Below are 57,145 nucleotides of genomic sequence, written 5' to 3'. Positions count from 1 at the left end.
GCTCTCGCCGTCGACGCTGAGCGTCTTGCCGTCGAACGCTTCCGGGATGACGACGTCGGCCAGCGCCTGCGGGCCATTTTCCTTCAGCTGCGGCCCCCAGACGGCGAGCTTCTTTTCGACATTGCCGTTGATGGCGGCCACCGTCTCGGCTGCGGCGATCACCCGTGCCTGCGGGAACGTCTGCTTGATCCGCTTGAGGCCGAAATAATAGTCGGGGTCGGACTGGCTGACATAGATGGTGGTGAGCGTCTTGCCGGTCGCCTTGATCGCCTCGGCCACGGCCCGGCCGTCGGGGTAGGTGAAACCGGAATCGATCAGCACGGCTTCGGTGGCGCCGGAGACCAGCACCGGGGCGCGGAAGAAGCCGTTTTCGCCGGCGGGAAAATGCTTCCAGGAAAGCCCGCTGGCCGCATGGCCAAGCCCGGCGGGAGCAAAGACCGCGGCAGCGCCGGCGGCGAGGGTGGTTTTCATGATGCTTCTCCGTGTGAACATGGATGTCTCCTGGGAATGCGGAATTCGGCGGCCTCGATGCCGCAAGATGGCAAAAACGGAATGCATATTGAAGGCCGACAAAATAGACGTAATGTATGCTTTCGCCTGACAATGGGGCTGCATCTGCCATGAGCCACGCATGAACCTGAACCGGCTGGCCTATTTCGCGGCGGTGGTCGACGCCGGCTCGTTCACGCGGGCCGCCGAGCGGCTGGGCATCACCAAGGCGGTCGTCAGCCAACAGGTGGCGCGGCTGGAGCGCGATGTCGGAACGACGCTGCTGATCCGCACGACGCGCCGCGTCCATCCGACCGAGGCCGGCCGGACATTCCATGCCCGCTGCCTGCAGGTTCTGCAGCAGGCCGAGGATGCCTTCGACGAGCTCGCGCAGGCCGCCGCCGAGCCGACCGGCACGCTGCGCATCGCGGCGTCCAACGACTACGGCAGGAGCTGACGCTGGGCGACGAGACGATCGACCTGGTTTCCGGCCACATCGACGTGGCCATCCGCGTCGGCTGGCTGGCCGATTCCAGCCTGCAGGCGCGGCGCATCGGCACCTTCCAACAATTCATGGTGTGCGGCGCCGGGTTTGAAGGCCGGTTCACGGCCGGGGAACCGCAAGACCTTGCCGGGCTGCCCTTCATCGCCAACATGGCGCTGCGCGAACCGCTGCTATGGCAATTTTCGCGCGGCGACAACGAGCAGCAGGTCGTGCGCATGCAGGCAACGATCGCCATTGACGCGACGCCGGCAGTGCTGGCGGCCGTCCGCGCCGGCGCCGGCCTGTCGGTGCTGCCGGACTTTCTGGTGCGGGACGAGCTGGCCGCCGGGCGGCTGGTGCAGGTCCTGCCCGAGTGGCGGCTGCCCTCCGGCGGCATCTACACAGTCTACCCCGCCGCCCGCTTCCGCCCGCCCAAGGTGACGAGGTTTGTCGAGATGCTGATTGCGGCCGAGCAGAAGCTGGAGGCAGGCGGGCGGGGGCGCTGATGGGCGAAGCAGCGATCTCCCCCCCAACGGCAGGGCTATCGCATAGGGGGCCCCCCTCATCCGGCCGCTTCGCGGCCACCTTCTCCCCGCTGGGGAGAAGAGGCTGGCGTTAACGCCGGCGACCTCCTCTCCCCTCGGGGAGAGGTCGGATTGCCCCGAATTGCCCTTCGCAATTAGGTTGGCAATCCGGGTGTGGGGGCCCATGCCCCGATGCGCTTGCTAAAGTTGAAACGAAGGCCGGCGTTCTTTCGCGCCCCCCTCTGCCCTGCCGGGCATCTCCCCCTCAAGGGGACCCTCAGGGGGAGATTGGCTGTCATCGGCGCTTTCGCCAGCGTTGCAGGATGAGCGCCAAGGCGGAAGCCGCGATCTCCCCCCACGTGGGGGAGATGGCCGGCAGGCCAGAGGGGGGCGCTGTCCCGCCGACCTATCAGTCGATGGCCTTAGCGTACCCGCGCAAGTTCCAGCTCATCACACGTTGAAACAAAGGCCGGCGTTCTTTCGCGCCCCCCTCTGCCCTGCCGGGCATCTCCCCCACGAGGGGGGAGATTGGCTCATCACGCCTTCCCCGCCGCATACTCCAGCGCCACCACCCCGTTGCTGAATTGCGTGGCGGAGATCAGCTCGAGCGGCAATTGCGCGCCGGGCGGGAATAGCAGCTTGCCCTGGCCGACGGCACCGGGGTAGCTGAGCAGCCTGATGCGGTCGACGAGGCCATGGCGCAGCAATTCCTGCGCGACGCTGAGGCTGCCATGCACATAGATGTTGCCGCCGCTGCCTTGCTTCAGCCCTCTGACCGCGGCCGGCAAGGCGCCCTGCAGCAACTCGGCCGGCTGCCAGTCCAGCGCCGTCAAGTTGGTCGAGGCGATATATTTCGGCAGCGCGTTGAAGCGGTCGGCGAAGTCTCCGGTCTCCTTGGGCCACGAGCCGGCAAAGATCTGATAAGTCGTGCGCCCCAAAAGCATGGCGCCGCTGTCGGCAAGCTCGTCGTCCTTGAATTTTTGCATTTCATCGTTCCAGGCCACGCTCGGCAGCTTTTCAACCTCGGCAATGCCATCGACGCTGATGAATTCGGTGATGATGAGTTTTCTCATGGCGGGTTCCTTCTGTCGGGGCGGCCGTGCGGGTCTTGTGCGAACTGCACCGTCAACTAGCGCGGCGCTTTTTCAGGTGGAGGGGTTTTCCCCGTTCGCTTCCAAAGACCGATACCGTGGGAAAAGCGTCTCCGACCTGCCCGTCGTTCGGCCATGCCACGAGGTCCGCGTCGGGTGGGGGCGGTCTTTTTTGCCTGTCCCCGATTGGATCTGGTTCGTAATTGCGGGCTGGCTACAGGCGGGCAATACCGGCTTTCAGCAGTCCTTCGCGGACGTGCTGCACATCAGACTCCTGGGCATAGTGCAGGGTGGCGATGAATGAATCGAGGTCGAATTGGGGATCGAGCGTTCTGATCTTGCCTAGATGCGCCGCGGCCGCGATTTCGTCGCCGAGCCAGCCGTAGCAGGCAGCGGCGAAAGCGTGCTGAACCGAGTCCATGGTTGACAGATGCATGAAAGCTTCGATCGCCTCGCCATACTGGCGCGCGGCGAAATGCGCCTTTCCCAGATGGCTCCAGAACCTCTCCGGGTGGTGCGGGTTCAACTGCATTGCCTTGCGGATCCACTCAATTCCCTCTTCCGGCCTCCCCAACCAGGTCAATAACTCGCCTTGCTGCACCACCACGAGGTCGTAATTGGGATTGAGGGCCAGCGCCCGCTCTTGATGGTAGCGCGCTGTGGTCAGCTCATTGTTGTTCACGTTCACTGCCGCGAGGATGCGGTGGACATCGGCATCGTTGTTGTCCAGCGCCAGCGCCCTGTCGAGCGCTGCCATGATGTTGTTCCAGACGGCATCCTTGTCTTGGCACCAGCTATGGACCCAGGCCTGGCCAAGAATGCAGGCATGCCAGGCATGGGCATGGGCATAATCGGGGTCGAGCGTGACGGCCCTTTCTATCAAGGTTTGCGCGCGTTCATTATCCGCAATCGTGCTTCGGTGATGCAGCACCTTGGCAGCAAGCACACATTCATACGCGGCCATGTTTGCAGGTTTCGCCCGCGCGAGCTGGTCCCGCTGAGCCGCCTCGACACGCCCGGGCAGCGTGGCTGCGATCGCCGCGGTCACCTCATCCTGAATCGCGAATATGTCGACCAGCTTCCGGTCATATTTGTCTGCCCAGATATGAGCGTCATTCGCCGTGTCGATGAGCTGAACCGTCACGCGCACCCTGTCGCCGATCTTGCGGACGCTTCCCTCCACCAGGTATTGGACGTCGAGTTTTTCGGCCACCTCGCGCACATTCACGGCGCGGTTCTTGTAGACGAAGGCGGAATTGCGCGAGATGACGAACAGCTCATGGTGGCGGGACAGTTCGGTGATGATGTCCTCGGTCAGTCCGTCCGCGAAAAATTCCTGCTCGGGGTCGCCGCTCATGTTGCTGAATGGCAGCACCACTATCGAAGGTTTCGAGATGGATCGCTTTGCCTCGACTTGTGGCAGGACAGGACTGTCAAACCCAACGCGATAGAGGCGAACCGGGCGGCTGATGTTCTTTAACGTCTTCTCGCCCAGGTCCTCCATGGCGATTTCGAGACGGTCGGCAATCTGGGTCGCCACCGCTGCGGTCACGCAGATACCGCCGACGTCGGCGAGTTGCTCGATGCGCGAGGCAATATTGACGCCGTCGCCGAAAATGTCGTCATCGTCGAAAATGATGTCGCCGAGATTTATGCCGATCCTGAATTCGATGCGCCGTTCTTGCGGTACATCCGAATTGCGCCGTTTCATGCGCTGTTGGATTTCCACGGCGCATTTCACGGCATCAGTCACGCTCTGGAACTCAACGAGCATGCCGTCTCCGGTGGTCTTGATGATCCGGCCCTTGTTCTTCGCGATGGCGGGATCGACCAGTTCTATGCGATGGGTGCGAAGGCGTGCGAGCGTGCCGGATTCATCGGCCTCCATTAGCCGACTGTAGCCCGCCATATCGGCAGCCAGAATTGCGGCCAGTCTCTGTTCCATCGCTGAACCAAAAACCAAGCCTACGCTTCCTGGGCTGCCAAATCCAGCAATTTGGGCTTGTGGCTGAATCAAGAACTCCGCAGCAGCAAGAAAGGGCGGATCAGAACCTTCCGCCTGGTGGCTGCCAACTCGATCGCATCAATGGCGGGAGGCGCGGCGTCAGCTCGTCGAGGCGACATATTTCGGCAGCGCGTTGAACCGGTCGGCGAAATCTCCGGTTTCCTTGCCCAGGAGCCGGCAAGAATCTCATAGGTCGTGCGCCCCAAAAGCATGGCGCCGCTGTCGGCAAGTTCGTCGTCCTTGAATTTTTGCATCTCATCGTTCCAGGTCACGCTTGGCAGCTTCTCGACCTCGGCGATGCCATCGACGCTGATGATGAGTTTTGGCATGGCGCTCTCCTGATGGTCAGAGGACGGATGGCGCGGGCAATGCGACATGCTCGGTGAGAAATAGCGCGGCGCTTGGTTGATTTAGCTCAGCATCGGAGGAGCCTTCCTTGGGCAACTTGTGCAATGAAACGGACTGCTGCGGGAAGCATGAGGATATTCGAATAATCTGTTTGAGAAAATACCAGGCCGCTGTAATCTATGCCGACTTGGAGGGATTATGGCGACGTTTCTCAGCGACTACTTTGGCATCGCGGAATCTGTATTCGACGACTACGGGGCTGTTAACATATCTATCGTAAACGACCTACCATTGTTTATAGACCCGTTCCTGCTTTTCCATAGCGAAAGGCCCGAGTACGTGGCGCTTCACGAGCAGATTATCGGATATCTTGTGTTCTTACGGGATCGCGCTGCAGAAGGGCGTCTTGACGATGGTCAGCTAAGAAACTGGTACTGCTTCCCGGAAGTTAAGCAGAATTGGCTCGGTTTCTCGGAAACGGGCAACGATGGAGTCGGCCTTGGCATGGACTTCGCCAGAAATCTGCACGCCAACTTGCATGTCGTATTTTCCAACTTTGGTGCCGAGAGGATCACCGAGAGCAGCCACATCGAGAAAGTCTGCCTAGTGTCGGACGGTGTAGGTCGCGACAACATCAGCGATTTTACGACTAACCTGATCAAGGATTTCCTCTGCCAATACACGGAAAAGTTCGGCACAGAGCATTTGCCGGACCAAGCGGTACGTGAGGTGTGGGTCGAACGCGCCCGATTTAACTATAAGACGCAAGCCTGGGCACGAACGCGCTACAAGCTTCCTTGGGTCAATGGCGACTACGTCATCTTGACACCGAAGGACATGCTCACCCGTGACGACAATTGGATCAATCGGGGCGACCTGATTTCAGGATTCGAGGAAGTTCCCACCGCTATACCCGACTCGCAGCTAAGATCGGCCGTTTTTAACTACTTCGAGCAAGAGCTCCATCGCAGACCAAAACCGGCAAGCCAGAACAAGGAACGAAGACCACATAAGGAGAGAAAGCCCACTCAAAAGGATCGCTCGGCTGCCGTCGTCGCAACCATGCGGAAATTTCCGCAGATCATTGACTACTACATCCGCTTGAAGGAAATGCGCGGCGATGAGGCAAAGGATGTCAGCGAGGAAAAAGTCCTCGCGATCGAATACCTGTTTATCCAGCAACTGCAGGAACTCCAATCCGTCCTGCTGTCAGAGACGGATTTCTATAAGGTCGGTATGACGACCTATGAGGAAGCGCACGCCCGCCTAGCCTACCTAAAGGACGTCATAGAAAACAAAGGCGGCCACCGCTTTTTCTATGATGATAAGGGCCAGCCGATCGAGCGAGAAAAGGATTTGCACGTTCTCTACCGCCTTGTCTGGTTCGGGACGCCTTCCGATGCCGGCGCTGAGGCTAACGACGGCCGTGGCCCAGTGGATTTCAAAATCAGCCGGGGCCGAGACAAGACCTTGGTCGAAATGAAACTGGCTAAGAATACCAAGCTCGAGCAAAACCTCGCGAAACAGGCCGAGATCTACCAGGCGGCAAGCGACGCGAAGCACGCAATCAAGGCCATCATCTACTTCAGCGCATCCGAACTGGTGAGGGTGAAGGGCATCGTTAAGCGGCTCGGCCTTGACGACAACAAAGATGTGGTACTGATCGATGCACGGCGCGACAATAAGCCTTCGGCCTCCAAAGCCGCATGACAATGCACCGCCTAGATGTACGCTGCATTGAGTAATTGGTCGGCAAAATCTCCGGTTTCCTTCAGTCTGGAACCGGCGAAGATCTCATGGGTCGTGCACTCCAAAAGCATGGCGCGGCTGTCGGCAAGCTCATCCTCCTTGAACCTGTTCATCTCGCCATACCAGGTCACGCCAAGTAGCTTCTCGACCCGGTAATGCCATAGACGCTGATGAATTCGGCGACGACAAGTTTTCGCATGGCGCTCTCCTTTTGGCGAGACTGCTAAGGGCGCACCGAAACAGATTGCGTCCCACAAAACGCTATGTCACGGAGGGGTCAGTAACTTCTTCGTCGCGCTGCACCAGCATCACGGCCTCGTAGGGACGTCCCCAGGTTTCTGTGCCGCGAGCAAAGACAACGCAGGCGTCGACACGGTCATCTGTGAGCGCCATGGCCGCAAACTGCTCCATTGCCTTCTTTGTCTCGCTGCGATGCTGTTCCGGGAACAGGTGAAAGATCACGCGCGCCTTCCGCTCCTCCGGGGGCTGTATCTGAAGTGAGCTCAGATGAACTGGATCACGATAATTCTTGCGCACCATTGCGCGGAGTCTCGCTAGCGAACGCTCAACTGCTGCCTGCTCTGCTGGATCAGCGCATGAAAGCAGATGCAGACCGACGGTCGTCCAGCCATGCGGTTTTGTTTCGACGAGACGATTGACAATCTGCCGAAAGAGCGGTCGCAGTTCTGCTTTCGGCTTGGGTAGTTTCACGCCCACTTCGAGGCTCATGAAGTACCGGTCGATCGGCAGGGACATCCCACTCGGAATGAAGCGAATATTCTCGTCTCGCAGAGCGCTAATGTTGAAGCCCGTCGAGAGATATAGGCCGAGGAAGTCCAACTCGTCGCCTAGCAACTCCAGGGAGCCCTGGAAGTAAGATCGTTCGCTCAGGTAGTGCAGGAACAGTAGCGGGTTATCCAATATCTCGGCAATGCAGATGAGATCGGCAATCAAAATCGTCGGCGCGAGTTTATGGTCCTCTGGCACCCAACCAGCTTTCTTGAAGTCCGGCTCAGCGGAGCTGAGTACGGATAGGTCATCAAGCGTCACGGAGACGCGAATGACACGGTCGACGACTGAAGTGTCGATCTTCATCGCCCTCATGATCTCAAGAGCAGCAACGTCACCCTTCCGTGCCCCGGCAATCAACTGTTCGAGACGAGCCGACTGCATCGACGGGTCGAGGACCATATCCTTGATATGGCGCTTTACGCGGTCAGGCGCGCCCCGTAGTCCCTCGGCAGTCAGCCGATGCGACTTCGCCTCGGCGATCACAACGGTTCGGTCGATCAGGACAAGGAGATCGGTCTCGAATTGCTGATCCCCGACACGCCATTTCACAGCGGGGCGAATATCCGCGTCGGGAAACATCTTGCGGAAAGCGCCTTCGAGTTGGTCTTCGAGGAAGCGCGACCTTCTGCCCGAGAGTTTCTCCTTGATCTTCGCGCCGGAGGCGAGTCTATCCATGACGCGATGGATATGGCTAAAGACCACCTGCGGTAGCGGGATGAAATAGGAATCGCCAAGATCAATAAGCGGCGTTTCCCAGACCGGGTTTCCGAGGAAGAGGTACTCGGGTTTTGTATCCACCAGGGCGCCAAGTGGCAGCGACAGTTCTTTGAAGATCGCCTTCACGATTTCGGGCGACTTACCTGTTATCGTAGCCAGCTCATCGGGCGCAAATTGTGCCCGATCGGCCAGTCGCAGATCGAAATGTGCCATTGTCATGCTCATGAGCTGATTAGGCGTAACCCCCGGTGGCAAAGCTGCCAAGAACGCTTCCGGAGTTCCTTGGAGGTCGGGAACGTGCTTGTAGTAGAGCCTGACCATCTGGCGCACCGAGCCCCCGCGAAAAACCTTCGCCAGCGTACTAAAATGCTCGCTTTGCCTGCGTTCATATTCCCGAACGACGGCGAGCATGGTCTCGATCAGATCCGTTGCGCCGAACCCGTAGTGAGCTCTCAGGTTCGCATCGAGCGGCTGGAAGAGGTCGAGCGTTAGCCGCACGACCTCGTCGAAGTAGCCCCAGTTGCGCACTGCCTGCGTATGCAGTCGGACGCGCTCCTGCAGCGAGCGCACAATGTGTTCGGCTTTGTCTTCAATGCTCTCTGCGTCGATAATGCGCTGGAAGTAGAAAGCTTCCGCTAGCTTAGGGAGTGTGTCGAATACCGTCTGCATTACGTCCGGGGTAAGTATGCCCTTGCTTACCTCATTTGTGGGAATAGTGAGCAGAATGGCTTGCAGCAGTTCGGCATGATGCTGCTCGACATCGATCGAACGCTTCCCACGCTGCTCGACACCTTTGTCGGAGACGTAGGCCCGCAGGCCGTAACTTGCCAAGGAGGCAAGAACGCCCAACGCCTCGCTGTCCTTGAGCTGATCCTTTATGAGGGCGAGCTGGTTTGGGAACTCGGCCACTCCCGCATGTGCTGCCTCAAGTACCTTCGCTTTGAACTCCGGATGCTTCTCCGAATCAATGGAGAACTCGCTGAATTTGATCTTGGAGTCTCTCGCCCGAGGACTGACAACTGCGCTTCTGGGGGTGCTCTTGTTCATTGGTCAAGAATACAGGCCGCCGCCCCTATCACCAAGTGGCTCCGCCACTCTAAATGGAAGCTGCGTCGGCCAACACCAGATGTTCGGTTCTGGCGCAGAGCGGTGTAAGTGACTGCATTTCTCACGAACCTCGGACACGCCCATCATCGCCGGCGTCAGCGTCGCCACCGCCTCGAAAGCCCTGAACGGGCAGGGGCGGATGACGGCGGAGACGCAGGCCCGGATTCGCGAGACGGCGCAGCGGCTTGGCCATCGTCCGAACAGCCTGGCGCAGAACCCGTTGCGGCGGCTCCTTTACCATCGGGCCCGCTGACCGACGACCTTTCGCCGCGCCTTCGCATTTGTGACGGTCACCGCCCTCATGAAGCTACTCTGACATTTGGTACCATCGTGCGATGCCAAACCATCGCGACACGGGGAAGCGGCTAACGTCGGCAAGCGGAACAATCCGGCAGCCGGCGGGTTTGTAGGATGAAGGGCGATCTGTTTCGGAGGAAGATTGCGATGAAACGCGTCCTTGCCCACCATGCGGTACGACTGATGCTCGGCGGCGCCTGTCTGCTCACGGTCGTCGAGATTCCCAACCCGATTGCGCCATTGTCGCTTGTGTCCGAGGCAAGGGCTGCCACCACCGTTTCGATCAGCACGTTCTACGAAGACCTGTCTTCCTATGGTGATTGGGTCTCGTATCACGGAGCGTCCGTTTTCGTGCCGGTTGATGTACCTGACGGTTGGCGTCCGTATACCGTTGGACACTGGGCCTATACCGAGCAGTATGGCTGGCTGTGGATATCCGACGAGCCATTCGGCTGGGCGACGTACCATTACGGCCGGTGGGGCTATGCCGACGATATCGGCTGGTACTGGGTTCCGGGCACTCGTTGGGCGCCGGCATGGGTGAGTTGGCGTCGTGACAGGGAGCATATGATCTGGGCTCCGCTGCCGCCGCGCCGCGATCCGGATCTGATTTCAATCGAGGTGACCTTCGACACGACGCCGGACTATTACTGGGTTGTCGTCCCCACCCGCGAATTCCTTGCCGCGGACATTTCTGTGGTCGTTATCCGTGATGAGCCGGAGTTTGTGCGCATCGTCGAGGCGGCCGAGCCGGCCGGCGACGTGACGATCCAGAACAATTTGGTGATCAACAAAGTCATTGATGTCGATGTGATCGAAAAGGAGACGAACCAGAAGGTGACTGCCGTCAAGGTCAGCAAGACCGACGCGCCCGAGCAGTCCGGCAAACTGGAAAACGATACGGTCGCTGTCTTTGAGGGCGAGGTGAAAGCCGACCCTAAGGCCAAACCAGCTAAGCTCAAAGACATCGAGGAGGTGAAGCAGGTTCAGGCTGGCCGGAAATCGAAGCCGACCGAAGGCGCTGCAACGACCGAGCAGGCCAAGCCCGAAGAAACCGCCAAGCCTGAGAAGCCGAAGGTCGGCGAGCAGCCCGCCGCCGAGCAGCAGCAGGCCGAGCCCGAGCAGGCGGCCAAGCCAGAGAAGCCGAAGGCCAAGGAGCAACCTGCCGCCGAGCAGCAGCAGACAGAGCCCGGCAAGGCGGCCAAGCCTGAGAAGCCGAAGGCCAAGAAGCAGCCCGCCGCCGAGCAGCAGCAGGCCGAGCCCGAAAAGGCGGCCAAGCCTGAGAAGCCGAAGGTCGGCGAGCAGCCCGCCGCCGAGCAGCAGCAGGCCGAACCGGAACAGGCGGCCAAGCCTGAGAAACCGAAGACCAGGAAGCAGCCCGCCGCGGAACAGCAGCAGGCCGAGCCCGAGCAGGCGGCCAAGCCTGAGAAGCCGAAGGCCAAGGAGCAGCCAGCGGCCGAGCAGCAGCAAGCCGAGCCCGAGCAGGCGGCCAAGCCGCAGAAACAGAAAAACAAGGCGTGCGATCCACAGACTGAGAGCTGCTAGTACGGGTAGGCTGCGGCACCGCGATTATTCGATCGCGGTGCCCGCCATTCCCCCTTGCCATCCCCACATCCTTCGTCCTAATCTCCCCCTTGAGAAAACCTTTTCCCACATCGCCCTGCGTCCGCTGACCTCACCATTCGGCACCCGCAGGGGCCATAAGAGAAAAGCTTTTCTCAACCGGGAGGATCGATACCAAAATCATGGCGTCCGACGTCCAGCCAACGCCCGCCAAGCAGCCCGTCACGCTCCGTGAGGTGGCGGCCATTGCCGGCGTCAGCGTTGCCACGGCGTCAAAAGCGCTGAACGGGCAGGGGCGGATGACGGCTGAGACGCGGACCCGTATTCGCGAGACGGCGCAGCGGCTTGGCTTTCGCCCGAACAGCCTGGCGCAGAGCCTGCTCAGGCGGCGCTCCTTTACCGTCGGGCTGTTGACCAACGACACCTATGGCCGCTTTTCGCTGCCGCTGATGGCCGGCGTTTCCGATGCGCTGGTCGATGCCGGCGTCTCGGTGTTTCTGTGCAATGTCGAGGACGACCCGCGCCTTGCCCAGCTGCATGTCGATGCCATGCTCGACAAGCGCGTCGACGGCATCATCGCCACCGGCAAGCGCATCGACCGCCACCTGCCAGTCGACCTCGCCAATCTCGGCATTCCGGCGATCTACGCCTTCACCGAGCCCGATCCCAACGCCATCGCTTTCGTGTCCGACGATGCCGGCGGGGCGCGGCTGGCGGTCGAGCATTTTTGCCGGCTCGGGCGCCGGCGCATCGCCCATGTCAGCGGTCCCGCAAGCTTTGCCGTGGTGCATGCCCGGGCCGAAGCCTATCGCGAGGTGCTGGCCGAAAATAACCTGCCGGTCATGGAGCCGCTGCTCGGCCCGTGGTCGGAAGCCTGGGGCCACGAGGCGGTCAGAAAACTGTTCGACGGCGACGACGGTACGCGCGAAAAGCCCGATGCGGTGTTTTGCGGCAACGACCAGATCGCGCGCGGCGTCATCGACGCCTTGCGCGAGCGCGGTATCGGCGTGCCGGACGAGGTCGGCGTCATCGGCTTCGACAATTGGCAGATCGTCGCCGAGGCAACCCGACCGCCGCTGACCTCGGTCGACATGAATCTCGCAGCACTTGGCCGCGAGGCCGGCCTTGCCTTGCTTTCGCTCGTCGGCGGCGAACCCGCTCTGCCGGGCATCAGAAAACTGCCGTGCCGGCTGGTGGTGCGTCAGTCATGCGGCCGTCCGCCGGACGGCTGAACGAAACGGGCCGTGTCGATAGTCACCCGCTTGGGGGCGCGGCTAAATTAAGACGCTAAATTAGAACCATGTGGAGGAGAAGCATGAGAACCACCATTACCGGGCTCGCCATCGCCGCGAGCATTTTCGGCACGCTTGCGACGGTCGGCTCGGCCGCCGCCGATACCGCCAACATCTGGGTTCGCGCCGACGGGTCGAACTTCATGCCGCGCATCGTCGATGCCTTCAACAAGGGGCATCAGAACCAGATCAAGCTGGACATCATCCCCAACGCCGAAATCATCCCGAAATACGGCGCTGCCGCCGCCGGCGGCACGGCGCCCGATGCGCTGTCGCTCGACCTGATCTACACGCCGTCCTTCGCCGCCGCCGGCCAGCTGGAGGACATCACCGACTGGGCGAAATCGCTGCCCTATTTCGCCAGCCTGTCGCCGGCGCATGTCAAGACCGGCACCTATAAGGGCCGCATCTACGGGCTGCCGTTCTCGGCCGATTCCTCGGTGCTGATCTGGAACAAGAAGCTGTTCAAGCAGGCCGGCCTCGATCCGGAAAAGGGCCCGACCAACTGGGCCGAAATCGAAGCCGACGCCGAAAAGGTCAACGCGCTCGGCGGCGACATCAAGGGCTTCTACTTCTCCGGCAATTGCGGCGGCTGCAACATCTTCACCTTCACGCCACTGATCTGGGCCTCGGGCGGCGATATCCTGACCGAGGACGGCTCCAAGGCGACGCTGGACACCCCGCAGATGCGCGGCGCCATCGACCTCTACCGTTCGATGGTCAAGAAAGACCTGGTGCCTTCAGGCGCGCAGACCGACACCGGCTCCAACTTCTTTGCCGCCTTCGCCACCGGCAATATCGGCATCTCGCCGTCCGGCGCCTTCGCCATCGGCGCGCTCAACACGCAATATCCCGATATCGACTACGGCATCACCTTCCTGCCCGGCAAGGACGGCGCCTGGTCGTCGTTTGCCGGCGGCGATAATTTCGTCGTCACCAAGGGCACCACCAAGGTCGCGGTGGTGAAGGAGTTTCTCGACTTCGCCTATTCGCTCGAGGGCCAGACCATCCTGGCGAAATACGGCAGCCTGCCGGTGCGCGGCGACATCGCCAATGAGGCGCTGAAAGATCTCGACCCGCGCTACAAGGTCGCCGCGGAGGCAATGTCCAAGGGCCGCACGCCCTATTCGGTGGTGTTCAACGACCTGATCAACTCGGCCAACGGTCCGTGGAACCAGATGATGAACGAGGTCTTCTTCGGTGAAGACGTCGACGGCGCCATCGCCAACGCGCAGGAGACCATGCAGTCGATCATCGATTCGGCGCCGCAGAAGTAAAGCGCCGGCGCTCCGGCCGCCCGCCTGTCTCCCTGGGCGGGTGGCCGGACATTGCATCGGAAGACCGCCCGCAACTCACCTTGGAAGGACCGATTGTTAATGTCGGCACCGCCCCTCATCCGCCTGCCGGCACCTTCTCCCCGTATAGTGACGGGGAGAAGGGGCTGGCCGCGACCCTGGCACCCTTTCTGCAACGCGGGATGTTGGCGAAATCCTTTGCGAAGGCACCCTTCTCCCCGTCACTATACGGGGAGAAGTGCCCGGCAGGGCGATGAGGGGCAGCGCAAACCAGACGCGATTGACTTGGGGCGGGAGACCGAAGATTTGCAACCATTCAACCGCAAGAACCGCGCATGACCACCATCACAGCAACCACCGCCACCCCGGCACGCGCATACAAACTGGTCGGCGCCGGCCGCCGGCAGTGGATCGGCCTGCTCTATGTCGCGCCGGCCGTCGCCCTGGTCGTCGTCTTCTTCATCGTGCCGCTTTGCATGACCGCCTGGATGTCGCTGCACAACTGGCCGCTGATGGGCGCGCACAGCTTTGTCGGGCTCGACAATTACTGGGCGATCCTGCGCGACACCCGCTTCTGGAACGCGCTGCGGTTCACCGGCTACTACACGGTGGTGGTGACGATCGCGATCTTCGCCGTCGCCTTTCCGCTGGCGCTGTTCATCGAAAGGCCGCGGCAGCTGACCGGCTTCTACCGCACGTCCTTCTTCATGCCGGCGGTCATCGGTTTTGCCTCGGCCAGCCTTTTGTGGTCATGGCTGCTCAACGTCGATTCCGGCCTGTTCAGCCCGGCCGCTTTCGAGCTTGGCCTGACCGAGAAGAAATTCAACCTGCTGGCGACCTTCCAGCCGGCCTTCTGGTCGATCATCGCCATGGTGGTGTGGAAGGTGGCGGGCTTCACCATGGTCATCCTGATGACCGGCCTGCAGTCGATCCCGCCGGACCTGCAGGAGGCGGCGATGATCGACGGGGCAGGGCCACTCGCGCGGTTTCGCGCCATCACCTTGCCCTTGATGCGCCGCACGCTGGCGCTGGCGCTGATCCTGTCGGTGGCCGGCTCGATCCTCGCCTTCGACCAGTTCTACATCATCCTGCGCGGCGGCCCGCGCAACCAGACGCTGACCGCCGTCTACTGGATCTTCAACCAGTCCTTCGTGTCGTTCAAGCTCGGCTATGGCGCCGCACTTTCGATGGTCCTGCTGGTCATCCTGGTGGCGCTCAGCCTCATCCAGCTGCGGCTGCTGCGCCAGCCCGAGGGGGTCGACTGATGGCGCAGGCAAGGAGCCGCAAACGCCGCATCGGCATGCAGATTGCCGAGCACTCGACCGGCATCATCGCGTCCATTCTGTTCCTGGCGCCGATCGCCTGGACGGTGCTTTCGGCCTTCAAGCCGGCGCAGGAAGCGCGCCAGCCGCCGCTGCCGCCCTGGCCGACCAGCGGCATCTCGCTCGAGAACTACGCCACGCTCAACACCTTTGGTGACGGGCTGTGGCTGCCGGCCCAAAACAGCATCTACGTCTCGGTCATGACCGTGGTGCTGTCGGTGATCGTCAGCGTGCTCGCCGGCTACGGTTTCTCGCGCTTCCGTTTTCCGCTGAAGAACCTGCTCTTCGTCGTCATCCTGTCGACGATCATGATCCCGTTCCAGTCGATCCTGACGCCGATCTTCCTGGTGCTGACAAAAATCGGCCTGCACAACACGCTGACCGGGCTGGTCTGCGTCTACGTCACGCTGCAGCTGCCGTTCTCAATCTTCATGATGCGCAACGCCTTCGACGCGGTCCCGCGCGAGATCGAGGAGGCCGCGCGCATGGACGGCGCCAACAATGTCACCATGCTGTTGAGGGTCATGCTGCCGCTGGTCTGGCCGGGCATCGTCACCATTGCGCTGTTCGCTTTCCTCGGCGCCTGGAACGAGTTTCTGGCAGCACTCGTGCTGATGACAGACCAGTCCAAATTCACGCTGCCGATCATGATGACCGCACTCCAGTCCGGCCGCTTCGGCGCCATCGACTGGGGCGCGGTGCAGGCCGGCGTCACCGTGATGATGGTGCCGTGCCTGGTGCTCTTCCTGCTGCTGCAGCGCTTCTACATCCGCGGCCTGATGGCAGGGGCCGTGAAGTGACCACAAGAAATCGAACGGAGTAAGTTGATGACCGCATCGCAATCCGCCAGTCAGGGCGCCAAGCCGAAACTCGCATTCCGCCCGCTGCCGGTACCGCAGGTCGACGTGCGCGGCTTCTGGGGCGACCGTGTCGATGCCGTTGCCAGCAAGACCGCCGGCATCCTCTACGACCGATGCGTCGAGGCGCGCATGCTCGAGCAGATCGATCCCGACCGGCCGTCGCCCGGCGTCGTCATTCCGTTCCACTCACCCTCGCCGGACGAGGCGGCCACCGCCGGCAACGAATTCACCGGATCGACGGTGACCACCCAGATGTTCTGGGACTCGGACTGGGGCAAGACCATCGAGACCGCCGCCTATTCGCTCTACCGCCGCCGCAACGAGGAGCTGGAGAAGAAGATCGACGCCGTCATCGACATGTATGGCAGGCTGCAGCAGCCCGACGGCTATCTGTCGAGTTGGTACCAGCGCATCCAGCCGGGCCTGCGCTGGACCAACCTGCGCGACTGCCATGAGCTCTATTGCGCCGGCCATCTGATCGAGGGCGCCGTCGCCTATTACCAGGCCACGGGCAAGCGCAAGCTGCTCGACATCATGTGCCGCTATGCCGACCATATCGCCGAGACGTTCGGTCCCGAGCCCGGCAAGAAGAAGGGCTATTGCGGCCACGAGGAGATCGAACTGGCGCTGGTCAAGCTGGCGCGGGTGACGGGCGAGCGCAAATACATGGAGCTTGCCAAATACTTCATCGATCAGCGCGGCCAGCAGCCGCATTATTTCGACGAGGAGGCGCGCGCCCGCGGCGCCGACCCGAAGGCCTATCACTTCAAGACCTACGAATACAACCAGTCGCACAAGCCCGTTCGCGAGCAGGACAAGGTCGTCGGCCATGCGGTGCGGGCGATGTACCTCTATTCGGGCATGGCCGACATCGCCACCGAATATGGCGACGACACGCTGCGGGTGGCGCTTGACCGGCTGTGGGACGATCTCATGACCAAGAACCTTTACGTGACTGGCGGTCTCGGGCCATCGTCGCACAATGAGGGTTTCACTGCCGATTACGACCTGCCCAACGACACCGCCTATGCCGAGACCTGCGCTTCGGTCGGCCTGGTGTTCTGGGCAAGCCGCATGCTCGGCATGGGTCCCAATGCGCGCTACGCCGACATCATGGAGCGGGCCCTCTACAACGGCTCGATCTCGGGCCTGTCGCTCGATGGCTCGCTGTTCTTCTACGAAAATCCGCTCGAAAGCCGCGGCGCCCACCACCGCTGGAAATGGCACCGCTGCCCGTGCTGCCCGCCCAATGTCGGGCGCATGGTCGCCTCGATCGGCAGCTATTTCTACGGCCTGTCGGACACAGCACTTGCCGTCCACCTCTATGGAAACGGCACGGCTCGTTTCGATATCGCCGGGACGCAAATAGAGCTCACCCAGACCAGCAATTATCCCTGGGACGGCGCGGTCTCGATCTCCGTCGAACCCGAGTCGCCGACCGCGTTCACCTTGCACCTGCGCCTGCCGGCCTGGTGCCGCAAGGCGGCGCTTAAGGTCAACGGCGCCGATATCGGTTTGGATGCTGTCACCAGTGACGGCTATGCCGCGATCCGCCGCGAATGGCGCAAAGGCGACCGCGTCGAGCTCGATCTCGAAATGGCCGTCGACCGCCTCTACGCCAATCCGCAGGTGCGGCAGGATATTGGCCGCGTCGCACTGGCACGCGGTCCGCTGATCTATTGCGTCGAGGAGACCGACAATTCCAGCCAGCTGCACCGCATCGCCCTGCCGCGAACGGCCGACATCGAGACACACAAACAGCCGAACCTTTTGGGCGGCGTCGTCACGCTTTCCGCGATTGCCAAAAAGGAGGCTTTCGAAAACTGGGAAGAGGGGCTCTACCGCACCGAACCGCCGGCGGTCGAGGAAGCGAAAGTCACCGCCGTGCCGTACTTCGCCTGGGACAACCGCGATCCCGGCGAGATGCTGGTCTGGCTCAGGGACGAATAAAGCCCGACGGCGGCGCCCGGCCGATCTCCTCGGCCACAAGTTCCTGCAGCTGCCAGAGATTGCGGTCGCGGATGCCGCAGGCGTCGAGATGGCGAATGGTCTCGAACAGATATTCGGCGCCCGAACCCCAATGGCCGACGGCCGTGGCCAGGGTCGCCGCTATCGCTCGCTTTTCGAGCTTGCCGGCATAACGCGGATTGGCGGGATCGACAACGAAACCAAGCGCTTGGCGCATGCCATCGCCCGTCCTGACCTGCAGCCAGCGCGGCACGTTGACGGCCGGCAGGATGGTCATCTCGCGGCGCAGCAGCGCTTCGAGATTGGCCGCCACTGGCTCGGCGATCTCGAACACCATCCCCTGGCATTGGCCGCCGCGGTCGAGCGCCATCATCAGGCCGGGCTGCTCCACCGTGCCCCTGAAGCGCTGCACCGTAAAACAGAACGAACGGTGCCAGCCCGTCGCTACGGCCCGTTCGCCACCCCTGACCTCGCCGGCCGGCTTCCATAGCAGCGAACCATAGGCGAACAGCTTCACCGGCCCGGCCGGCGCGCCGGCCAGCACCTCGTCGCGAATGCGCGCGTAATCGGCATCGGTCATGTAGACCATGCCCGGCGTCGGCCCGGCGTCCTCGACCGCCCGCAAGGTGCGGGCGACCAGCGCCTCGGTCAGCGCCATCGGTGACTTGCGCGGCGCCGACTGACGCCGCGATGCGGCGGAAATGACCTTGCTCATCCTCACACTCTCAGCTTTGCCGCCATGTTGCCGAAGGCTGGAGGATTCTCAAGGGCCGAGTACGCGGGCGCGGCATCAGGGTTCAAAACTGTCGTGTACAACAGCTTGACGGAATCGCACAAAATACGCGGCGGACTTTTGCGCGTCGAATTCCAGCCACGGCACCGCATCGCTCTGCCGCGAACGGCTGAGATCGAGGCACACAAGCAGCGAACCGTCTGGGCGGCGGCGTCACGCTTTCGGCGATTGCCAAAAGGAGACTTTCGAAAACTGGAAAGGGGCTCTACCGCACCGAACCGCCGGCGGTCGAGGAAGTGAAAGTCGGCGCCGTGCCGCATTTCGCCTGGCACAACCGCGACCCCGGCGAGATGCTGGTCTGGCTCAGAAGCGCCGGATAGCGGTATCGCCAATTTGAGCCGCGTGAACGCCTTGAATTCGCCGGGGCGCGCGTCATCTAGCTTTGAGTGGCGCCTGCCATTTGAACGGGTGGAGGCAGATTTTGGCGCTCGAAGCTGTCGCGCGTCCGAACGCCGGTGGCCGCTTTGTTGCGGTAGCCGTCGTCGCGGTGCCGTTGGCTTTCGTCGTCAGTGGGCTGGCCATTCGCTATGCCGCATTTGCTTCGGTTTCGGCAGAACCCGGCTTCGCGGCCTATGCCCAGGCGCTCTGCCGCTGGGATTGCGCGTGGTATGTCGGCATTTCCGAACACGGCTATGAGCGCTTTCCCATTCCAGGCCAGAGCAATGTCGGACGCTGGGGCTTTTTCCCGCTCTATCCGATGCTGGTGGCGGCAATCCGGTCTGTTTTCCGCTTTCCGACGATACTCGTCGCGTCGATCACATCGATTGCGTGCAGCTATGCCGCCTGTCTGGTGGCGTGGCCACTGCTCGAGAAGAACATGCGCGCTTATGTTCTGTATTGCGCCTTCCTGCTCAGCGGCCCGTTCTCCTATCACTTCACGACTTTCCTGACCGAACCTCTTTTCGTACTCCTGACTTCGTGCGTTTTTCTGGCGTTCAAACGCTCCAGCTATCTGGCTGCGGGACTGTCATCGGCTCTCCTGTCGGCAACCAGGCTCGTCGGGGTGCTCGTTGTATTCGCGACCGTCATTCAGATGTTCACGGATTACCGCGCAAAGGGCGGATCGACGCTGTCGTTCCCGCGTTGGCTGCTTGGCCGACCGGATCTGCTGGTCGCCATCTTCATCTCGCCAGCCGGCCTATTCGCCTACATCCTGTTTCTCTATCTGACCGTCGGCGACGGCTTTGCCTTCCTGCACGTGCAGCGCGCGTTTGGACGGGTGCCGGGCAATCCGCTCGCCTTTATATGGGACGGGTTTTCGGCCGTTCCGACAACTGGATGGCTGCCCACGGCGCCGCAATGGAGCGCGCTCGCCGCACTCATCGGACTGGCGCTATCGGCGGTTCTGGCGGTTCGCAGGCAATATGGCGCCGCGTTGTTCTGCGCCTGCTGCATCATCCTGCCGCTGATCACGAACCTGGCCTCGATGGTCAGATACGTCGTTGGGCTTGCACCTCTGACAATATTGCTGGCCATGCTGTCGTCGGCGTCGAAGCTGACTTTTCTTGCGGCTCTGGCTCTCTTCCTGGGCGCCTGTTATTTCATGACCGTGGCATGGATCGGAGGCTATCTTGCCCTGGTCTGACATTTCGGGCCGGTATCTGCGCGGGGCCAGGCTTGCCAGCTACGCGCTGGCGGCGGTTCTGGCGGGAACGGAAATCGTCATTCTTGCGCTTGCTCTCAATCCGAATGTCAACGCCGATTATCGCGCCTATTACATTGACCGGACGACGACCTGCCTCAATCGCGATGCGGTCGGCAGCTATACCCTAGGCGAGACGGTGTCGTTCCGGTCCGACGGAGCCAAAAAGGCAGCCGGCATGAGGGTCTGCGGCTGGTCGGGACCCGTTGCCGACGGCACCCATTCCCTAGGCGAGACCTCGCGGCTTCGGCTGAAGATACCGCCGCTCCACGACAGTGTGACGGCCACGCTGCAAATGGCCGCCGCCATTCGCCCGCCGCAGGTCACGCAGCGGATTATTATTTCGGTGAATGGCGTTCGGGTGCATGCGGTGACGCTGTCCGGCAAAGAGCCGCGAACGGTCTCGTTCGTCATTCCAACGGCGGCCCTCGCCGAGGCCAGGATACTCGATGTCGCCTTCGACTACCTCGACGGCATTCCGCCAAGTTCGGCCGCCAGCAACATCTACAAGCGCGCCATCAAATTGTTGTCGTTCCGGCTCGATCCTGTTGAGCCGGGTTAGGGCGGGCGATCACGTTGCTGGCCGGGTCTTCGCTGCGCAAAAACCCACCGGTCGAGCATGAGAAGATTGACCGCTGGAACAAGCAAGCATGTAACCAGAATGGCGATGATCGGCGGCAGGCCGAGTTTGGCCGTCAAAACCGCCGGCGCCGCGCAGGCAACGGCGAAGCCTGTCGCCGTCAGCAAGAAAAAACGCGGAGCTTCCGATCGATGCGATCCGCTCGACGCGAAAGTCACGAACTTATGCGCGAGATAAGAAAACAGGGCGGCTGCGGTGTAAGCCGCGAGCGAGGCACCGACCGGCGAGAGGCCGAACCGTTGCCATTTTACCAAAGCGGTGGCCATCACTGCATAAAGGATCGTTGCGGCGATGCCGACCGACCCGAAGCGCGCCAGCACCCTCAGCCCGGCGTCGCCGGTTGAACGGCGCTCAGACACGCGCACTACACGCATACTGCGCTCCAAGCGGCAAAGGCGCGAATACCCGCTCGACCCTTCTGGCCAAGGGCCTTGCCGATGGCAGCAGCAGGAAATGCTCGGAGCGGATGTCCCGGAAGCCTGTTTCCTGAAAAACGGACCTCGCTTTGGCGGCGTTGAGCAGAACCGCGTCGTGATCGAACGGACACCGGAACACAGCAAGGCGCGTCAGTGGATTGTAGGGATTGTGCTCGATAATGCAGGCGACGCCGCCCGGCCGTACGACGCGCCGCATTTCCAGGAAGAAATCGAGCCAGGAGGAGGGCGGAACGTGATGGACGACGCAACTAGCGAAAGCCAGATCGAACGTGCCGTCCTCGTAAGGCAGCCCCTGAGTGCTGCAGGTCCTGTAGGCCACACGCGGATTGTGTTGGCTGGCGTGCAAAATCGATTCTTGCGAGACATCGCAACCATCGACGCTGTCGAAAGCACCGTCGAGGTAGGGGTGGAGCGAACCGACGCCGCAGCCGACATCCAGCGCCCTTACAGCCGACCCACCCTGCCGAAGCTTTCGCTCGAAGACCAGACGCCGCAGCAGATCCGCCTTGGCGACAAGGAAGAAGTCGTGGCTGAGTCCGGAAAACCGGATGGACCCTTCGACCGCCTCGCCATAGTTGGATTTATAGCTGTCGAAGAGTTCGGCCATTGGCGGGGACTCCACTCCTGGGTTTGTGAAACGATCGGCGGCGCTCACCGGAGGCGGCACGCATCGACTCGTCGAAGCCGGTGAGCCGATCGATGACATAAAGCGGGCGGCGTTTCACCTCGGCGTGGATGCTGCCGACGTAGAGTCCGACCACGCCGGTCATGAAAAGGTTGATCCCGCACAGGAGCGACACGATCACCACCGTGGATGTCCACCCGGCAATGATCCCGGTTTCAAAAAACCAGGCAAAGATGGCGTAGGCGCCAAAGACCCCCGCAAGCGCGGAAATGACCAACCCGCCCCAGAGCGCCAGGCGCAACGGCTTCTCGGAGAAACTGACGATGCCGTGAACCGCAAGGTGCATCATCTTCCAGAACGGGTATTTGGTCTGGCCCAGGGTTCGTGCGTGGCGCTCAAATGGCACGGCCGTCTGCTTGAACCCCATCCAGCCGAACATGCCCCTGACGAAGCGGTCATGTTCGGGCATACGCTTGAAGGTTTCCAGCGCCTTGCGGCCGACTAGGCGGAAGTCGCCGACGTCGCGCGGAATATCGACCGACGTCATTTTCTCCAGCAGGCGATAGAAAAGACTTGCCGTAAAGCGCTTGAACCAGGATTCGCCCTCGCGCTTGACCCGGCGGGCGTAGACGATCTCGAAACCTTCCTTCCACTTAGCCACCAGATCGAGAACGACTTCCGGCGGATCCTGCAGGTCCGCATCCATGACGATGACGGCATCGCCCGCAGCGGCGTCCATGCCGGCGGTAATCGCCACCTGGTGGCCGAAATTGCGGGAAAATTCGATCAGCCGAAAGCGCGGCTCGGCGGCGACCACTTTTTGAAGGTATTCGACGCTTCCATCGCGGCTTCCGTCATCGACGAAGATGGCCTCCGTTTCGCCGTCCAGCCGGCCGATAAGCGAACTGATCCGCTCGATCAGCCGAGGCAGCACCTGTTCTTCATTGTATACGGGCAGGACCAGCGAGTAGCGCGGCGGTGACCTGTTCACCGTTATTCCCGGGCCTTGGACCACAGACTCTCGCATGCGGTTGAAAATGGAACGCAAGCTACAAAGTTCCAAAGGCAATTAAGAAACTGCTAATTTAGTTAGTTCTGAAGGGGATACCGATCCTCGAGGAGGACTGAAGGGTGTCGTGGTGACGTCGGACGTCCGCATCGAAGCGTGAAATTATCGGTAGGCTGCCGGCGCGATCGGCCTGGCGAGAAGCAGTCGCTGAGGCATAACCCGTTGACCGCATTGCCTGCTCCCGGACTTGCCTGTTGAAGCAGCACTACGGGTGACCTGAGCGTGCGGGCCGACCGCTTCGACGCATGTCAGACATGGCTCATGGAACATGGTCGCCGAGCCCGGCCGAGTATCGCGCTTGTAGGCCGCCGAGCGTCCTGGCCGGAACCTATCGTACCGGCCGGGCCTTAGCTGGTCCGGCCGGTACGATACAACACTTGCTGGCCAGACGAGGGCGGCCGTCAAGCGGCCGGCCGGATGTTTTGGTTCACCCGGAAGAGGTTGTTCGGGTCGTATTTCTTCTTTAGCGAGGCCAGGCGCTCGTAGTTATCGCCATAAGCCGCCTTGAGCCTTCCCTCGCCCTCGTCATCCATCATGAAGTTCAGATAGGCGCCACCCAGATCGAACGGATGCACGGCCTCCCAGTAGGCCTTGGTCCAGCGCGTCACCGGCCCCGCTTTCTGTGGGTCCGGATCGATCCCGGCGATGACCATCGACCAGGTCGCATCACGGTAATTCCAGGGTGTCTCGTCTTTGCCGACGCGATGGACCGCGCCGTCGATCGGATAGAGATGCATGAGCGATAGCTCGCTCGGTGTTTTCGCCGCCTGCTCGAGATGAGCGTCGATCGCCTCGTCGGACAGCGTCTTGACAAAATCGCCCCGCCAATACCACTGCATCCCCTTCGGGTAGAGCCCATCGAACATGCTCTGCACCGCGGGATAGGGCATCATTCCCATCCAATTGAACCAGGGCGCGGGGAGCGCATCGAGTAGCGGAGCCAGCGCCTCTCTGCCCTTTTCCTCCGGGCCGTTGTAGCAACACATCAGCAGACACATCCGCTCTCCCCAAAACTCTTCCGGGAACGGTGCGCTCGACAGGATCGTCTTGAGCCCGAGGAAGATCCCGAGTTCCTCGGGCGCGCGCGGCAGGAACTCGCGATAATGCTGCATGATGGTGCGGGCCTGGCGCTGATCCCATGCGATCGGCCCCGCAAAGACCATGCTGACCTGGTGGAGCTTGAACACAAAGCTGGTGACGACGCCGAAATTGCCGCCGCCGCCGCGAAGCGCCCAGAACAGGCTAGGGTTCCGCTCCTTGCTGGCGGTGACGAAGCTGCCGTCGGCAAGCACGACATCGGCCTCGACCAGATTGTCGATGGTCAGGCCATATTTGCGCGTCAGATAGCCATGGCCGCCGCTCAGCGTCAGTCCGGCGACCCCGGTGGTCGAGATGATGCCCGCCGGTACGGCCAGGCCAAAGGCATGGGTTGCGTGGTCGAGGTCGCCCTGAGTGCAGCCCGGACCCACCCGCGCCGTACGGGCATCCGGATCGACACGCACGCCGTTCATCGCCGACAGGTCGATCACCAGACCGTCGTCGCAACTCCCCAATCCTGGTCCGTTATGGCCGCCGCCACGTACCGCAACCAGCAAATTGTTGTCGCGGCCGAAATTCACCGCTGTGATCACGTCGGCCACGTCCACACAGCGGGCGATGATCAGCGGCCGCTTGTCGATCATGCCGTTGTAGAGCTTGCGGGCCTCATCATAGCGGGCGTCGCCGGTCCGGATGACTTCGCCCCGCAGGCTTGCTGCGAATTTGGTGATGTCTTCATCGTGCATGACATTCCTCCCTGTTATTGGACCTGTCGGCCGGTCGATGAAACGCTAATCCCGTCCGCTGTTCCCGCAAATGTCACATCGTCCATTTCTGTTGCCCGATCGTTCAGAGTAGGATTAGACCGGATGGGTAGTTGCTCGGGCGGCTGTATTGCCGGATAGTTCGAGATGCCTGGCCGAAAAACTCGTTGTCAAAGGGAGTAGCCGATCGTTTCCGGAGGTGTAGTGCATGGATGTCCTTTCCGATGTGCTCCGAGCCGTTCGCCTCACCGGTGCGATCTATTTCGACGTCGACGCCAGCTCTCCCTGGGTCGGCGAGTCGCCGGGCACGGCCGACATTGCCGCCGCCATCATGCCGGAGGCAGAGCACATCATTTCTTTTCATGCCGTGATGTCGGGCTCGTGCTGGGCCGCGCTGGCAGACGATTCGGTGCCCCCGGTGCTCGTGAACGCCGGTGATGTCGTTGTCTTCCCCGGTGGAGTTCCGAACGTCTTGAGCTCTTCGCCCGGAGCGCGGGGCGAACCCAATATGGCGATGTATTATCGGCCGATTGACGAGAGCCTGCCGTTCGCGGTGATCCATGGTGGCGGGGGAGACGAGCGGACCCGGTTCATTTGCGGGTATCTTGGCTGCGATGCACGTCCCTTCAATCCTCTCCTCGCTGCATTGCCGGCCATCCTGTGTGCCCGCAAGCCCGCCGATGGAAGCAGCTGGGTTATCGACCTGTTTCGGCTGGCGCTGGCCGAAGGTGGCAGTGGGCGGGCGGGCGGTGAAACGATCCTCGCCAAGCTGAGCGAGCTGATGTTTGTCGAGATCATCCGCCGCCATCTTGAGACCCTCCCCGGCGATTCGCGCGGCTGGCTGTCAGGCCTACGGGATCCACATGTCGGCGAGGCGCTCCGGCTCATCCACGCTCGCCCCAGGGAGGAATGGACATTGGACCGGCTCGCCCGCGAAGTAGGGCTCTCGCGCACGGCGTTTGCGAGCCGCTTTACCCACTATGTCGAGGTCTCGCCGATGCACTATCTTGCTCGCTGGCGTCTGCAACTGGCGGGACGTTTGCTCGAACGGCCCGAAATGAGCATCGCGCAAGCGGGTGCCGACGTCGGCTACGAGTCGGAAGCCGCCTTCAATCGCGCCTTCAAAAAGTTCGTCGGCATTCCACCTGGCACCTGGCGAAAGGGACGGTCGGCGTTGCTCGAGGCTCAAAGATTGCCCGCTGGCGTCGTGCAATAGGAAAGAACTGGCCGGGCGTTGACGCTGCGGTCTGCGTGCCGCGTCCCAATGCTCGAAAGCCCCCTGGCACAAAGCGGTCGACGATGACCGGCCGCCTCGGCGCGTTAGGGCGAGGCGTTTCAGGCTTCGCGCCTCAATCCTTCGCGCGCTCGACATACGCGCCATCCGCCGTCATCACCACCACGCGGGTGCCGGCGCTGATGTGTGGTGGCACCAGGGTACGCACGCCGTTGGACAGCGTTGCCGGCTTGTAGGACGAGGACGCCGTCTGGCCCTTGGTCACCGGCTCGGTCTCGACCACCTCGAAAGTGGCGCGCTGCGGCAGTACCAGCGAGATGGCGATGCTGTTGTATTGCGAGATCTGCACCGGCATGCCTTCCACCAGGTAGGGCGCCATGTCGCCGACCACGCTCTCCGGCACCGCCACCTGGTCGTAGCTCTCCGGGTTCATGAAATGAAAGCCTTCGCCGTCCTGGTAGAGGAAAGTGTGCTCGCGCTCCTCGACATAGGCGCGCTCGACCTGCTCGGTGGTGCGGTAACGCTCGGAAACTTTAACCCCGTCGGAGATACGCCGCATGTCGAGCTGGGTGACCGGCGTACCCTTGCCAGGATGAATGTTTTCGGCAAAGAGGATCACATAAAGCTTGCCGTCCTTTTCGACGACGTTGCCTTTGCGTAAGGAGCTGGCGATGACCTTCACGGGTTTCCATCCTGATAAAATTTGTTGGCGCAAATCGGCTGGAGAGGCCGTTGGGTGCGGCCTAGCGCATCTTGGCCGCAATCGCCAGCCCTCTGTGCAATTCGCCTGAAGCCGATGACCGCCGCTTCGCCATGGTGGACGCCGCATGTCCATGCCGACCGCCGGCCGCGGCTGATCCTGCGCAACGCCATTGCCGCCGGCATGCGCGACTGGTTCGCCCGCCGTGACTTCGTGGAGGTGGAGACATCGGCCCTGCAGATCTCGCCCGGCAATGAAGCGCATCTGTCGGCCTTTGCCACCGAGGCGATCGGGCCGGACGGGCAGCGCCAGCCGCTCTACCTCCACACTTCGCCGGAATTCGCCTGCAAGAAGCTGCTTGCCGCCGGCGAGGAGCGCATCTTCAGCCTCGCTGCTGTGTGGCGCAACCGTGAGCGCGGCCCCTTGCACCATCCGGAGTTCACCATGCTCGAATGGTACCGCGTCGGCGAGGCCTATGAGAGCCTGATGCGCGATTGCGCCGAGCTCGTCGCGCTGGCGGCCGAACGGGCGGGCGCAAAGCGTTTTAGCTTCCGCGGCCGCGAGGCCGACCCGTTCGCCGAGCCGGAACGGTTGAGCGTCGCCGAAGCCTTCATGCGCCATGCCGGCATCGATCTGCTGGCGACTGTGGCAGCCGATGGCAGCACCGACCGCGCGGGGTTGCATGCCGCCCTGGTCCAGGCCGGATTGCGGACCGCGCCCGACGACAATTGGGCCGACCTGTTCAGCCGGGTGATGGTCGAAAAAATCGAACCGGCGCTGGGGCAGGGGCGCGCCACCATTCTTTTCGGATATCCGATCTCGGAGGCGGCATTGGCCAGGCCGAGCGCCGACGATCCACGCACCGCCGAGCGTTTTGAGCTTTATTGCTGCGGCGTCGAGCTTGCCAACGCCTTTGGCGAGTTGATCGATCCGGCCGAGCAGCGCCGGCGCTTTGCCGCCGAAATGGACGAAAAGCAGCGTGTCTATGGCGAACGCTATCCGATCGACGAGGATTTCCTCGCCGCCCTCGCCATCACGCCGCAAGCGAGCGGCGCGGCGCTCGGCTTCGACCGGCTGGTGATGCTCGCCACCGGCGCGCTCAGGATCGACGACGTGATCTGGACGCCGGTGGCCGCTTCCTGAGGGATTGTCGATCTCGCCATTGCCGCTCACCTGCCTGACACTGGCAGCCCTGTTCAGGCGCTTGATGCCCCCGCTTTGCGCCTTCTCCCATTGCAGAAGCTGCATCGGGACAATAGATGGTGCAGCAGCGGCTGCCCTTCAGCCGGCCGGAAATAACAGGATTATGCGCATGACCGATACGCTCGACGCAGCGAAACTGACCGACCGCGTCGCGGCCCTGGTCGAGGCTGCCAAACGGGCCGGCGCCGATGCCGCCGATGCGGTTGCAGTACGCGGCCGCTCAACCGGTGTGTCGGTGCGGCTTGGCAAGGTCGAAGGCACAGAGGCGTCCGAGAGCGAGGACGTCTCGTTGCGCGTCTTCGTCGGCAGACGGGTGGCGAGCGTTTCGGCAACGGCGGCATCCGACCCCAATATGCTGGCTGAGCGCGCCGTCGCCATGGCCAAAGTGTCGCCCGAAGATCCCTATCAGGGCCTCGCCGATCCGGCCTTGCTGGTCAAAAAGCCGCGCGATCTCGATCTGTTCGACGCCACCGAGGTATCGGCGGACCAGTTGAAGGAAGCAGCCCTTGCCGCCGAGGCGGCGGCGCTTGCCGTCAAGGGCGTCACCAATTCGGCCGGCAGCGGCGCCAGCGCCGGGCTCGGCGGCCTTGTGCTCGCCACTTCGCATGGGTTTGTCGGCCATTATGTCACGTCGCGCTTTTCGCGCTCGACCAGCGTGATCGCCGGCGAGGGCACCGGCATGGAGCGCGATTACGAATTCTCCTCGCGCCAGCATTTTTCCGATCTCGACGCGCCGGAAGACATCGGCCGCAAGGCCGGTGAGCGCGCCGTACGCCGCATTGGCGCGCGCAAGGCGGCGACCGGGCCGGTCGACGTGGTGTTCGATCCGCGCGTCGCGCGCGGCATTGCCGGCCATCTCGCCGGTGCCATCAATGGCGCCGCGGTGGCGCGCAAGACCAGCTTTCTGCGCGACATGATGGGCAAGAAGGTGGCTTCGGCCGCAATCACCGTCACCGACGAGCCGCTCCGGCGCCGCGGCCAGGCCTCGCGCCCCTTCGACGGCGAAGGCGTCGAGGGCGAGAAATTGTTCATGGTCGACAAGGGCGTGCTCAACCACTGGTTCCTGTCGACCTCGGCGGCGCGGGAACTCGGCCTCGTCACCAATGGGCGCGGCTCGCGCAGCGGCTCGTCGGTCTCGCCATCGTCGACCAATCTCGCCATCGAGCCCGGGGAAAACACGCCGGAAGAGCTGATCAAGTCGCTCGAGACCGGCTTCTACGTCACCGAAGTGTTCGGCCAGGGGGTCGACATGGTGACGGGCGAATATAGCCGCGGCGCTTCCGGCTTCTGGATCGAGAATGGCGAGCTGGCCTATCCCGTTGCCGAGGTGACCATCGCCTCCAATTTGAAGACGATGTTCCTCAACATGGTTCCGGCGAGCGATCTCGACCGCAATTTCGGCACTGCCGCGCCCACGCTTTTGATCGAAGGGATGACCCTTGCCGGAGCTTGATCCGGCCGTCTCGGCCGGCGCTACTGAAGACCTGCAGCTGCTGCGCGACGCTGCCCGCGAGGCGGGGCTCATCGCCATGCAGTACTTCAACAACAATCCGCAAGTGTGGATGAAGGGCGGCACCTCGCCGGTCAGCGAAGCTGATCACGCCGCCGACAAATATCTGCGCGAGACCTTGCTGGCGGCCCGGCCGGACTATGGCTGGTTGTCGGAGGAAACCGTCGACGACCCGGTAAGGCTTGTCGCGCGCCGCACCTTCGTCGTCGATCCGATCGACGGCACGCGCGGCTTCCTCGAAGGCCTGCCCACATGGTGCGTCAGCGTCGCGGTGGTCGAGAACGGCCGCACGCTTGCCGGCGTGCTCGACTGCCCGGCGAAGGGCGAAATCTATTGGGCGCTGCCGGGCGAGGGCGCATTCCTGAATGGCAAGCGCATCGGCGTGCGTCCGCCGTCGGAAACGGCCGAAATCGCCGGACCGAAGGCGATGATCGACCTGATGCCGGCGAAATGGCACAAACGGCTGAAGCGCGTGCCCTATATTCCTTCGCTCGCCTACAGGTTGGCGATGATCGCCGGCGGCCAGCTCGATGCCACCTTCGTCAAGGCCAACGCGCATGACTGGGACATCGCCGCGGCCGACCTCATCCTGCGCGAGGCAGGCGGCGCCGTGCTCGATCGGCACGGCCGCGCGCCGCTCTATGCCGGCGAAGTGATCCGCCACGGCGCGCTTGCCGCCGGCAGCGGCGAACTCCTCGCTGTGCTCGCCGGCGTCATCGCCGGGCTGGACAATTGACCATCATCAATAGTTCCAAAGTCGGCGGCTTTGGTCTAGACCTGTCCCAAACTCACGATATGTGAAGGATCGACATGGCCGCTGAAGACGGAAAGAAACAGCTTTTGCACCTGGTGTTCGGCGGCGAACTCAAGAAGCTGGGCGGCACCGAATTCCGCGACCTCGACGCGCTCGACGTAGTCGGCATCTATCCCGACTATCAATCGGCGCACGCCGTCTGGAAGGCCAAGGCGCAAGCCAGCGTCGACAATGCCCATATGCGTTATTTCGTCGTTCACCTGCACCGCCTGCTCGACCCCGAAAACAAGGCTGCCGGTTGACATCGATGAACCATGAAGCGGTCAAGCGATCAGCCCCGCGGTCGGCGGTCAGACGTCGCAAGCCGAAGACGTTCTGGCGCAAGATCCGCGAACCGCTGGCGCAGTCGCGATTCGTCAAGAATGCGCTTGCCGCGCTGTTTGCGTATTTCGTCCGCCTTGTCCGCCTGACCAACCGCATGGTCGACGGATCGGCGAAGTTTTCTGGCGGCGCCTATGCGCAGCTCGAGCCTGGCATCATCGCGCTCTGGCACGGCCAGCATCTGCTGACGCCGGCCTATTATCCCAAGGGACGGCCACTGGTTGCCATGGTGTCGCGCAGCGCCGATGCCGAGCTCAACGCGCTGATGGTCGAGAAATTCGGCATCGAGGCGGTGCGCGGCTCTGGCGGGCGCGAAAGCGCAAGGCATCTCGACAAGGGCGGCGCCAAGGCGCTCATCGCCCTCAAAAAGTCGCTCGCCACCGGCAAGAATGTCGCCATGATTGCTGATATTCCCCACGGCACGCCGCGCGATGCGGGGCTCGGCGTCGTCCTCCTGGCGCGGCTGTCCGGCCGGCCGATCCTGCCTGCCGCGATTGCCACCAGCCGCCGCAAGGTGATCGAGGGCAGCTGGGACAAGACGACGATCAACTTGCCCTTCGGCCGCTCCTCGATTGTCGTCGGCACGCCTGTCTTCGTGCCGGCCAACGCAGACGCCGCGGAAATGGAACGCAAGCGCCAGGAGGTCACGGCCTCGCTCAATGCCGCGACCGCCGAGGCCTATCGCCTTGTGGACGGTTCGAAATGAGTATGCGCTGGGCGCGCGCCTTCCTGACGGCATACCGCTTCGCCGGGGCCGCCGCCTACCCGCTGGTCGGACCTTATGTCGCCTGGCGCACATCCAGAGGCAAGGAGGATCGCATTCGCCGGCGCGAGCGCTACGGCGTCGCCGGACGCGAGCGCCCCGAAGGCCCGGTGATCTGGATCCATGCAGCCAGCGTCGGCGAGACCATCGCCGTCGTGCCGCTGGTCGAGAGCATTCTCGACTACGGCGTCAACATCGTGCTGACGACGGGCACCGTCACCTCGGCGCAGGTCGCCGAAGAACGGCTGGGCGGCCGCATCATCCACCAATATGTGCCGCTCGACCTCAAGCCGGCGGTCAGCCGCTTCCTCGATCATTGGCAACCGGACCTGGCGATCATCGCCGAATCGGAGATCTGGCCGATGACCATCCTGGAACTCGGCGCCCGCCGCGTGCCGCAGGTTCTGGTCAATGGCAGGCTGTCCGACCGCTCCTTCAAATCCTGGAAGAAGCGCGCCAACATCGCCGAAGCATTGTTCGAAAATCTCGCCCATGTCGTCGCCCAGTCGGATCTCGATGGCGAGCGCTTCCTTTCGCTCGGCGCCCGGCCGGTCACCGTGTCCGGCAATCTCAAGGTCGACACCGCGCCGCCGCCGGCCGACGAACGGGCATTGGCGGCGCTGAAACGCCAGATCGGCGCTCGCCCGACCTGGGCGGCGATCTCGACCCATGACGGCGAAGAGGCGGTCGCGGCCGAAGTTCACGCCATGCTGCACAAGCGGCACCACGGGCTTTTGACGATCATCGTGCCGCGCCATCCCGAACGCGCCGGGCAGCTGGCCGCCCAGATTTCCGGCATGGGCCTGAAGCTGGCGCAGCGCAGCAAGGGCGACAGGATCACCGCCGATACCGATATTCTGCTCGGCGACACGATCGGCGAGATGGGGCTTTATCTGAGGCTGACGGAAATTGCCTTTGTCGGCCGTTCGCTGACTTCCGAGGGCGGCCAGAACCCGCTGGAACCGGCCATGCTGGAGACAGCGGTGCTTGCCGGCCGCAACGTCCAGAATTTTCGCGAGGCCTATCAGCGCCTGCTCGACAGTGGCGGCGCCAAGCTGGTGCGCGACCGCGATATGCTGGCCGGCGCCGTGAATTTCCTTTTGACCAACGAGGTGGCTCGTCACGAAATGATGGCGGCGGGTGCGGCGACGGTCGACGAGATGCGCGGTGCGCTGGCGCACACGCTCAGGTCGCTCGAGCCCTATATCCAGCCGCTGGTCGTCAAGTCGCGCCTGAAGGGCGCGAACGGGCGCTGACGTGACCTCGGAAGCGCCGCCTTTTTGGTGGGAAGAGCCGGACTGGCGGGTCATGGCGCTGTCACCGCTTTCCGCCATCTATGCGCTTATCGCCGGTCGCCGCATGCGGCACGCGCCGCGCGAAAAAGTCGAGGCGCCGGTGCTCTGCATCGGCAACTTCACGGTCGGCGGCACCGGCAAGACGCCAGTGGCGATCGCATTGGCCGAGCAGGCCCGGCGCATGCAGCTCAATCCGGGTTTCCTGTCGCGCGGCCATGGCGGCTCCTTCGCGCAGCCACATATCGTCGATCCGCACCATGACGCCGCCAAGCATGTCGGCGACGAGCCGCTGCTTCTGGCCGAACATGCGCCGGTCGCGGTGACGCCGAACCGGGCCGCCGGCGCCAGGCTTCTGCTGGAGAAGCTCGGCTGCGATTTCCTGATCATGGATGACGGTTTTCAGAGCGCGCGCATCCACATCGATTATGCGCTGGTCGTCGTCGACGCGCGCCATGGCATCGGCAATGGCCGCGTCATCCCCGGCGGACCGCTGCGGGCGAACATCGTCGACCAGTTGGTCTTCACCAGCGCCTTGCTGAAGATGGGCGAGGGCACCGCGGCCGACACGGTCGTGCGTCAGGCAGCGCGCGCCGGCAGGCCGATCTTCGAGGCGCACACCGCCCCGAGCAGCACGGTGATGCTGGCCGGGAGGCGGTTCCTGGCGTTCGCCGGCATCGGCCATCCCGACAAGTTTTTCGACACCGTAGCCGAGGCCGGCGGCGAGCTTGCGCTGACCCGACCGTTTCCTGACCATCATTTCTACAGCGCGGACGAGCTTGCCGAATTGGCGGCGACGGCACGTAAAGCCGGGCTTGGCCTCATTACCACTGCCAAGGATGCTGCCCGCCTGCGTCACGGCGCAGCGCCGCCGGAATTCCTCGACCGGCTCGATGTGCTGGAGATCGACACCGTCTTCGAGCTCGACCATGTGCCGCAACGCATCATCGACGAGACGCTGGATGCCTGGCGGCAGCGCAGGCTTAGAGGCTGACCAGCAGCTTGGGCACCGAGGCAATGCGGGGACCGGAATTTTTCCGCCGGTCGAGCGTATTTTGTTCTTGCTTTGTGCCGGCAGCTATGCTACTAATTTGTATATGGTGATGATTCGCCGACGACCCGCCCTCGAGCCCCGAGGCGGGTTTTTTATTTCAAGATAACTTCTAAGGTTTCGGTGTCGCTGGCTTGACGTCGCGGCAGGAGACGGCGCGCGAAGGATCGCAACGGGGCGACTTGCATTTGCGTCAGACTACCGTCGGCGGCGCAGTTCCGGATGCGCTTCGATCTCGCGGCGCAATGATGCAGCGGCATTCAGATAGGGTTCCTGCCTGGCGACACTCCAATATTTGAGCTCGTCGAGCGGGATGCTCTCGCCGGTCACCGCACAGCGAACGAAGGCGCCGGGGCTAGTCACCTGGAAGTCGCCGTCGAGATAGCGGATGCGGGCTTCCTTGCCGCCGGGGCCTTCGAAACGGTTCATCATGGGGTGGAGCCGAAATTCATGACGATGTCATCGCCACAAATTGCGGCGAGGTCAAGCTTGGTTGGCTTTGCCTGCCTCTGTTTCTGGTGACACTTGCTCGAACAAGCCGGCAAAGCGGATGCCAATGCATGTCGCGCAAAAGTGTGCAGCGGTTTTGCGATAACGACATGCATAAACACAAGAACCTGAAGCGCGTCGCATGAGGCCGGTCGAACGCGACGCGCTTCAGGCATCTCATTCTTCGGCGATGATAAACTCTTCGATCCTCTCCGCTGGCAGCCCGGCCTGGACTGCGATGCGACGAGCAAGTTCGGCTGCCGCGGCGCGCGGCCGCCCCAGCGGCCGGTCGAGCCAGTAGGATATCGGGCTGAGGGCACCGCGCTCGTCTACGGCGACGATGCGGCCCGATTTCAATTGGTCCACCGTCAATGGCGGACGCGCCAGCGCAATGCCGAGCCCGTGCGCGGCGGCGTCGAGCACGAGGTTGTAATCCTCGAAACGGCGGTCGTGCGGCCGCGGCCGATAGTCCATCTCCTGCGCCGCAAACCAGGCCCGCCACGCCGAAGCGTCGGAATCGTTGATCACCGGAAATTCGAGCAGCCGGGCCGGATCGCCGCGGCCGATCTCCCTGGCTAATTCCGGCGAGGCGACCGGGAACACATATTCCTCGAAAAGCTGCACCGAGATCCGGCCCGGAATGCGGCCGCGCCCGCAGCGGATCGACAGGTCGATGCCCTCGTCGGCAAGATCGCCCTGGCGGATGTCGACGTCGAGCACGATGCGCAGCTTGGACGGTTGGTTCTCCAGCGCCGCCATGCGCGGCATCAACCACAGCCCGCTGACCGAGGGGATCGAGGTCAGCCGCACCACCGCCGTGCCGCGCGGCTCTACCCAGCGATCCGAATTGCTGGCGATCAGGGCGAAGGCTTCAGTGGTGCGCAGATGCAGGCGATTGCCCTCGACGGTCAGCGAGACGCCGCGCGCGCCGCGATCGAAGACTTTCAGCCCGAGCCAGTTCTCGAGCTTGGCGATCTGCCGGCTGACGGCGCCATGGGTGATGTTGAGCTTCTCGGCCGCCGCCGAAAAGCTGCCTGCCCGCGCCGCGGCATCGAAGGCGCGCAGGGTTTCAAGCGGCAGCATCGAGTCTGAGCTGTGATCCATAGTCACAGGTGATACTCGATTTGTTCGTTTGTCAATCGACGCGCAATAGCGTTTCTCTACTTCATGGCATTGGATCGCGAGGACACCGAGATGAGCGTCTATTCCGGAACGTTGAATCCGACACAGCGGATGGACACCACCGCTGCCATCGCGGTGGCGCTGACGGTGGTCGGCTGGGCTTCGGCCTTTCCGGCGATCCGCGCCGGCCTTGCCGCCTTCGGGCCGCTGGAACTTGGCGCGTTGCGCTTTGCCATCGCCGCCGTTCCGGCGGCGATCTTTCTCGCGGTCAAGCGGCCGGCTCTGCCCAGGCTCGACGAACTCTGGCGCTTTGTCTTCGGTGGTGCCGTCTTCGTCGCGCTCTACACGGTGATGCTCAATTTCGGCGAGCTGACCGTTTCGGCAGGTGCGGCGGGCTTCATCATCAATGTCAGCCCGATCTTCACCGCCATCATGGCCATGGCGCTGCTCGGCGAACGCTTCTCAGGCTTGGCCTGGGCCGGCACATTCCTGTCCTTCGCCGGTATCGGCATCATCGCCATGGGCGAGGGGCAAGGCTTGCATTTCAACGATGGTGCGCTGCTTGTCCTCGGCTCGGCATTGTGCTCGGCCGTCAACACCATCGTCCAGAAGCCGCTGTTTGGTCGCCACCACCCGCTGACCATCTCGGCCTCGAACATGGTGCTCGGCGCGCTCTGCCTGTCGCCGTTCCTGCCGAGCGGCCTGGCGCAAGCGGCTACCGCCAACACCGCCGGGCTCGGCGCCGTCATCTTTCTCGGCATCGTGCCCAGTCTCATCGCCTACGCTGCCTGGGCAACAGCACTTTCCCGGCTGCCGGCGGCGCGCGCATCGAACTTCCTCTATCTGGTGTCCCCGGTGGCGACGCTGATCGGCTTCTTCTGGCTGGGCGAGGTGCCGACGCTGCTCGGCATAATCGGCGGGGCGCTGGCGCTGGGCGGCGTCATCGTGGTGAATTTGAGGAGGTGATTCAGATAATTGAAGCTTTTTCCCGACTCAAACCATGAGCCGTTACTGACGACCATTGCGATGCAGACATGAGCCAGGCCGGCGTCTATGTTGATTGCGTTTGCGAAGCGTGGCGAGGGGTCGACATGGGAATGCAGTTTATCTCCGCAATTTTTTTCTTGTTGCTGTTCAGCCAAAATGCCGTCGCGGGTTGGTATCAGATCGAAAACTTCGAAGGTTTCATTGGGCCTACCCAGTCCATCTGTCGCTGCAGAGGAATGACAGTTTCGGCAGCGGGATTACGGTCGAGGGGAGCTATTTCTACGACGCGAAGCAAAGCCCGATAGCAGTGTACGGCAAGATCAACGGCACCAGCGTATCCCTTTGCGAGATTGCGGACGACAAGGAATTCGACCAGGTGCTGGTCATGGGTTCGAAAACGCCCGTCGACACCAGTGGATGCCCATTTTCTCTCGACATTGGTGAAAGCGGCGCAACAGGAACCTGGAGCAAGGGTGCGGACAAACATCCCGTCACGCTCAAGAAAGTTGCTAGCCTGGACGATACCGGCGACGGGAAGATTGACGGAACCGTTGAGATCCCGTTCTGGGCGCAGACCGCTACCGACAGGTTTTCAGGCATCTACGCGAAAACCGAAGCCGGAATTTGCATGCGAAAATTGCAAGTCATCGGCAAGCGAAGCAAGAAAGTCTATCAAGAGATCGAGTTCGATGACGACAATTGCGACGCGGGAATGCTGATGACGCCAATCTACATGAATGTTCAAAAACAGACGAAAAAAATCGCCGAGATCATTTCAGTAAACTTTCGTGGCGGCGGCGCTGGCTATACAATGGACTATGTTTTCTCTCTTAAAACTAAGAAGTATCATCAATTGGCGAATTGAGCGGGTGCCTCGCTTGGGGTTGCCCAGGTAATGCTTACCGTCGCCCGAACAGCCTCTCGATATCCGCCAGCTTGAGTTCGATGTAGGTCGGGCGGCCGTGGTTGCAGGTGCCGGAGCCGGGCGTCGCCTCCATCTGCCGCAGCAGCGCGTTCATCTCTTCCGGTTTGAGCAGGCGGCCGGAACGTACCGAGCCGTGGCAGGCCATGGTCGCGGCTATCCTGTCCAGCCGCTCCTTCAGCGTGCCGACCGTGTCATTGTCGGCGATCTCGTCGGCGAGGTCGCGCACCAGCTGCTGGACGTTGGTCTCGCCGAGCATCGACGGCGTCTCGCGCACCGCAACGGCGCCTGGGCCGAAGCGCTCGATGCCGAGGCCGAAGCGGGCCAGCGTCTCGGAGTGCATGGCAAGCCGCTCGGCGTCTTCCTCCGGCAGGTCGACAATCTCGGGCAGCAGCAGCATCTGCGACGGCACCGCGCGTGAGTGGAGGGCGTTCTTCAAGGCCTCGTAAACCAGTCGCTCATGCGCCGCATGCTGGTCGACGATGACAAGCGAATCCCTGGTCTGGGCGACGATGTAGTTCTCGTGCACTTGCGCGCGCGCCGCGCCCAATGCCGTGCCGAGCAGCGTCTCTGCCGCCTGATCCTGTCCGGCGCGCGCGTCGGCACTGTGCAGTGGGCCGGCGTCGAAGGCCGCCTGCTCGTCCTCGCCGAAGCCGCCATTTGCAGAGCCCATATCGAGCGGCCGCTGCGGCGAACGGGCAGGGTCGAAACCCGCAAAGCCCGACGCCCGATAGGCGGCCTCGTAACTGCGGTGACCGTTGGCCGGGCCGCCATGCGCATAGGATGCCGCGCCCGGCCGGAACGCTGCCATCATGCCGGCGGCACCGGTGGTGGCGGCGCGGATCCCGGCATGGGCCAGTGCTTCGCGGATGGCGCCGACGATCAGGCCGCGCACCAGCCCCGGATCGCGGAAGCGCACGTCGGCCTTGGCCGGATGGACGTTGACGTCGACGATCGCCGGATCGAGCGTCAGGAACAGCACGGTGACGGCATGGCGGTCGCGCGGCAGCACGTCGGCGAAGGCGCCGCGAATGGCGCCGGCGATCAATTTGTCACGCACCGGGCGGCCGTTGACATAGGCATATTGCTGCAGGGCGTTGGCGCGGGTGAAGGAGGGCACCGAGACATGGCCGGCGAGGTGCACGCCGTCCCGCACCGCGTCGATGGCGATCGCATTGTCGGGAAAGTCGGCGCCCATCACCTGTGCCACCCGGCGCAGCCGGCCTTCCGGGCTGTCCTCGGTCGCCGGCAGCTCCAGCGTCGAGCGGTCCGGGCCGGCCAGCGTGAAGCGCACGGCGGGAAAGGCGATGGCGATGCGCTTGACCACGTCGCCGATGGCCGAGCCTTCGGCGCGCTCACCCTTCATGAATTTGAGCCGCGCCGGCGTGGCGAAGAACAGGTCGCGCACCTCGACCGTGGTGCCGCGATTGGCCGCCGCCGGCCTGACGGCGGAGACGCGGCCGCCGTCGATGCCGATCTCGGCGGCGTTTTCACTGGACGCTGTGCGTGAGCGGATCGACAGCCGCGCCACCGAGCCGATCGACGGCAAGGCCTCGCCGCGAAAGCCGAGCGAGCGGATGTCGTGGATGTTGTCGGCGAGCTTCGAGGTGCAATGGCGCGCGATCGCCAGCGCCAGTTCCTTTTCCGGAATGCCCGAGCCGTCGTCGCTGACACGGATCAGGTTCAGCCCGCCGCCGGCGGTGACGATCTCGACACGCGTGGCGCCGGCATCGAGCGCGTTCTCGACCAGTTCCTTGACCACGCTTGCCGGACGCTCGATGACTTCGCCGGCGGCGATCTGGTTGATCATCGTTTCGGAAAGCTGGCGAATGGGCATGGCAGCACTATAGGCGGATTCGTGGTCGATGCGGGAGGGGGAGAATAGCGTTGATTGTTGCAAGGCAGGGAGACTGCTCCGTTGCGCTCCGTCCCACCCCCCTCTGGCCTGCCGGCCATCTCCCCCGCAAGGGGGGAGATCGGATGTCGCCTCGGCCTCCGCCAGTCTCCAATGTCTCAAAGGTTGGCGGGACGCATGAACCGCCAATCTCCCCCCTTGCGGGGGAGATGGCCGGCAGGCCAGAGGGGGGTGCTGTCCCGCCACGATGTAGAGATAGGAATATTGTTGAAGTGAATGGGCTTGGCCCCCAATTGACTTAGTGGATTTAGTCGGGCGAAGGCCAAAATCTGAAGCGAATGGCCGTTGGAGGCGACATTTGGACGTCATCCTAGATTACTTAATGGTAAACTTCGCTCGATGGATACAGCGTCGAAAGAGTCGTATTGCAAGAGTAATTTTGTTCACTATTTGGACGATTATTTCGATATCGCTAGCAGTTGTTCTGGTTTACCTCCTGTATATTCGAAATCTTACCATATAGATTATTGTTCAATCGTCGGGTCGTTCTCGAGGAAATCCACGCAGCTGACCGCGACCGTGCCTTCAACTCATGAGCTTGGGCAGCGCTGCCGCCAGTGCATCGACGGCAAGGCGGACTTTCATCGGCAGATGTGGCGTCTGCAGCCACAGCGCATGGGCGTCATAGAGAAACCTCGGCTGTTCCGGCAATAGCGGGACAAGTACGCCCGCCTGAATGCGCTGGCGAACCAGCCAGTATGGCAGCCAGGCGAGCCCCATGCCGGCGGCCGCGGCATCGGCGATGGCATCGAGATCGTCGAGCCGCAATCTGCCAGCGAGCCTGACCTCCGTCGCAGGCTGGCCATTGCGTGGAAACAGCCACGGCTGAACGGCACGCCCGGAACGGCGGTAGATGATCGCGTGATGGCTGCCGAGGTCATCTATCGCCTGCGGCTGGCCGTGCCTGTCGAGATAGGATGGCGACGCGCAGACGACCATGTGCTGGCGCGCGACGCGCCGCGCCATCACCCCGGCCTGGTCCTCCAGATCGCCCGTTCGGATGGCAAGGTCGCAGCCGTCCTCGGCGAGGTCGGCGAGGGCGTCGCTGAACGACAGGTCAAGTTCCAGCGCCGGATATTGCTGCGCAAGCCCGAACAGGATCGGGGCAACGCAGCGCCGGCCGAAATGCACCGGCATGAGGACGCGCAGCTTTCCGCGCGGTTCGGCAAGCTGGTCGGCGGCGAGCGCATCCGCGGCCTCTGCTTCGGCAAGCACCAGCCGGCAGCGTTCATGATAGGTGCGCCCGAAATCTGTCAGGCTTTGGCGGCGCGTGGTCCGGTTGATGAGGCGCACGCCCAGGCGCTCCTCGAGAAACCGGACATGCTTGCCGACCATCGGCCCGGACAGATCAAGAGCCGCCGCCGCGGCCGCGAACGAGCCCAGGTCGACGGCTTTGACGAACACGGCCATGCTGGTAAGGCGATCCATATTCAAAACCCACAGTTTCCACTGATCTACTCAAGCGGCTATTTATCCGCCTGATTGCCGCTGGCATAGCACATTCAGTGCAAATATTTTGGAGTTGTGACCGATGGCGCGTGTCGTTCGTTTTTATGAGCTGGGTGGTCCCGAGGTTCTGCGCATCGAGAATGTCGACATGCCTGCGCCGGGACGAGGCGAGATCCAGATCCGTGTCAAGGCGTTGGGTCTGAACCGGGCCGAGGCGTTGCTGCGTTCAGGCAGATATATCCAAACCGCGCCGTTGCCTTCTGGTCTTGGGCTTGAGGCCGCTGGCCTCGTCGAAACGGTCGGCGAAGGCGTGGACGGGTTTGCGCCGGGCGATGCCGTCAGCATCGTGCCGCCAGTGTCGATGGCCCGCTGGCCTGCCTATGGTGAGATTGCCACATATCCCGCCGAGCTCGTCGTCAAGCATCCACCATCGCTGAGCTGGGAAGAGGCCGCCGCTGCGTGGATGCAATATCTCACCGCCTACGGTGCGCTGATCGACATTGCCAAACTCGGCAGGAAGGACTTTGTCGTCATCACTGCGGCATCGAGCAGCGTCGGACTGGCGGCGATCCAGATTGCCAACCTGGTTGGCGCGACCCCGATCGCCGTCACACGGACGTCCGCCAAGAAGCGGACTCTGCTTGAGTTCGGCGCGGCCCACGTCATCGCCTCGGCAGAGGTGGATCTGGAAGCTAGGTTGAAGGAAATCGCCGGCCCGGACGGCGTGCGCGTGGTGTTCGACGCGGTCGGCGGGCCGATCTTCGAGCCTCTGACGGCAGCGATGGCACTGGGTGGCATTCTCATCGAATATGGCGGCTTGAGCCCCGACCCGACACCTTTTCCGTTACCTGCAGTGCTAGGCAAGACGCTGACGCTGCGCGGCTATCTCGTCCACGAGATCGTGCGCGATCCGGCCCGGCTACAGGCCGCCAAGACATTCATCCTTGATGGACTGAAATCGGGTTCGCTGAAGCCCGCAATCGCTAGAACCTTTCCGTTTGATCAGATCGTCGAGGCGCATCGTTATCTCGAGTCGAACGAACAATTCGGCAAGATCGTCGTGACGGTTTGACCGGGCATTGTGGGATAGCCTCACGCTTGCGCCGCCAGCCAGTCCCGCACCTTGCGGGCGTTGTCGCTGAGCTCGCGGTTCCTCGACCAGATGACATGAAAGCCCTTGCCGGTCGTCATTGTGTGGCCGGTGACGCGCACCAGCAGCCCTGATGCCAGCAGCCGCTCGGCGAGATGACCCCAGCCGAGCGCGATGCCTTGCCCTTCCATGACTGCCTGGATCACCAGCGCATAGTCGTTGATGCGCAAGCCACGCCCGGCATCGGCGATGTCGACACCGGCCGAGGCGAACCATTCGTCCCAGCTGGCGGCCTCGCGAAACGGCTCTTCGAGATGAATGAGACGATGCGATGGAAGGTCCTTCACGTTCGCCGGCAGCCCGAACCGGGCCACATAACTAACGCCGGCGACGGGGAATATCACTTCATCGGCCAGCGGCAGCGAATGATAATCCGGCCATTCCTTGGGCTCGCCGCCGCGGACGCCGAGCGGAATGTCTTCGGCGATGATGTCGAGATCGCGGTCCGCGGTCTGGATGCGCAGGTCGATGCCCGGCAGTTCGTCGCGAAACTGCTGCAGGCGCGGCATCATCCAGAACGAGGCGAATGCGGTCGAGGCGGCGAGCGTCACGTGAGCGCCGACGGCGATCTGGCGCAGATCTTCCGCCGACTTGCGGATGTGCGACAGGCCGAGCGAGACGTCGGCGTGAAAGCGATCGCCGGCCTCGGTAAGGCTGACTTGCCGGTGGCGGCGCTGGAAGAGTTTGGCGCCGAGCTGCTCCTCGAGCCCACGGATCGCATAGGAGACGGCAGCCTGCGTCATGCCGAGCTCCCGCCCGGCGGCGGTAAAGCTCGACAGCCGGCCGGCGGCCTCGAAAACGATCAGGCTGCCGGCCGAGGGCAGCAGATGGCGCAAGCTTCGCATAAGCTGAGCTTATACAAGAGATCAGGATTTTCCAGCGTCACAGCTGCATTTTGTCTGGCTAGATTGATCGAGACAGGAAGATGGAGCCTCCATGAACGCACCGGCCGTTGAAGTGAGCGAACATACCAATCGTCGCGCGGGTGGCCGCCTGGGGCGCAAGGCGCTGCGGGGAGCTCCCGTAGCGTCATTTCCGACCCTGGTTCGCAAGATTCCGGTGTATCAGATGGTCCCGGACGAGGCGGTGGAGCTCATCCACCAGGAGTCGCTCAGCATCCTCGAAGAGGTGGGATGCGAGTTCCGCGACGACGAGGCTATCGCAATGTGGAAGGCGGCGGGCGCCGATGTCTCCGAGACAAGGGTCCGGATCGACCGCGCCCTGCTGATGGACCTCGTCTCGAAGGTCCCGTCGGAGTTCACGCTCAATGCGAGGAATCCCCAGCGTTCCGTACGTGTGGGTGGCAACAACTCCATCTTCGTGCCGATGTACGGGGCGCCTTATGTGCGCGACCTCGACAACAACAGGCGCTACGGCACACTCGCCGACCTCAACAATTTCCACAAGCTCGCCTACATGGCGCCGGCGCTGCATTCGTCGAGCTCGATCATCTGCGAGCCGATGGAAATCGCGGTGCCGAAGCGTCACCTCCACATCATCCATTCAGCGCTGAAGCACTCCGACAAGCCGTTCATGGGCATCGTGACCTCCAAAGATCGAGCCGAAGACACGATGGCGATGGCAGGCATCGTGTTCGGCGAGGACTATGTCCGCGACAACCCGGTCCTGGTGGCGATCACCAACTGCAATTCGCCGCTGGTCTGGGATGCCACCATGCTGGACGCGATGAAAGTCTATGCGCGCCACAACCAGCCGCTGATCCTCGCGCCCTTCGCCCTTTGCGGCGCCTCGACTTCGGCCTCTGCAGTCGGTGCGGTCGCGCAGGTCAATGCCGAAGCGCTGGCGGGCGTCGCGTTCACACAGCTCTTGCGTCCGGGTTCGCCGCAGATCTACGGACAGTTCATGGTGACGGTCGACATGAAGACCGGCGCTCCCATGGGCGGCACGCCGGAGGCGGCCCAGATGATGTATCTCATGGGCGCGCTGGCGCGGAAGTATCGGCTGCCGTGGCGCACGTCCGGTTTCCATGTCGGTTCGAAGCTGAACGACGCCCAGGCGGGCTACGAGGCGAACATGCTGATGCATGCCGCCATCCTTGCCGGCGCCAACTACATCTGGCACTCCGCCGGTTGGCTCGAGGCCGGCCTGACCTGCGGCTATTCGAAATTTGCCACCGACTGCGAGCAGCTTGTCGGCTGGTACAAATATGCTGGCGGGCTGCCATTCGACGATTTCAAGGAGGCTATGGCGGCTATCCGCGAGGTCGGACCGCAGGGCCATTTCCTCGGCACCCAACACACGCTCCAGCATTTCGAGTCCGCCTTCTTCATACCGAGCATCATGGACTTCAATTCGTTCGAACAGTGGAAGGCGGAAGGAGCAAAGGACCACGACACCCGCGGCCGCGAGAAAGCGCGCAACATGCTCGCCGATTATGAGGAGCCGAAGCTCGATGAGGGCATCGCCGATGGTCTCAAAGATTTGATTGCGCGGCGCGAGGAGAAACTACCGGACAGCGTTAGTTGATAACGGGCGAAGACCCGATGGGAACCATAACGGAGGAAAAAATGACACTCTTCAGAAGCAATGGTGATCGCGTGCCGAGCGCCATCGAAGCGATGGCCAGCGAAGCGCGTGCAGGTCATGTGGATCGGCGCGAGTTTCTGGCTCTGGCAAGCGCTTTCGGCGCATCGACAGCTCTTGCTTACGGCATGATCGGTCTTGCTGTGCCGGAACAGGCTTTGGCTGAAGAGCCGAAGAAAGGCGGAACGCTGCATGTTTCGATGTCGGTGAAGGCACAAAAGGACCCGCGCACCTACGACTGGGTGGAACTTGCGAACATTTCACGCTGCTGGCTGGAGCCGCTTGTCCGCTACACCCGCCAGTTCACATTCGAGCCGGTTTTGCTCGAAAGCTGGGAGGTCAATGACGACGCCACCGAATATGTGCTGCATGTGCGCAAGGGCATCACCTGGACCAATGGTGATGCTTTCGGCGCCGATGATGTGGCCTACAATCTGACGCGCTGGTGCGAAAAGGCTGCCGCCGGCAATTCCATGGCCGCGCGCGTCGGTGCGCTGATCGACGCAAAAACCGGCAAGGCCAGGGATGGCGCGATCACCAAGGTCGACGACAACACGGTCAAGCTGAAGCTGAACGAACCGGACATCTCGCTGATCCCGAACTTCACCGATTATCCAGCGCTCGTGGTCCATCGCAACTTCGACGCCGACGGCGCCAATCCGATCGAGAAGCCGATCGGCACCGGGCCGTTCGAACTGGTGTCCTATTCGGTCGGCCAGAAAGCGGTCGTCAAGCGTCGGGAGACTGGCAAATGGTGGGGCGGTGAAGCGCTTCTCGACGGCGTCGAATTCATCGACTACGGAACCGATTTCAACGCGTCGATAAATGCATTCGACTCCGGCGAAATCGATCTCAACTTCGAGACGCCCGCCGACTTCATAGACATCCTCGACAAGATGGGGCTGGTAAAATCGGAGGTCGCGACAGCGACCACGCTCGTTGCCCGGACCAACGTCACGCACAAGCCCTACGACGACAAGCGCGTCCGCAACGCCCTGCAAATGGCCGTCGACAACCAGGCGGTGCTCGAACTTGGCTATGCCGGGCGAGGGACTGTTGGTGAAAACCATCACGTCAGCCCGATTCATCCGGAATACTTCGCGCTGCCCAAGAAGACACGTGACGCCGCGGGCGCCAAGAAGCTGATGGCCGAGGCCAAGCAGGCCGACTTCGAGCATGAACTGATCACCGTCGAGGACGATTGGCAAAAGAATACCGGCGACGCTATTGCCGGCCAGTTGCGCGACGCCGGGATCAAGGTGAAGCGCACCGTGCTGCCGGGTTCGACTTTCTGGAACGACTGGACCAAATATCCTTATTCCATGACCATTTGGTACATGCGCCCGCTTGGCGTCCAGGTGTTGGCGCTGGGCTATCGCACCGGCGAGGCCTGGAACGAAACCGGCTACTCGAATCCTGATTTCGACGCCAAGCTCAAGCAGGCTCTCTCGCTCATCGACGTGGAAAAGCGCCGCGAGGTCATGAAGGACATCGAGCAGATCCTCCAGGATTCGGGCGTCATCATTCAGCCGTTTTGGCAGAAGCTGTTCAGCCACATGAACGAGAAGGTGAAGAACTACGCTGTCCACCAAACCTTCGAGATGGATCTCCAGAACGTCTGGCTGAACGCCTGAGTTGCCAGCAGAGGACGCGTTGCAGGATTTCATGGACCGCAAGAAAGCCGACAGGCAAGATGCGTGGTACTGATAGCTTCCGTCAGTGAACAATCGGGGACACGCATGAAACTGCCACTTTTTGTTGCCGCGCTTTCGATGGCCTTGCCGGCGGCCGCGTTTGCCGGCCCTGCTGCCAACGCCGTGAAGTTCTTCTATGTCCCGTCGGTCAAATTCGAGGCCGATGCGCAATATCGCGACCGCTTCACCGCGCCGGTGACGAAACTGTTCGAACTGAACGACAACGCGGCAAAGAACCATCCGGATGAAGTTCCCTGCATCGACTTCGCCCCTGGTCTCGATGCGCAGGACTATGACGAGAAGACCGTGGCCAAGACGCTGACGCTGGCCGAAACGCTGGATGGCGACAGCGCCGAGGTGACGGCGACGTTCAGCCTTTTCCCGGAAGGCGATGATTCCAAACGCGAAATGGTCTGGTCACTCAGGAAGATCGATGGCCAGTGGAAGGTCGCCGACATCACCTCGAAGACCAGCGGCTGGACGCTGAGTGCGCTCGAATGTCTGGCCGGGCAGACCCCGGAGTGATGCCGTGCTCCGCTGCCGTCCCTGGGTTCTGGCGACTGCGTGCCTGCTGGCCGGATTGAGCAGCGCCGCCGCTCAGGGCCTGTTGGGCGCGCCGCCCGCAGACGCGCCGGCCGACAACGCGGCACCTCCGCCGGCAGAGTCGCCGGCAGAAAACGCACCGGCCGCACCCGTGCAGCCGGGCTCGCCGACGGCGGTGGTGAAGCCGTTCTACGAGCATGCCAGGCTCGAGGTCGATCCGGCTCAGCGGGGCCATTTCACCGATCCGGCAAAGTCGGTGCTGGACAAGAGCGACGCGCTGCGGAAGTCGGGGCAGGGCGAGTGCCTCGATCCCAACATGGCGCTCGACAATGCCGAATACGACGAGGCGGAGATCGACAAGAGCCTGAAGACCATCGAAGCGGTCAAGGGCGACCAGGCCAAGGTCGTTGTCGCTTTCGTCGCCTCCGGCAATCCGCACCGGCTGGAATGGAAGCTCAAAAAGGTCGACGGCGACTGGAAGATATCGGACCTGCTCTCGGTGACAGGCGAATGGGCGCTCAGCCAATACCAGTGTGAGTGAGAACGGAACCGATGAAGATCAGCAACATCCGCGTCACCCACGTCAACGTCCCGCTCGATGCTCCGTTCTGGTGGACGGCTGGTCTCTACGGCGGCGCCTCGAAATCGATCATCGAGGTCGAGACGGACGAAGGCGTGGTCGGACTGGGCGAGGCGCCATGGTGGCATTTCGGCGAGGTGATCAAGGCCGAGATCGCGCCGGCGCTGATTGGCGCCGATCCGCTCGACATCGCCGACTGCGAGGCGCGCTGTGTGCCGCCCTGGCAGATCACCGCCAACACCGGCGAGAACGCAGCCACGGTGGCGTTCGGCGCCATCGAACTGGCGCTCTGGGATATAAGAGGCAAGGTCTTCGGCATGCCGCTCTATAAGCTGCTCGGCGGCGCGGTGCGCAAGGACATTCCGTTTTCGGAATATTTCGCCTTTCGCCCCGCTCAAGGCGGAGCCGGCGGCGAGATGACCGCCGAAGCGATCGTCGACTATTGTCTCGGCATGCGAGAACAGCACGGCTCGACGATCTTCGAGGGCAAGCTGATCATGGGCGATCCCGAGCTCGAGATCAGGACAGTGCGCATGCTGCGCGAGGCGCTTGGCGATAAGGCGCAGATCAAACTCGATTCCAACATGCAGTGGTCGCTGACCACAGCGCGCTGGGTACTGCGCGAGATCGAGCCGTTCAACATCCGCAATTACGAGGATCCGGTCGCGACCTTCGAGGAGATGGCAGCGCTGCGCCAGCATTCGCGCATTCCGTTCTCCACGCACATCCCGGATCTCAGACGGGCAGTCGCGCTCGGTGCGCCGGATTACTTCGTCTGCAATTTCGCAGCACTCGGCGGATTGTCGAAAACTCTGAAATTCATCGCCGCCTGTGAGGCGATGGGCAAGGGGTTCTGGTGCTATTCGAACGATCTCGGCATCATGACATCGGCTTATCTGCACGTCGTGGCGGCGACACCGTGGATCACCGAAGCATCGCAGTCGCTGTTTCGCTGGCAGATCGGCGATGTCATCAAGGACGGTCCTTTCCGCCAGACGGGCAATACGGTGCGCGTGCCGGAGGGTGACGGGCTGGGCGTCGAACTCGATCCGGCTGCGATGAAACGCTGGGCGGGCCACTTCGCCGAACACGGGCCGATGGGCCATTTCAGCGACCCGAACAATCCCGGCCGCTACCGGCGGCTCCCGCTCAACTGATGCAACGTATTTTCCTCAGAAACTCAGGCTCACCCGCGCCCGCGATAGGGGGCGACGCCGGTGTCGGGCAGCCACACACCTTCCGGCGGGGCGCCCGTCTGCCAGAACACGTCGATCGGAATGCCGCCGCGCGGATACCAGTAGCCGCCGATGCGCAACCACAATGGCTTGGTCGCGGCGATGATGCGGCGGCCGATCATGACGGTGCATTCTTCGTGGAACGCGCCATGGTTGCGAAACGAGGTCATGAACAGCTTGAGCGACTTCGATTCCACCAGCAGCGCATCGGGTGCGTAGTCGACGACGATATGGGCGAAGTCCGGCTGGCCGGTGACCGGGCAGAGCGAAGTGAATTCCGGGCAGGTGAAGCGAACGATGGCCGGCGGGCCGTCGCCGCGCGAAAATGGCACGGTTTCCAGGACTGCCGCTTCAGGGCTCTGTGGCGCCTCGACGTTGGTGCCGAGCTGGGTGAGGTTTTTCGTATCGGTCATGAGCAGGTTCCTTGCTGCATGTCGCCCAAAACTGCGCAGCGATTTTGGGATAGCGACATGCGTAAAAACAAAAATTTGCCGCTCATTAGCACAATTTGAAACAGCAGGAAGACGATGACTAGCAACGACCCGCTCCTCCAGCCCTATCAGCTCAAGCATCTGACGCTGAAGAACCGGGTGATGTCGACCAGCCATGAGCCGGCCTATTCTGAGGACGGCATGCCAAAGGAGCGGTACCGGCTCTACCATGCCGAAAAGGCCAAGGGCGGCATGGCGCTGACCATGACCGCCGGCTCGGCGATCGTCTCGCGCGACAGCCCGGCCGCCTTCGGCAATCTGCATGTCTATGACGACCGCATCGTGCCGTGGCTCGCCGAGCTTACCGATGCCTGCCACGAGCATGACTGCAAGGTGATGATCCAGATCACCCATCTCGGCCGCCGCACCGGCTGGAACAAGGCCGACTGGCTGCCGGTGCTGTCGGCTTCGCCGGTGCGCGAACCGGCGCATCGCGCCTTTCCCAAGATTATCGAGGACTGGGATATCGAGCGCATCGTCGCCGACTACGCGGCGGCCGCCCAGCGCTGCCAGGCTGCCGGCCTCGACGGCATCGAATTCGAGGCCTACGGCCACCTGATGGACGGCTTCTGGTCGCCGGCCACCAACCAGCGCGACGACGATTTCGGCGGCTCGCTCGACAACCGGCTGCGCTTCACCGGAATGGTGCTCGATGCGGTGCGTGCCGCGGTCGGCGAAAAGTTCGTCGTCGGCATCCGCATGGTCGCCGACGAGGATTTCGAGAAAGGCCTGTCGAAACAGGAAGGCGTCGAAATCGCCAGGCGGCTGGCCGGCTCCGGCAAGGTCGATTTCCTCAACATCATCCGTGGCTCGATCGAGACTGATGCCGCGCTGACAAAAGTCATTCCGGTGACCGGCATGCGGTCGTCGCCGCACCTCGACTTCGCCGGCGAGGTGAGGGCGGCGACGAAATTCCCGACCTTCCATGCTGCGCGGATTTCCGACGTCGCCACCGCGCGTTACGCCATCGCCACCGGCAAGCTCGACATGGTCGGCATGACGCGCGCCCATATCGCCGACCCGCACATCGTCAAAAAAGTGATGGAGGGCCGCGAGCACGAGATACGTCCTTGCGTCGGTGCAACCTACTGCCTCGACCGCATCTATGAGGGCGGTGAGGCGCTGTGCATCCACAATGCGGCAACGGGCCGCGAGGCTGATATCCCGCATATCATCCCGAAAACCGAGGGACCGAAGCGAAAGGTGGTCGTGGTCGGCGCCGGCGCCGGCGGGCTGGAGGCAGCGCGGGTCGCCGCCGAGCGCGGGCACCAGGTAACGGTGCTGGAAGCATCGAGCCAGGCCGGCGGCCAAGTGCGGCTGGCAACGCAGAACCCGCGCCGCAAGGAATTGATCGGCATCATCGACTGGCGGTTGGCCGAGCTGGACCGGCTCGGCGTCGAGATCCGCTACGACACCTGGGCGGAGAAGGACGACGTGCTGGCGCTGTCGCCGGACGTGGTGGTGATCGCCACCGGCGGCCTGCCGCAGAACCCGCCTCTGACTGCGGGCGACGATCTCGTCACCTCGAGCTGGGACATCATGGCCGGCAGCGTCAAGCCGGCCGAGAACGTGCTGCTCTATGACGACAATGGCGGCCATCAGGGCATGGGTGCTGCCGAACTGATCGCCAACAGCGGCGCCAGGCTGGAGCTGGTTTCACCAGAGCGCTTCTTCGCGCCGGAAATGGGCGGCATGAACCATGTGCCTTACATGCGCGCCTTCCAGGAAAAGGGTGTCACGGTGACCATCAACACACGGCTGCGTTCGGTGCGGCGCGAGGGCAACCAGCTGATCGCCGAGCTCGCCTCCGACTTCGCTGATGGCTGGCGCGGAGAGCGCCGCGTCGACCAGGTGGTGGTCGAGCACGGCACGCTGCCGCTCGACGATCTCTATCTGGCGCTGAAGCCGCTGTCGAAGAACGCCGGCGCGATCGACTACGAAAAGCTGGTCAATGGCGGCGACATCTTTCCCGTGCGCAATCCTCACGCCGGTTTCGTGCTCTTCCGCATCGGCGATGCAGTAGCCTCGCGCAACATCCACGCCGCCATCTATGACGGCATCAGGTTCGGCTTGCGAATCTGAGGAATATTTTGGATTGATTGGTGGCGCGCAGCCGAACCTCCGTACGGAGAGCCACCACGGTACTTCGGCTCGTTCTGCGCGCCGCGCACGCCGCCGGCTTGCGGCCGGACACCGTACGATCTTGCGATTGCGGCAGGCCGCTCAAAACATCCTGGCGGTAGCCATGCAGAACACGGTGATGACCAGCAGCCCGCCGGCGATGCGTTCGCCTTTTGTCATCTTCGCGCGCAACTGGGTTTGCGTCGCCGCATCAGCGCCGGCCAACTGCCTGCTGGCGGAACCCACCAGTGCGCCCTGGACCCCGGCGGCAATCAAGGCAGTCAAGATGCCCAGCGCCAGGACCTTCTCCATCGAGCCGAAGGAGCCGTTGTGGAAGAAATACCAGAGCAGCAAACCCGTGAGGAAAACCACGCCGGCCGCGCCCATTTGCGGCCGGAAGAAACGTTCCGCCCGGATCTCCGGTTCGCGGGCAACCGCGATGGTGGTGCCGGCCCAGAACACACCCGCCATGACGTGAAGGCCGAGGACGATGATGTAGACATATTGCATGACCGCATTTCCTCTCTTGCCCACCGCTAACCATATGGATAGATATCAAATGATTAGATGTCAACGCATAAGCTCGAGCCGGTTCCATAGGCTTTGCCCTTGTTCTAGTGTCGGATCATGACGCCCTTTGACCGCCCGCCGATCGGGATGAATCTCGCCCGCACCGCCAAGCTGGTCGCGCAGGCTTTCGACGCTGCCCTGGTCGAGGCGGGGGGCACGCTGCCGGTCTGGGTGACTTTGCTGTCGGTCAAGTCGCGGGAGCTGGCCAACCAACGCGAGCTCGCCGGCATGATCGGTATTCGGGGCGCAACACTGACCCATCATCTCAACGCCATGGAGACGCAAGGCCTGCTGATACGGCGCCGCGATCCCGAAAATCGCCGGGTTCACCAGGTGGAGCTGACCCAAGCCGGAGAAGCGCTGTTCCTGAAATTGCGCACCGCCGCGTTAGCCTTCGACAAGCGGCTGCGGAAGGGATTATCCGACGACAGGTTGGCGGAGTTTGCACAGGTGCTGGCCGCGCTGCGGGCCAATGTCGAAGGTTAGAATTAGGCTAGGAAAACGCTATGCGCGAAATTTCGCTGAAGGATGCCAGGACTACACTCTCGGCGCTGCTCGATCAGGTCGTCGCGGGAGAACCGGCGGCCATCACGCGGCGCGGCCGCAAGCAGGCGGTCATTTTGTCATTTCAGGACTACGAAAAACTGGCGCGTGTGCCCAACATTGGACAATTGCTGGCAGCATTTCCCGGTGATGAGGATGACCTTCCGCCTCGGCTCATCAGGTCGGTTCGCAAGCCCGAACCATGACGGATCTACGCCCGGCTGCCCTGCAGCACCGTCAGCCTGGCCTTCTTGGGCGCCCGGGCCACCAGCCATTCGCGCACCCTGTCCGGTGGCATCGGGAAAGCGATGGAATAGCCTTGCACCTGGTCGCAGCCGATCGCCATCAGCGAGTCGAGCTCGGCTTCGGTTTCGGCGCCCTCGGCGACGATCGAGATGCCGAGACCGCGGGCGAGCTCGGTGAGGGCACGCACGATCTTGGTGTTGCCGCTGTTCTCGTTGATGTTCTGGACGAAACGGCGATCGATCTTCAGCCGGTCGATCTCGTTTGGATTGACATGGCTGAGCGATGCGTAGCCGGTGCCGAAATCATCGAGCTCAAGATGGATGCCGGCGGCGCGGATGTGCCGCAGCTTTGCCGCGATACCGGTCTTCTCGTCATCGAGAATAACGGATTCGACGATCTCCAGCGATAGTTTGTGCGCGGGCAGGCCAGCCCTCTCCAGCGTACCGAACAGGAAGACTTCGAAATCTGTCTCGCGCAGCTCCGAGCCGGACACATTGACGGCGATCCGTCCGAAGGCGATGCCTGCGCGGTTCCATTCGGCTGCTTCGTCGATCGCCTTGGCAATAACGATGCGGCCGATCTCGGGCATCAAGCCGCATTTTTCTGCGATCGGAATGAACTCGCCCGGCGCGATCATGCCGCGCTCGGCATGCCTCCAGCGAACCAAAGCCTCGATGCCACTGATAGCGCCATCCGACAGCGACACCTGCGGCTGGAAATAGACTTCGAACGCCTTCTCAGAGATGGCGATCCTGATGTCGAGTTCGAGCTGCTTGCGATTATCAAGTTCGCGCCTCAGCTCATCGGAGAAGAACGACAAACTGCCGCCGCCCTGCCTCTTGGCTGAATAGAGTGCCAGATCGGCATGGACGAGCAGGTCCTGCGCATTGTCGGCGTCGACGGGGTAGACCGCAATCCCGGCACTTACGCCTGGATGGATCGTCGTGCCTTGGAAGATGACCGGCTCATTGAGTTTGGCCAGCATGCGTCTGGCGACGATATCGATGTCCGCGGTGCTGCCGGCGTCGTTGAGGACGACAACGAATTCGTCGCCTCCGAGACGCACGTTGAGATCCGACGTCCGGCAGGAATCGCGCATGCGCTGCGCGGCCACCACCAGCACATAATCGCCAGCGGCGTGGCCGAGCGTGTCGTTGATCTGCTTGAACCGGTCGAGGTCGAACTGCACTACGGCGACCCGCTCACGCCTTCGCTGCGCACCACTGATGAACGTATCGAAATGGTCGGTCAGGAAGGTACGGTTGTGCAGGCCGGTCAGCCCGTCATGCACGGCAATGAAGGCCATGGAATTGCGTGCATCGACCAGCTCGCGCGTCCGGCGCAAGATGGCATTCGACATCGGCCGGAAAATGAAAAGTGCCACCAGCAGGATGACGCCGATGGTCGAATAGAACAATGTGCGATGAAGATCGAGGAGCCTTTCGGAGCGCTGGTCCGCGTAGGCGCTGATGCGCTGGCCGAGTGCTGCGTAGCCCGACAATGTTGCGTTGGCAACGGAAGCGTCCAGATTAACGCGCTCCTCTCCGCCCTTGTAGCCGCCGCTGCCGGTCGTGTTGAGCCGCGATTCGAATGAAGAGATCAGACGCTCGCCGTTGGCGATAAGCCCGACCGAGAAATAGTCGAGATGGTACGGCTTGGCGAAAAGCACGCTCTCGATCGATTTCGGATCGAATCTTGCCGGCGACACCGGATCGGCGGCGGTCCGCTCGAGCAGCAGATCGTAGTTCTTCTCGAACTCCACTGTCGCTTGCTTGAGCGCGCTAACCAGGGCGTGCTGTTGATCGCGCGAGGCGCTGCCTGTTGCGCCGGCAAGGAAGACGATGCGCTGCGACAGGGCTTTTTGTGTGCTGACGATATCGAGCAGCGCCTGATTGTGCCGTTGGGTCGCCATCACCTGTTGCAGCAGGATGAAGGACGCCACTACCATGGCGGCTATGATCAGCAGAGCCAGCCAGTAGCCGGACTTGATCAGGAGTATAAGCCTGCCCGAAACGGCGTGCACCGGCTGCTGCGACATTTTCCGAGTCGGCCCTCTCGCCAACGAATTCTTGTGCGACAACCTTTGGCTTCAAAGTGTTAACAGGTTTGGGGCGGCAACAGGCCGGCGGCGGCGACCGTGGCGGGAAACCCGCAAAGTGGTTATTGCAATCTTTCGCAGCGCCTCTGCATTTGAACATCGTGGCCTCTGCCGTGCCATTGCCGCCACCGAAGCGGTCGCTTTTGCGATGGATTTTTCGTCCGCGCGGCGCGACAGTCCTCATCGATCTCAACAGGGCCTGATCATGACCGAAGCATTCCTTTCCCACATCGACAGCGAGCTTGAAGGACTGAAATCGGCAGGTCTCTACAAATCCGAGCGGGTGATAACCTCGACCCAATCGGCCGAGATCGAGGTGGGCGGCGAGAAGGTGCTGAATTTCTGCGCCAATAATTATCTCGGCCTCGCCGACAGCGCCGAACTGCGGGAAGCAGCCAAGCAGGCGCTCGACCGTTACGGCTACGGCATGGCGTCGGTGCGCTTCATCTGCGGCACGCAGGAAGAACACAAGCAGCTCGAGGCGACCATTTCTGATTTCCTCGGCATGGAGGACACTATCCTCTACGGCTCCTGCTTCGACGCTAATGGCGGCCTGTTCGAGACGCTGCTCGGCGAGGAGGATGCGGTCATCTCCGATGCGCTGAACCACGCCTCGATCATCGACGGCGTGCGGCTGTCGAAGGCAAAGCGCTTCCGCTACGCCAACAACGACATGGCCGATCTGGAGGCGCGGTTGAAAGACGCGAGCGACTGCCGGTTCCGGCTGATCGCCACCGACGGCGTGTTCTCGATGGATGGCATCATCGCCAATCTGAAGGGCGTCTGCGACCTCGCCGACAAATACGATGCGATGGTGATGGTCGACGACAGCCATGCAGTTGGTTTCGTCGGCAGGAATGGCCGTGGCTCGGCCGAACATTGTGGCGTCGAGGGCAGGGTGGACATCATCACCGGTACGCTCGGCAAGGCATTGGGCGGAGCGTCGGGCGGCTACACGTCGGGCAGGAAGCCGGTGGTCGACTGGCTGCGCCAGCGCTCGCGGCCCTATCTTTTTTCCAACACGCTGATGCCGGCGATCGCCGGCGCCTCGATAAAGGTCTTCGAACTGATCAAAGTCGGGGATGGATTGCGGAAGAGGCTCTACGACAATGCCGGGCATTTCCGGTCCGAGATGGGCAAGCTCGGCTTCACCCTGGCCGGCGCTGACCACCCGATCATCCCCGTGATGCTTGGCGATGCGACGCTGGCGCAGGAGATGGCGGCGCGGATGCTGAAGCGCGGCATCTATGTCATCGGCTTCTCGTTCCCGGTGGTGCCGAAGGGCCAGGCGCGCATCCGCACGCAGATGTCGGCCGCCCATTCCAGCGCAGACATCGATCGCGCGGTTGAGGCGTTCGCCGCAGTCGGTCGGGAACTCGGCGTGATTTCCTGAACGGCCGGAACCGAAAAGCGATTCCGGATCAAGAGGTTCAAGCGACTAAGGTTCTGGGGAACAAAAGAATGTCGAACATGATGAAGGCGCTGGTCAAGGCCAAGGCCGAGCCGGGCATCTGGATGGAAGAAGTGCCGGTGCCGGAGATCGGCCCCAACGACGTGCTGATCAAGATCAGGAAGACGGCGATCTGCGGCACCGACGTCCACATCTATAATTGGGACCAGTGGGCGCAAAAGACCGTGCCGGTGCCGATGGTTACCGGCCACGAATTTGTCGGAACCGTCGCCGATTTCGGTGCGGCGGTGACCGAGTACAAACTCGGCCAGCGCGTTTCCGGCGAAGGCCATATCGTTTGCGGCCATTGCCGCAACTGCCGGGCGGGCAGGGGGCATTTGTGCCGCAACACGCTCGGCGTCGGCGTCAACCGGCCGGGCGCCTTTGGCGAATACCTGGCGATCCCGCAGCACAATGTGGTGCCGATCCCCGACGACGTGCCCGACGAGATCGCGGCGATCTTCGATCCCTTAGGCAATGCTGTTCACACCGCATTGTCCTTTGATCTCGTCGGCGAGGACGTGCTGGTCACCGGCGCCGGGCCTATCGGCATCATGGGTGCACTGGTGGCGCAGTGCGTCGGCGCGCGAAAAGTGGTCATCACCGATATCAACCCGGTGCGCCTGGCACTGGCGAAAAAGCTTGGCGTTCAGCATGTCGTCGACGCATCGAAGGAAAAGCTGCGCGACGTGATGCCGGCGCTTGGCATGACCGAGGGCTTTGACGTCGGCCTCGAAATGTCGGGCGCAGCCCCTGCCTTCCGCGACATGATCGACACCATGAACAATGGCGGCAAGATCGCCATTCTCGGCATCGCGCCGACCGGCTTCGAAATCGACTGGAACAAGGTCATCTTCAAGATGCTGCATCTGAAGGGCATCTACGGCCGCGAGATGTTCGAGACCTGGTACAAGATGATTGCGCTGGTGCAGGGTCCTCTCGATGTCAGCGGCCTGATCACCCACCGCATCGGCATCGACGACTATGTTTCCGGCTTCGAAGCGATGAAGAGCGGCAATTCCGGCAAGGTGGTGATGGACTGGTAGGCGATCAGAAATGTTGGCGGGACAGCACCCCCCTCTGGCCTGCCGGCCATCTCCCCCTGTAAGGCAGGGCTATCGCATATGAGTGATGGCATTGATGAGATAGTCGTCGTTCCAGGCGCATTTCTTGATGCGATGGCTGATGGGAACTTTG

General features: G+C 62.5%; 51 protein-coding genes and 2 pseudogenes (1 of these 53 cut by a window edge). 33 read left to right on the top strand and 20 right to left on the bottom strand.

The window, feature by feature from the left end:
- On the bottom strand, positions 1–492 hold the 5' portion of the coding sequence (locus tag NKJ09_RS11215) for an MBL fold metallo-hydrolase (protein ID WP_031193462.1). Its footprint begins 405 nt before the window's first position; 492 of the gene's 897 nt are visible here — the first part of the coding sequence; its start codon is at positions 490–492; its stop codon lies off the left edge, out of view.
- Positions 493–631: 139 nt separating this feature from the next.
- Here NKJ09_RS11215 and NKJ09_RS11210 point away from each other — a divergent pair.
- A pseudogene (locus NKJ09_RS11210) lies at positions 632–1,479 on the top strand (LysR family transcriptional regulator).
- Between the two features lie 554 nt (positions 1,480–2,033).
- Here the strand turns inward: NKJ09_RS11210 and NKJ09_RS11205 are convergent.
- The 3 genes from NKJ09_RS11205 to NKJ09_RS11195 all read right to left on the bottom strand — a co-directional run bounded on the left by NKJ09_RS11205 (position 2,034) and on the right by NKJ09_RS11195 (position 4,922).
- Entirely contained in the window at positions 2,034–2,570 is a 537-nt protein-coding gene (locus NKJ09_RS11205) for a dihydrofolate reductase family protein (protein ID WP_352496172.1), read from the bottom strand.
- Between the two features lie 232 nt (positions 2,571–2,802).
- Positions 2,803–4,533 (bottom strand): adenylate/guanylate cyclase domain-containing protein, encoded by a 1,731-nt coding sequence (locus NKJ09_RS11200; protein ID WP_352496173.1) that lies wholly within the window; start codon positions 4,531–4,533, stop codon positions 2,803–2,805.
- Positions 4,534–4,601: 68 nt separating this feature from the next.
- Positions 4,602–4,922: a dihydrofolate reductase family protein gene (locus NKJ09_RS11195; protein ID WP_352496171.1), complete on the bottom strand. Its 321-nt coding sequence runs from the start codon at positions 4,920–4,922 to the stop codon at positions 4,602–4,604.
- A 217-nt stretch (positions 4,923–5,139) separates the two neighbouring features.
- Between NKJ09_RS11195 and NKJ09_RS11190 the strand changes: the two genes are divergently transcribed.
- Positions 5,140–6,651 carry a DUF8370 family protein gene (locus NKJ09_RS11190; protein ID WP_352496170.1) on the top strand — a complete coding sequence of 504 codons (1,512 nt, stop codon included), beginning with the start codon at positions 5,140–5,142 and terminating at the stop codon, positions 6,649–6,651.
- A gap of 11 nt (positions 6,652–6,662) precedes the next feature.
- Here NKJ09_RS11190 and NKJ09_RS11185 read toward each other — a convergent pair whose 3' ends face one another.
- Entirely contained in the window at positions 6,663–6,821 is a 159-nt protein-coding gene (locus NKJ09_RS11185) for a hypothetical protein (protein ID WP_352496169.1), read from the bottom strand.
- Between the two features lie 130 nt (positions 6,822–6,951).
- Positions 6,952–9,246: a hypothetical protein gene (locus tag NKJ09_RS11180; protein ID WP_352496168.1), complete on the bottom strand. Its 2,295-nt coding sequence runs from the start codon at positions 9,244–9,246 to the stop codon at positions 6,952–6,954.
- Between the two features lie 112 nt (positions 9,247–9,358).
- Here NKJ09_RS11180 and NKJ09_RS11175 point away from each other — a divergent pair.
- The 7 genes and pseudogenes from NKJ09_RS11175 to NKJ09_RS11145 form a co-directional block, all read left to right on the top strand.
- Positions 9,359–9,551, top strand: a pseudogene (locus NKJ09_RS11175) (LacI family DNA-binding transcriptional regulator); the annotation flags it as partial.
- Positions 9,552–9,750: 199 nt separating this feature from the next.
- Positions 9,751–11,148: a DUF6600 domain-containing protein gene (locus NKJ09_RS11170; protein ID WP_352496167.1), complete on the top strand. Its 1,398-nt coding sequence runs from the start codon at positions 9,751–9,753 to the stop codon at positions 11,146–11,148.
- Between the two features lie 200 nt (positions 11,149–11,348).
- The gene (locus NKJ09_RS11165; RefSeq protein WP_352496166.1) at positions 11,349–12,398 is read left to right on the top strand and encodes a LacI family DNA-binding transcriptional regulator; all 1,050 of its coding nucleotides are present in this window, start codon (positions 11,349–11,351) and stop codon (positions 12,396–12,398) included.
- A gap of 83 nt (positions 12,399–12,481) precedes the next feature.
- On the top strand, positions 12,482–13,735 hold the full coding sequence (locus NKJ09_RS11160; RefSeq protein WP_352496165.1) for an ABC transporter substrate-binding protein: 1,254 nt from the start codon (positions 12,482–12,484) through the stop codon (positions 13,733–13,735).
- 353 nt (positions 13,736–14,088) lie between these two features.
- A complete protein-coding gene (locus NKJ09_RS11155) occupies positions 14,089–15,018 on the top strand; it encodes a carbohydrate ABC transporter permease (RefSeq protein ID WP_352496164.1) in 930 nt (309 codons plus the stop codon).
- Entirely contained in the window at positions 15,018–15,875 is an 858-nt protein-coding gene (locus NKJ09_RS11150; protein ID WP_254817449.1) for a carbohydrate ABC transporter permease, read from the top strand. The genes NKJ09_RS11155 and NKJ09_RS11150 overlap by 1 nt, the downstream gene beginning before the upstream one ends.
- Before the next feature lie 27 nt (positions 15,876–15,902).
- A complete protein-coding gene (locus tag NKJ09_RS11145) occupies positions 15,903–17,885 on the top strand; it encodes a glycoside hydrolase family 127 protein (protein WP_352496163.1) in 1,983 nt (660 codons plus the stop codon).
- Here NKJ09_RS11145 and NKJ09_RS11140 read toward each other — a convergent pair.
- Positions 17,872–18,618, bottom strand: coding sequence for a gamma-glutamylcyclotransferase (locus NKJ09_RS11140; protein WP_352496162.1), 747 nt, complete (start codon positions 18,616–18,618; stop codon positions 17,872–17,874). The two genes, NKJ09_RS11145 and NKJ09_RS11140, sit on opposite strands and share 14 nt — an antisense overlap.
- A gap of 314 nt (positions 18,619–18,932) precedes the next feature.
- Between NKJ09_RS11140 and NKJ09_RS11135 the strand changes: the two genes are divergently transcribed.
- The 3 genes from NKJ09_RS11135 to NKJ09_RS11125 all read left to right on the top strand — a co-directional run bounded on the left by NKJ09_RS11135 (position 18,933) and on the right by NKJ09_RS11125 (position 20,900).
- On the top strand, positions 18,933–19,016 hold the full coding sequence (locus tag NKJ09_RS11135; protein ID WP_352481318.1) for a hypothetical protein: 84 nt from the start codon (positions 18,933–18,935) through the stop codon (positions 19,014–19,016).
- Between the two features lie 101 nt (positions 19,017–19,117).
- Positions 19,118–20,281 (top strand): putative hexosyltransferase, encoded by a 1,164-nt coding sequence (locus tag NKJ09_RS11130; protein ID WP_352496161.1) that lies wholly within the window; start codon positions 19,118–19,120, stop codon positions 20,279–20,281.
- A complete protein-coding gene (locus tag NKJ09_RS11125; protein ID WP_023717155.1) occupies positions 20,268–20,900 on the top strand; it encodes a hypothetical protein in 633 nt (210 codons plus the stop codon). The genes NKJ09_RS11130 and NKJ09_RS11125 overlap by 14 nt, the downstream gene beginning before the upstream one ends.
- On the opposite strand, the gene NKJ09_RS11120 is transcribed toward NKJ09_RS11125, so the two are convergent.
- The 4 genes from NKJ09_RS11120 to NKJ09_RS11105 all read right to left on the bottom strand — a co-directional run bounded on the left by NKJ09_RS11120 (position 20,897) and on the right by NKJ09_RS11105 (position 24,893).
- Complete coding sequence (locus tag NKJ09_RS11120; RefSeq protein ID WP_023717156.1) at positions 20,897–21,352, bottom strand: GtrA family protein; 456 nt, start codon at positions 21,350–21,352, stop codon at positions 20,897–20,899. The two genes, NKJ09_RS11125 and NKJ09_RS11120, sit on opposite strands and share 4 nt — an antisense overlap.
- Positions 21,330–22,022, bottom strand: coding sequence for a class I SAM-dependent methyltransferase (locus NKJ09_RS11115; RefSeq protein ID WP_023717157.1), 693 nt, complete (start codon positions 22,020–22,022; stop codon positions 21,330–21,332). Before NKJ09_RS11115 ends, NKJ09_RS11120 begins: the two co-directional genes overlap by 23 nt.
- Positions 21,997–23,067, bottom strand: a complete 1,071-nt coding sequence (locus tag NKJ09_RS11110) for a glycosyltransferase family 2 protein (protein ID WP_156948034.1) — start codon at positions 23,065–23,067, stop codon at positions 21,997–21,999. The genes NKJ09_RS11115 and NKJ09_RS11110 overlap by 26 nt, the downstream gene beginning before the upstream one ends.
- Positions 23,068–23,510: 443 nt before the next feature.
- Positions 23,511–24,893, bottom strand: a complete 1,383-nt coding sequence (locus NKJ09_RS11105) for an FAD-binding oxidoreductase (protein ID WP_023717159.1) — start codon at positions 24,891–24,893, stop codon at positions 23,511–23,513.
- A 226-nt stretch (positions 24,894–25,119) separates the two neighbouring features.
- On the opposite strand from NKJ09_RS11105, the gene NKJ09_RS11100 reads away from it, so the two are divergent.
- Positions 25,120–26,127: an AraC family transcriptional regulator gene (locus NKJ09_RS11100; RefSeq protein WP_023717160.1), complete on the top strand. Its 1,008-nt coding sequence runs from the start codon at positions 25,120–25,122 to the stop codon at positions 26,125–26,127.
- Positions 26,128–26,260: 133 nt separating this feature from the next.
- On the opposite strand, the gene efp is transcribed toward NKJ09_RS11100, so the two are convergent.
- The gene (gene efp, locus NKJ09_RS11095) at positions 26,261–26,827 is read right to left on the bottom strand and encodes an elongation factor P (RefSeq protein ID WP_023717161.1); all 567 of its coding nucleotides are present in this window, start codon (positions 26,825–26,827) and stop codon (positions 26,261–26,263) included.
- A 114-nt stretch (positions 26,828–26,941) separates the two neighbouring features.
- Between efp and epmA the strand changes: the two genes are divergently transcribed.
- The 7 genes from epmA to lpxK all read left to right on the top strand — a co-directional run bounded on the left by epmA (position 26,942) and on the right by lpxK (position 33,742).
- Positions 26,942–27,988, top strand: coding sequence for an EF-P lysine aminoacylase EpmA (gene epmA, locus NKJ09_RS11090; RefSeq protein WP_023717162.1), 1,047 nt, complete (start codon positions 26,942–26,944; stop codon positions 27,986–27,988).
- A 169-nt stretch (positions 27,989–28,157) separates the two neighbouring features.
- Positions 28,158–29,501 (top strand): TldD/PmbA family protein, encoded by a 1,344-nt coding sequence (locus NKJ09_RS11085; protein ID WP_352496160.1) that lies wholly within the window; start codon positions 28,158–28,160, stop codon positions 29,499–29,501.
- Entirely contained in the window at positions 29,488–30,294 is an 807-nt protein-coding gene (locus NKJ09_RS11080; RefSeq protein ID WP_352496159.1) for a 3'(2'),5'-bisphosphate nucleotidase CysQ, read from the top strand. Before NKJ09_RS11085 ends, NKJ09_RS11080 begins: the two co-directional genes overlap by 14 nt.
- Before the next feature lie 74 nt (positions 30,295–30,368).
- Positions 30,369–30,614, top strand: a complete 246-nt coding sequence (locus NKJ09_RS11075; protein WP_023717165.1) for a DUF4170 domain-containing protein — start codon at positions 30,369–30,371, stop codon at positions 30,612–30,614.
- 5 nt (positions 30,615–30,619) lie between these two features.
- Positions 30,620–31,399 (top strand): lysophospholipid acyltransferase family protein, encoded by a 780-nt coding sequence (locus tag NKJ09_RS11070; RefSeq protein WP_023717166.1) that lies wholly within the window; start codon positions 30,620–30,622, stop codon positions 31,397–31,399.
- Positions 31,396–32,712 (top strand): lipid IV(A) 3-deoxy-D-manno-octulosonic acid transferase, encoded by a 1,317-nt coding sequence (gene waaA / locus NKJ09_RS11065; RefSeq protein WP_023717167.1) that lies wholly within the window; start codon positions 31,396–31,398, stop codon positions 32,710–32,712. The genes NKJ09_RS11070 and waaA overlap by 4 nt, the downstream gene beginning before the upstream one ends.
- Before the next feature lies 1 nt (position 32,713).
- Positions 32,714–33,742, top strand: coding sequence for a tetraacyldisaccharide 4'-kinase (gene lpxK, locus NKJ09_RS11060; protein ID WP_352496158.1), 1,029 nt, complete (start codon positions 32,714–32,716; stop codon positions 33,740–33,742).
- A 255-nt stretch (positions 33,743–33,997) separates the two neighbouring features.
- On the opposite strand, the gene NKJ09_RS11055 is transcribed toward lpxK, so the two are convergent.
- Together NKJ09_RS11055 and NKJ09_RS11050 are read right to left on the bottom strand one after the other, a co-directional pair.
- Entirely contained in the window at positions 33,998–34,231 is a 234-nt protein-coding gene (locus NKJ09_RS11055; RefSeq protein ID WP_031193470.1) for a DUF2093 domain-containing protein, read from the bottom strand.
- A gap of 234 nt (positions 34,232–34,465) precedes the next feature.
- Positions 34,466–35,371 carry a LysR substrate-binding domain-containing protein gene (locus NKJ09_RS11050; protein ID WP_352496157.1) on the bottom strand — a complete coding sequence of 302 codons (906 nt, stop codon included), beginning with the start codon at positions 35,369–35,371 and terminating at the stop codon, positions 34,466–34,468.
- A 111-nt stretch (positions 35,372–35,482) separates the two neighbouring features.
- Between NKJ09_RS11050 and NKJ09_RS11045 the strand changes: the two genes are divergently transcribed.
- Both NKJ09_RS11045 and NKJ09_RS11040 read left to right on the top strand, forming a co-directional pair.
- Positions 35,483–36,376 carry a DMT family transporter gene (locus tag NKJ09_RS11045; RefSeq protein ID WP_352496156.1) on the top strand — a complete coding sequence of 298 codons (894 nt, stop codon included), beginning with the start codon at positions 35,483–35,485 and terminating at the stop codon, positions 36,374–36,376.
- A 328-nt stretch (positions 36,377–36,704) separates the two neighbouring features.
- On the top strand, positions 36,705–37,262 hold the full coding sequence (locus tag NKJ09_RS11040; protein ID WP_352496155.1) for a hypothetical protein: 558 nt from the start codon (positions 36,705–36,707) through the stop codon (positions 37,260–37,262).
- A gap of 34 nt (positions 37,263–37,296) precedes the next feature.
- Here the strand turns inward: NKJ09_RS11040 and mutL are convergent, their stop codons facing one another.
- Positions 37,297–39,156: a DNA mismatch repair endonuclease MutL gene (gene mutL, locus NKJ09_RS11035; protein ID WP_023717172.1), complete on the bottom strand. Its 1,860-nt coding sequence runs from the start codon at positions 39,154–39,156 to the stop codon at positions 37,297–37,299.
- 603 nt (positions 39,157–39,759) lie between these two features.
- Positions 39,760–40,662: a LysR family transcriptional regulator gene (locus NKJ09_RS11030; protein ID WP_352481317.1), complete on the bottom strand. Its 903-nt coding sequence runs from the start codon at positions 40,660–40,662 to the stop codon at positions 39,760–39,762.
- A 103-nt stretch (positions 40,663–40,765) separates the two neighbouring features.
- Between NKJ09_RS11030 and NKJ09_RS11025 the strand changes: the two genes are divergently transcribed.
- Entirely contained in the window at positions 40,766–41,755 is a 990-nt protein-coding gene (locus NKJ09_RS11025; RefSeq protein WP_352481283.1) for a zinc-dependent alcohol dehydrogenase family protein, read from the top strand.
- Between the two features lie 20 nt (positions 41,756–41,775).
- Here NKJ09_RS11025 and NKJ09_RS11020 read toward each other — a convergent pair whose 3' ends face one another.
- Entirely contained in the window at positions 41,776–42,678 is a 903-nt protein-coding gene (locus NKJ09_RS11020) for a LysR substrate-binding domain-containing protein (RefSeq protein ID WP_023717175.1), read from the bottom strand.
- 91 nt (positions 42,679–42,769) lie between these two features.
- On the opposite strand from NKJ09_RS11020, the gene NKJ09_RS11015 reads away from it, so the two are divergent.
- The 5 genes from NKJ09_RS11015 to NKJ09_RS10995 all read left to right on the top strand — a co-directional run bounded on the left by NKJ09_RS11015 (position 42,770) and on the right by NKJ09_RS10995 (position 48,351).
- Positions 42,770–44,320 carry a trimethylamine methyltransferase family protein gene (locus tag NKJ09_RS11015; RefSeq protein WP_023717176.1) on the top strand — a complete coding sequence of 517 codons (1,551 nt, stop codon included), beginning with the start codon at positions 42,770–42,772 and terminating at the stop codon, positions 44,318–44,320.
- Positions 44,321–44,361: 41 nt separating this feature from the next.
- Positions 44,362–46,011: an ABC transporter substrate-binding protein gene (locus NKJ09_RS11010; RefSeq protein WP_023717177.1), complete on the top strand. Its 1,650-nt coding sequence runs from the start codon at positions 44,362–44,364 to the stop codon at positions 46,009–46,011.
- A gap of 105 nt (positions 46,012–46,116) precedes the next feature.
- Complete coding sequence (locus tag NKJ09_RS11005; protein WP_023717178.1) at positions 46,117–46,596, top strand: DUF3828 domain-containing protein; 480 nt, start codon at positions 46,117–46,119, stop codon at positions 46,594–46,596.
- Positions 46,597–46,600: 4 nt separating this feature from the next.
- Positions 46,601–47,155 carry a hypothetical protein gene (locus tag NKJ09_RS11000; RefSeq protein ID WP_051409602.1) on the top strand — a complete coding sequence of 185 codons (555 nt, stop codon included), beginning with the start codon at positions 46,601–46,603 and terminating at the stop codon, positions 47,153–47,155.
- Positions 47,156–47,166: 11 nt separating this feature from the next.
- On the top strand, positions 47,167–48,351 hold the full coding sequence (locus NKJ09_RS10995; RefSeq protein WP_023717180.1) for a mandelate racemase/muconate lactonizing enzyme family protein: 1,185 nt from the start codon (positions 47,167–47,169) through the stop codon (positions 48,349–48,351).
- A gap of 29 nt (positions 48,352–48,380) precedes the next feature.
- On the opposite strand, the gene queF is transcribed toward NKJ09_RS10995, so the two are convergent.
- On the bottom strand, positions 48,381–48,842 hold the full coding sequence (gene queF / locus NKJ09_RS10990) for a preQ(1) synthase (RefSeq protein WP_023717181.1): 462 nt from the start codon (positions 48,840–48,842) through the stop codon (positions 48,381–48,383).
- Positions 48,843–48,956: 114 nt separating this feature from the next.
- On the opposite strand from queF, the gene NKJ09_RS10985 reads away from it, so the two are divergent.
- Complete coding sequence (locus NKJ09_RS10985) at positions 48,957–51,002, top strand: oxidoreductase (protein WP_352481281.1); 2,046 nt, start codon at positions 48,957–48,959, stop codon at positions 51,000–51,002.
- Positions 51,003–51,143: 141 nt separating this feature from the next.
- Here NKJ09_RS10985 and NKJ09_RS10980 read toward each other — a convergent pair whose 3' ends face one another.
- Entirely contained in the window at positions 51,144–51,551 is a 408-nt protein-coding gene (locus NKJ09_RS10980) for a hypothetical protein (RefSeq protein WP_023717183.1), read from the bottom strand.
- A gap of 117 nt (positions 51,552–51,668) precedes the next feature.
- Between NKJ09_RS10980 and NKJ09_RS10975 the strand changes: the two genes are divergently transcribed.
- Positions 51,669–52,097 carry a MarR family winged helix-turn-helix transcriptional regulator gene (locus NKJ09_RS10975; protein ID WP_023717184.1) on the top strand — a complete coding sequence of 143 codons (429 nt, stop codon included), beginning with the start codon at positions 51,669–51,671 and terminating at the stop codon, positions 52,095–52,097.
- A 20-nt stretch (positions 52,098–52,117) separates the two neighbouring features.
- Positions 52,118–52,360, top strand: coding sequence for a type II toxin-antitoxin system Phd/YefM family antitoxin (locus NKJ09_RS10970; RefSeq protein ID WP_023717185.1), 243 nt, complete (start codon positions 52,118–52,120; stop codon positions 52,358–52,360).
- Between the two features lie 5 nt (positions 52,361–52,365).
- Here the strand turns inward: NKJ09_RS10970 and NKJ09_RS10965 are convergent, their stop codons facing one another.
- Positions 52,366–54,438, bottom strand: coding sequence for a putative bifunctional diguanylate cyclase/phosphodiesterase (locus NKJ09_RS10965; protein WP_352496154.1), 2,073 nt, complete (start codon positions 54,436–54,438; stop codon positions 52,366–52,368).
- A 265-nt stretch (positions 54,439–54,703) separates the two neighbouring features.
- On the opposite strand from NKJ09_RS10965, the gene NKJ09_RS10960 reads away from it, so the two are divergent.
- Together NKJ09_RS10960 and tdh are read left to right on the top strand one after the other, a co-directional pair.
- Entirely contained in the window at positions 54,704–55,891 is a 1,188-nt protein-coding gene (locus NKJ09_RS10960) for a glycine C-acetyltransferase (RefSeq protein ID WP_352481279.1), read from the top strand.
- A gap of 68 nt (positions 55,892–55,959) precedes the next feature.
- The gene (gene tdh, locus NKJ09_RS10955) at positions 55,960–56,994 is read left to right on the top strand and encodes an L-threonine 3-dehydrogenase (RefSeq protein ID WP_023717188.1); all 1,035 of its coding nucleotides are present in this window, start codon (positions 55,960–55,962) and stop codon (positions 56,992–56,994) included.
- The last annotated feature ends 151 nt before the right edge of the window (positions 56,995–57,145 follow it).

The sequence above is a fragment of the Mesorhizobium sp. M0189 genome, assembly GCF_040322135.1.
Taxonomy (GTDB): Bacteria; Pseudomonadota; Alphaproteobacteria; order Rhizobiales; family Rhizobiaceae; genus Mesorhizobium.
This window is presented reverse-complemented; position numbering and strand designations above follow the sequence as displayed.

Coding starts and splice junctions, on each gene's coding strand:
- tdh (WP_023717188.1), top strand. CDS start 55,960: ATGTCGAACATGATGAAGGCGCTGGTCAAGGCCAAGGCCGAGCCGGGC.
- NKJ09_RS11140 (WP_352496162.1), bottom strand. CDS start 18,618: ATGAGCAAGGTCATTTCCGCCGCATCGCGGCGTCAGTCGGCGCCGCGC.
- NKJ09_RS10995 (WP_023717180.1), top strand. CDS start 47,167: ATGAAGATCAGCAACATCCGCGTCACCCACGTCAACGTCCCGCTCGAT.
- NKJ09_RS11170 (WP_352496167.1), top strand. CDS start 9,751: ATGAAACGCGTCCTTGCCCACCATGCGGTACGACTGATGCTCGGCGGC.
- NKJ09_RS11010 (WP_023717177.1), top strand. CDS start 44,362: ATGACACTCTTCAGAAGCAATGGTGATCGCGTGCCGAGCGCCATCGAA.
- NKJ09_RS11195 (WP_352496171.1), bottom strand. CDS start 4,922: ATGCCAAAACTCATCATCAGCGTCGATGGCATCGCCGAGGTCGAGAAG.
- NKJ09_RS11100 (WP_023717160.1), top strand. CDS start 25,120: ATGGATGTCCTTTCCGATGTGCTCCGAGCCGTTCGCCTCACCGGTGCG.
- epmA (WP_023717162.1), top strand. CDS start 26,942: ATGACCGCCGCTTCGCCATGGTGGACGCCGCATGTCCATGCCGACCGC.
- NKJ09_RS11205 (WP_352496172.1), bottom strand. CDS start 2,570: ATGAGAAAACTCATCATCACCGAATTCATCAGCGTCGATGGCATTGCC.
- NKJ09_RS10975 (WP_023717184.1), top strand. CDS start 51,669: ATGACGCCCTTTGACCGCCCGCCGATCGGGATGAATCTCGCCCGCACC.
- NKJ09_RS11070 (WP_023717166.1), top strand. CDS start 30,620: ATGAACCATGAAGCGGTCAAGCGATCAGCCCCGCGGTCGGCGGTCAGA.
- NKJ09_RS11165 (WP_352496166.1), top strand. CDS start 11,349: ATGGCGTCCGACGTCCAGCCAACGCCCGCCAAGCAGCCCGTCACGCTC.
- NKJ09_RS11120 (WP_023717156.1), bottom strand. CDS start 21,352: ATGCGTGTAGTGCGCGTGTCTGAGCGCCGTTCAACCGGCGACGCCGGG.
- NKJ09_RS10965 (WP_352496154.1), bottom strand. CDS start 54,438: ATGTCGCAGCAGCCGGTGCACGCCGTTTCGGGCAGGCTTATACTCCTG.
- NKJ09_RS11190 (WP_352496170.1), top strand. CDS start 5,140: ATGGCGACGTTTCTCAGCGACTACTTTGGCATCGCGGAATCTGTATTC.
- NKJ09_RS11055 (WP_031193470.1), bottom strand. CDS start 34,231: ATGATGAACCGTTTCGAAGGCCCCGGCGGCAAGGAAGCCCGCATCCGC.
- NKJ09_RS11030 (WP_352481317.1), bottom strand. CDS start 40,662: ATGGATCGCCTTACCAGCATGGCCGTGTTCGTCAAAGCCGTCGACCTG.
- NKJ09_RS11020 (WP_023717175.1), bottom strand. CDS start 42,678: ATGCGAAGCTTGCGCCATCTGCTGCCCTCGGCCGGCAGCCTGATCGTT.
- NKJ09_RS11015 (WP_023717176.1), top strand. CDS start 42,770: ATGAACGCACCGGCCGTTGAAGTGAGCGAACATACCAATCGTCGCGCG.
- NKJ09_RS11180 (WP_352496168.1), bottom strand. CDS start 9,246: ATGAACAAGAGCACCCCCAGAAGCGCAGTTGTCAGTCCTCGGGCGAGA.
- NKJ09_RS10980 (WP_023717183.1), bottom strand. CDS start 51,551: ATGCAATATGTCTACATCATCGTCCTCGGCCTTCACGTCATGGCGGGT.
- NKJ09_RS11160 (WP_352496165.1), top strand. CDS start 12,482: ATGAGAACCACCATTACCGGGCTCGCCATCGCCGCGAGCATTTTCGGC.
- waaA (WP_023717167.1), top strand. CDS start 31,396: ATGAGTATGCGCTGGGCGCGCGCCTTCCTGACGGCATACCGCTTCGCC.
- NKJ09_RS10985 (WP_352481281.1), top strand. CDS start 48,957: ATGACTAGCAACGACCCGCTCCTCCAGCCCTATCAGCTCAAGCATCTG.
- NKJ09_RS11050 (WP_352496157.1), bottom strand. CDS start 35,371: ATGCTGCCGCTTGAAACCCTGCGCGCCTTCGATGCCGCGGCGCGGGCA.
- NKJ09_RS11110 (WP_156948034.1), bottom strand. CDS start 23,067: ATGCGAGAGTCTGTGGTCCAAGGCCCGGGAATAACGGTGAACAGGTCA.
- NKJ09_RS11105 (WP_023717159.1), bottom strand. CDS start 24,893: ATGCACGATGAAGACATCACCAAATTCGCAGCAAGCCTGCGGGGCGAA.
- NKJ09_RS11200 (WP_352496173.1), bottom strand. CDS start 4,533: ATGGAACAGAGACTGGCCGCAATTCTGGCTGCCGATATGGCGGGCTAC.
- NKJ09_RS11005 (WP_023717178.1), top strand. CDS start 46,117: ATGAAACTGCCACTTTTTGTTGCCGCGCTTTCGATGGCCTTGCCGGCG.
- NKJ09_RS10970 (WP_023717185.1), top strand. CDS start 52,118: ATGCGCGAAATTTCGCTGAAGGATGCCAGGACTACACTCTCGGCGCTG.
- NKJ09_RS11045 (WP_352496156.1), top strand. CDS start 35,483: ATGAGCGTCTATTCCGGAACGTTGAATCCGACACAGCGGATGGACACC.
- NKJ09_RS11115 (WP_023717157.1), bottom strand. CDS start 22,022: ATGGCCGAACTCTTCGACAGCTATAAATCCAACTATGGCGAGGCGGTC.
- NKJ09_RS11150 (WP_254817449.1), top strand. CDS start 15,018: ATGGCGCAGGCAAGGAGCCGCAAACGCCGCATCGGCATGCAGATTGCC.
- NKJ09_RS10960 (WP_352481279.1), top strand. CDS start 54,704: ATGACCGAAGCATTCCTTTCCCACATCGACAGCGAGCTTGAAGGACTG.
- NKJ09_RS11085 (WP_352496160.1), top strand. CDS start 28,158: ATGACCGATACGCTCGACGCAGCGAAACTGACCGACCGCGTCGCGGCC.
- mutL (WP_023717172.1), bottom strand. CDS start 39,156: ATGCCCATTCGCCAGCTTTCCGAAACGATGATCAACCAGATCGCCGCC.
- NKJ09_RS11075 (WP_023717165.1), top strand. CDS start 30,369: ATGGCCGCTGAAGACGGAAAGAAACAGCTTTTGCACCTGGTGTTCGGC.
- NKJ09_RS11155 (WP_352496164.1), top strand. CDS start 14,089: ATGACCACCATCACAGCAACCACCGCCACCCCGGCACGCGCATACAAA.
- queF (WP_023717181.1), bottom strand. CDS start 48,842: ATGACCGATACGAAAAACCTCACCCAGCTCGGCACCAACGTCGAGGCG.
- NKJ09_RS11025 (WP_352481283.1), top strand. CDS start 40,766: ATGGCGCGTGTCGTTCGTTTTTATGAGCTGGGTGGTCCCGAGGTTCTG.
- NKJ09_RS11145 (WP_352496163.1), top strand. CDS start 15,903: ATGACCGCATCGCAATCCGCCAGTCAGGGCGCCAAGCCGAAACTCGCA.